Origin of the sequence: Faecalibacterium faecis, assembly GCF_040096475.1 — a bacterium.
Taxonomy (GTDB): domain Bacteria; phylum Bacillota; class Clostridia; order Oscillospirales; family Ruminococcaceae; genus Faecalibacterium; species Faecalibacterium taiwanense.
In genome coordinates, this window is the sequence record NZ_JBBMEP010000003.1 from 1 (window position 1) to 56601 (window position 56601).

The following is a 56601-nucleotide window of genomic DNA, read 5'->3' on the forward strand; positions in this document are numbered from 1 at the left end:
ATACATTCGTGAATGCTGTTTATCTCTATGATGAAAAAGTTTTGATTACATTCAACTACAAAGACGGCACAAAAACCGTCACTTTCGATGAGATCGCCGCCAAAGATGCCCCAGAGGGCAATGGTTCGGATTTGGGTTGCTTCGCTCCACCAACAAAAAGCACCTGGATTCGTTGAAATCTGGGCGCTTTTCTTTTTGCTGAAACTGGTTTATAAAGCACTCCATATCACAGAACGATTCGCTATTAGGGCGGCTTTTGTCACAATTTGTACGTATTTCCAGCAAAACAGAATGATTGTATAAAATTTATACACCCGCTAAAGTTTGTTTGTTGTCTGCTGCTGCGGCGCGGGGTATACTGTTGCCATAAGGACGGCGCAAGGATGCCGAAAAAAGCAATAAAAAGCAGGGAGGCTTTTCTATGTACTATTCCAGTGGCAACTATGAAGCATTTGCAACTCCTAAAAAGCCGGAGGGTGTCGATCATAAATCTGCATATATCATTGGTTCCGGTCTGGCCGCACTGACGGCTGCATGTTATCTGGTGCGTGACGGCCAGATGAAGGGCGAGCATGTGCATGTGTTTGAGAAAGACCCCATCCCCGGCGGTGCCTGCGACGGCTACAAATACGATATCGGTTACGTGATGCGCGGTGGACGCGAGATGGATAACCACTTCGAGGTCATGTGGGATCTGCTGCGCTCCATTCCGTCTCTGGAGACCGAGGGTGCCAGTGTGCTGGATGAGTACTACTGGCTGAACAAGGAAGACCCCAACTATTCACTGTGCCGTGCTACCGTCAACCGCGGCGAGGATGCCCACACCGATGGCAAGTTCGGCCTGTCTGATAAGGGTGCTATGGAGATCATGAAGCTCTTCTTCACCCCCAACGAGCAGCTGCAGGATAAGAAGATCACCGATTTCTTTGATGATGAAGTGCTGAACTCCAACTTCTGGCTGTACTGGCGCACCATGTTTGCCTTTGAAAACTGGCACAGTGCTCTGGAAATGAAGCTCTACCTCAAGCGCTATATCCACCATATCGGCGGCTTGCCGGATTTCACCGCCCTGCGCTTTACCCGCTACAACCAGTATGAATCTATCATCCTGCCCATGGTCACTTACCTGAAGGACCACGGTGTGCAGTTCCACTATGAGACCAAGGTCGTGGACGTGAAATTTGAGATCAATGGCAAGCGCAAGCAGGCAAGCAGCGTGGTTGTGGAGCACGCAGGTGAGATCAGCACCATTGACCTGACCGAAAATGATTTGCTGTTCATCACCAACGGCGGCTGCGTGGAAAGCTGCACGATGGGCGCACAGGACAAGGCAGCAGGCTTTGATCCCACCATCAAGCCGGGCAACGGCTGGGACCTGTGGAAGAAGATCGCTGCACAGGACCCCGCATTCGGCAATCCTGAAAAGTTCTGCTCCGACCCTGAACATTCCAACTGGGAAAGCGCCACCATCACTACGCTGGACGACAAGATCCCGCAGTATATCCAGAAGATCTGCAAGCGTGACCCGTTCAGTGGCCACACCGTCACCGGCGGCATCGTCACCGTTAAGGACTCCAACTGGCTGCTCAGCTGGACGCTGAACCGTCAGCAGCAGTTCCGAAACCAGCCCAAGAACCAGCTGTGCGTCTGGGTCTACGGCCTGTTCAGCGATAAGCCCGGCAACTACGTCAAAAAGGCCATGCGTGACTGCACCGGCAAGGAACTGTGCATGGAGTGGCTGTACCATATCGGTGTGCCCGAGGATCAGATCGAAGAGCTGGCCGAGCACAGTGCCAACACCATCCCGGTCATGATGCCGTATATCGATGCATTCTTTATGCCGCGTGCGATGGGCGACCGTCCTGATATCGTGCCGGAGGGTGCTGTCAATTTTGCCTTCCTGGGTCAGTTCGCCGAGACCGGCCGTGACACCATCTTCACCACAGAATACTCCATGCGCACCGGTATGGAAGCTGTGTACACCCTGCTGGACATCGACCGCGGTGTGCCCGAGGTCTGGGGCAGCACCTATGATGTACGTGCCCTGATCGATGCAACGGTCAAGCTGCGCGACGGCAAGAAGATCACCGACATGGATCTGCCGCTCATCCCGCGCCTTGCCATGAAGGAAGCTTTGAAAAAGATCGAGGGTACCGACCTTGAGAAATTCCTCAAGGAATACAATGCGATTTGAGCTCGTTGCTCTGATCCATTTTTGAATCCCCTTTGAAAACAGCCCGCTTTTGCAGTCAACGACTGGCTGCAGATGCGGGCTGTTTTTTGCCCCGAAAAGGAATAATGTTGCACAAAAAGTGCGGCTTAGTACCGTGAATTATGAACAAATTGTGCGATTCCGGGTTGTTCTTGGGTGTTTTGTGTGTTATGCTTAATATAATAAGCGTCGGGCTGGTTCTGTGCGCCCGATAAAAACAAAAGAGAGTTTTAAGAGGAGGTCGTTTTTCCATGAAACAGCTTATCTCCCGCCGCAGCTTCCTGAAGGCCGCAGGTGTCACCACGGCCGTTGCTGCCGTAAGTCTGGGCGCACCCGCTGCGTCTGCATGTTACCCCGGCAGCTTTAAGGACATTACGATCCTGTACACCAACGATGTTCATACTTACATCGACAAAAAATCGCCGGAACTGACCTATGCTGCCATCGCAGCTTTGAAAAAGAGCTATCAGGATGCAGGCAAAAATGTCCTGCTGGTAGATGCGGGCGACCATATTCAGGGTACCGCATATGGTTCCATGGACGAAGGTGCCTCTATCATCCAGCTGATGAACGCCGCTGGCTACGATGTTGCTACGCCCGGCAACCATGAATTCGACTACGGCATGGCCCGTGCAAAAGAGGTAATGGCTGAGGCAGATTTCCCGTACCTCTCCAGCAACTGGGTCAATCTGCCGCTGGGCAACCGCGTTCTGCCGGATGTCAAATACTTCACCATCGGCGGCCGCGTGATCGCATTTGTGGGCATCACCACGCCCGAGACCTTCACCAAGTCTACTCCGGCTTACTTCATGGATAAGAGCCAGAGCCGCTATATCTATGATATTCTGGGCGGTGACGACGGCCAGAAGCTGTACAAGGCTGTGCAGAAGTCCATTGATAAGGCCAAGGTTCTGGCTGACTACGTGATCGGTCTGGGCCATCTGGGCGTTGATCCTTCCTCTTCGCCCTGGACCAGCAAGGAAGTCATCGAGCACACCTCCGGCTTCGATGCATTCATCGACGGCCATTCTCACACCAAGATGGAGTGTGAGTGGGTGAAGGATCTGTCCGGCAAGGCTGTCGCCCTGACCCAGACCGGCTCTTATTTTGCAAATGTTGGCGAAATGACCATCAAGGCTGACGGCTCCATTGCCACTCGTCTGATTTCCTCTTACGAAGGCTCCGACAGTGCTGTTGCCGATATCCAGAACGCATGGGTCGCTTCTGTGGACGACATGCTGGGTGAGAAGATCGCTGTTGCCGATACGAACTTCTACATCTCCGACCCCGAGACTGGCAAGCGCCGCATCCGCATGGCAGAGACGAATCTCGGCGACTTCGTGGCCGACGGCATTTACTCCTACTTCAATGAGGTGGAACAGCTGCATTGTGACATCGCTATCATGAACGGCGGCGGCATCCGCGCCGATGAGAAAGCCGGCTACTGGACCTTCAAGACCTGCAAGCAGGTCAGCCCGTTTGGCAATGTGGCCTGCCTGATGTCTGTCACCGGCAAGCAGATCCAGGATGCACTGGAGTTTGCAGCCCGCTTTGCCGGAACGGAAAAGGAGAACGGCGGCTTCCTGCATGTGGCAGGCGCTTCCTACGAGATCCACGCCGATATCCCCAACACCGTGCAGACCGACGAGAAGAATGTCTGGATTGGCAGTGCCACCGGCACTCCGCGCGTGCAGAACGTGAAGATCTACAACAAGGCTTCCGGTACTTATGAACCGCTGGACGAGAGCAAGACCTACGCTCTGGCTGGCATGAATTACACTCTGCGCAATCTGGGCGATGGCTTTGCCATGTTTGATGGCGCAGAGCTGATCAAGGACTATGTGTCTGAGGATTACCTTGTGATGTCTACCTATGCCATGACCTTTGGCGGTGTAGATGCAGAGGGTCTGCCGCATTTGACCACCGCAAACAGCCCGCTGGCCGATTACCCGGGCTATCTGCTGGATTACGAGAATCCCTACGGCGCAGGCCGCATCAGCATCCTGTAATAACTGCATAAAAATGGGCGTACCGTCGCAAAGACGGTACGCTGTTTTTGTATAACAATATAGAACGAAAAAAGCCATCCGGTGTAAACCAGATGGCTTTTTGGTTGGGGATGAGAGAATCGAACTCCCACAAGTAGAGTCAGAGTCTACCGCACTACCACTATGCAAATCCCCAATATTCGATTGCGTTTCGCAGTGTGACCCGCTCAACGTGTGCTATTATACGCGGAAAAGTGATACTTGTCAAGCGTGATTTTGAAAAAAATGCAAACTTTTTTAAAATGCGCGCACCAGCGGAGAAGTTTCTGCTTTACCATAAACTGGCATATTCTGCACCGGTCTCTTCATATACTAAAATGTACAAACCTTCAAGATACACAAAGAAGAGGAGGACGGCCTATGCTGGAACGAACCCATGCCCAGAACACCCAAACTTTGCTTTCGAGCCGCATCCCGCGGGATACCGAGCACGAACGTTATCACCCAGAACTGGAAGAAGAGCTGAAGGAATGTCTGTTCTGCCTGCGGCGCAATGAGATGATGTTTGATCTGGAGGTAGATACAGACCTGATCGAGCAGCGCATTTACGAGCGGCAGGCGCTTTTGTGCCGCTACCGGTACTTACTGGCCAGGGCGCGGGAGCTGGGGCTGCACACCGTCCTGACGAAGTATCAGCCTGCTGGACAGGTTTGAACAGGTTGGCAGCATAAAAATCTTGACAGAAAGCCCCTTGCGTGTTATCATAAGCAAAGATAAATGCGTACTGGGCTTTGTCCGGCGCGATGAAATTTTGAGAGTTAGAGAGGTTTTCTATTATGGAACGTATTAAGACCATTGCTACTCGTGACCTGACCAAGAGCGTTAAGACCGGCGGCTGCGGCGAGTGCCAGACTTCCTGCCAGTCCGCTTGCAAGACCTCCTGCGGCGTGGCTAACCAGCAGTGCGAGAACAGCAACAAGTAATTTTTGCAACCCCCTGCCGCCTTTGCCGGGCGGCATTTTTTTGTATAATTGGAATGGAGAGTAAAATGGTACACCAGTATCAATTGAACGGCTATAACATCGTGCTGGACACCTGCAGCGGCTCGGTGCATGTGGTGGACGATGTTGCATACGATATCATTGCCATGTACCCGGAGCATACTGCTGACGAGATCGTTTCGGCTATGATGGCAAAGTATGGAGACCGCGAGGATGTCACGGAGGAAGATCTGCGTCAGTGCATCGATGATGTGACCAGCCTGAAGGAAGCAGGCAAGCTGTGGACCCCGGATACCTATGAGAATATGGCTTTCGACTTTAAAAACCGCAACACCGTGGTCAAGGCCTTGTGCCTGCATGTTGCACACACCTGCAACCTGAACTGCTCCTATTGCTTTGCTTCGCAGGGCCGCTATCAGGGCGACCGTGCGCTGATGAGCTTTGAAGTGGGTAAGCGTGCCATGGACTTCCTGATCGAAAACTCCGGCACCCGCCGCAACCTTGAGGTGGACTTCTTTGGCGGCGAACCGCTGATGAACTTTGATATGGTCAAAAAGCTGGTGGCTTACTGCCGTGAGCAGGAGAAGATCCACAACAAGAACTTCCGCTTTACCATGACCACCAACGGTATGCTGATCGATGACGATGTGATCGATTTCTGCAACAAGGAGTGCCACAATGTGGTGCTGAGTCTGGATGGCCGCAAAGAGGTCAACGACCGCTTCCGCAAGGACTATGCAGGCCATGGCAGCTACGATACCATCGTGCCCAAGTTCCAGGAGTTCGTGAAGAAGCGCGGCGACAAGAACTACTACATGCGCGGCACCTACACCCACTACAACACCGACTTCACCAACGATATCTTCCACATGGCCGACCTCGGCTTTACTGAGCTGAGCATGGAGCCTGTGGTGTCCAAGCCCGGCGACCCCAGTGCCCTGACCGAGGAAGATCTGCCCATCCTGAAGGAACAGTACGAGATCCTTGCCAAGGAAATGATCAAGCGCAACCGCGAGGGCCGTGGCTTTACCTTCTACCACTACATGATCGACCTCACCGGCGGCCCCTGCATCTACAAGCGCATTTCCGGCTGTGGCTCCGGCACGGAGTACATGGCTGTTACTCCTTGGGGCGATCTGTACCCCTGCCACCAGTTTGTGGGCGACCCCAAGTATCTGATGGGCGATATCTGGAAGGGCGTTACCAACACCGCTGTGCGGGATGAGTTCAAGCACTGCAACGCCTATGCCCGCAAGGAGTGTCAGGACTGCTGGGCAAAGCTGTACTGCTCCGGCGGCTGTGCAGCCAACTCCTACCATGCCACCGGCAATATCACCGGCGTGTACGAGTACGGCTGTGAGCTGTTCAAAAAGCGAATGGAATGCGCTATCATGATCAAGGTCGCTGAGAATCAGGAACTTGCCGCCAAGGGCATCGAGGTGCCTATTGAGCTTGGTTCCACCTGTAACGCCTGTGCTGATGGCGAAGCCTGCGAATGAGCACGACCACGCCTATTGTGGATTTTGTGCGCCGTTACGCACAGTCCGGCACCTCGCGGCTGCATATGCCCGGCCACAAGGGCCAGAGCCTTTTGGGCTTTGAGCCGTGGGACATTACCGAAATAAAGGGTGCGGATGAACTGTATGGGGCTGACGGCATCATTGCCCAGAGCGAAGCCAACGCTACCCGGCTGTTCGGCACGGTGCATACCTATTACAGCACAGAGGGATCGTCCCAGTGCATCCGTGCAATGCTGTGCCTTGCACTGCAGGCTGCGCCCGCAGCCGGACAGCGCCCGGTCCTGCTGGCAGCGCGCAACGCTCACAAAGCGCTGTTGTATGCGGCGGCGCTGCTGGATTTTGATATCCAGTGGCTCTGGCCTGCGCCGCAGGATGCCGGTGCACTTTGCAGCTGCCCGGTGTCAGCTGCAAAGCTGACAGGTGCTCTGCAGGGTTTGGCACAGCAGGGCAAAAGGCCCTTTGGTGTCTACATCACCAGTCCGGATTATCTGGGCGGCGTGCAGGATATTGCAGCGCTGGCCGGAGTGTGCAAGGATTTTGGCGTTCCGCTTCTGGTGGATAATGCCCACGGTGCTTACCTGCGTTTTCTGCCGCAGGGCGGTCAGCATCCTATTGCGCTGGGCGCGGCCATGTGCTGCGACTCCGGCCATAAAACGCTGCCCGTTGTCACTGGCGGCGCATACCTGCATCTGGGCAAAAATGCCCCCATTCAGGACGAAGCCGCTGTGCGCAATGCACTGGCATTGTTTGGTTCCACCAGTCCGTCTTACCTGATCTTGCAGTCGCTGGACAAATGCAATCAGGTTCTGTCGGAGGGTTATCCGCTGCGGCTTTTGCAGTGCTGCGGATATTTGACCCGCCTGCGCCGGGAGCTGAACGAAGCCGCTGCGGCAAAACACTGCCCGGGGCCGCTGGCACTGGAAAGCGAACCTCTCAAGGTTACGCTGGATGCTGCTACACTGGGCATGACCGGCACAGAGCTTGCAGAAGCGCTGCGCAGCGCAAAGGTCGAGTGCGAATATGCCGACCCGCGCTATGTTGTGCTGATGTTCACCCCGGCAAATCCGCCGCAGGACTTTGAACGGCTGACTTCTGCCGTTCTCCACATTGTGGAAAACCTTACAGGACCGTTCCCGCTCCCGGAAAAAAGCGATCGTGAGCTTTTGGAGCTGGAACACGAATTGCACACCTGCTGCAGCATCCGGCAGGCCGTGTTTGCCCCGCAGGAGCAGGTGCCCACAGAGCAGGCGGTGGGGCGTATCTGCGCTATGCCGACGGTTTCCTGCCCGCCTGCGATCCCCATTGCGGTCAGCGGCGAGAAGATCACATCGGCTGCCGTCCGGCTGATGCAGAAATACCATGTAATGCAGGCGGCTGTCCTGCGCAAAACGATCTGATTGTTTCAAAAGGCCCAAAGGCATCGTGCGTTTTGCACGGTGCCTTTTTTGCGCGCATATCCTGCAAAGCATGTGCATACTTTTCCAGTAGAGACGGACAGGGAAAGGAGCACACTGCATGGAACTGAAGATCTTTCGGGATACACTGCCGCAGGCAGGCACGAGCTGCACCGTCAAGGCAGAACTTCCGCTGGAAACCGAGATCCTGATTTCAGATTATCTTCCGCCGGTGTTCAAGCTGGTCAAATGCTTTGCAAAACCGGTGGTGCTGCAAAAGCAGCTGCAGCCCGGGCGGCTTACATTGGAAGGCTATCTGCGCTGCACTGTGTTTTATCAGGGCGAGGACGGGGCCGGGCTTTGCCAGACCGAGCAGAAGCTGCCGTTTACAAAGCAGCTGGAGGTGCCGGAATTCTCCTTCACCAGCTGGATGGCCATGGTAGAAGGGCAGACCGAATACCTCAACTGCCGAGCGGTAAACCCGCACCGCATCGAGGTGCGCGGAGCCTATGGTCTTGTAGTTACTATCCATACACAGGATAAACAGGAACTGATCACGGCGCTGGCCGATGGCGGCATTGAACAGAAATTGCAGACGCTGAACGGCGTGCGCAGCACCGCGGTGCTGGAAAAGCTGGTCACTGTGGAAGGGGAGCTTGTTTTTGCAAAGCCGCCCGCAGCCATTCTGGATATTACCGGCAGCGCCGCCGTGCGGGAGGTAAAGCTGCTGGCGGGCAAGGCAGTGGTCAAGGGCGAGGTACGTGCCCAATGCGCCTGGCGCGCGGAAGGCGAAAGCAGCCTGCAAAGTCAGGCGGCATCCCTGCCGTTCAATCAAGTGGTGGATCTGGAAGGCGTGGCAGAGGACTGCAGATGCATGTGCGTGCTGGAGCCGGTTGGCTTTGCCCTTGCGGAGGGCGAACAGGAAGCCAGCGGCCAACTGACAGCCAGCGTGATGATGCATTTGCACGCATGGCGGCCCTGCCAGCTGCAATACGTAGCGGATGCCTTTTCTACGCAGTTTGAAACCGCCGTCACGCCGCAGGAATTGGCAGCAGAAGATCTTGCCTGTATGCTGAACGAGACAGCATCTTCCACGGCCTCCGGGCCGCTGCCAGATGCGGATGCTCAGCTGCGCGCCTGCTTTGTGTCTTATGGACCGGCGCAGGTAACACCTTACCGCGACGGCTGGGCCTTTACGGTGCGTGCCGTTGCCACCGCCTTTGCCGAGAACAGTCTTGCCGAGCTGGAAAGCTACGAAAAAACACTGGAGCTTGTCTTTCCGCTTGCAGTAGAAGCCCCGCCGGGTGCACAGTTCAGCCCGGAATGCTGGCTGAGCACCGAGAACATCCAGTGCAGCTGCACTGGCGGCACATTGGAAGTGACGGTCACCGCCCGTGCCGAAGGAGCCATCCTCTGCCGGAGCACACATCCGGGCATCGGCAGCATTGAGCTGGGCGAACCGCTGACGACTCCGGACCCGGAGATCGCACTGCGCATCTACTATGCACAGGCAGGGGAGGAGTTGTTCGGCATTGCCAGACGGTTCCATGTGTCACCGGCACAGATCCTGACGGCAAATGGGCTGGAAGCCGGTACGCAGGTCCTGCCGCAGGCGATGCATTTTCTGGTGCCAGGTGCATAAATCGACGAAGAACGCTGCCTTTTCAGGCGGCGTTTTCCTTTTGTGCCGAAAAGAAAGTGAAAAAGCCCTTTCTTCTCTGTGTGCGTGAGAGTATAATAAAAAGCGGTGTTTGAAATAGGAAAGGAGTAAAAAACAAAGATGAATTCCAAAAGTAAGCTCCTTGCCCCGGAGCTTGTCAATGCAGAAAGGCCGGTTTGGGCTTTCAGCAAAAAGATTTTCTGTGAGGGCATGCGGGATGGCGTTCCCATTGCGCTGGGCTATTTTGCTGTTTCCTTCTCGCTGGGCATTGCGGCCCGCCGGGCAGGCTTTACCCCGTTTCAGGGCTTTCTGGTCAGCCTGCTGAACAACGCTTCGGCAGGCGAGTACGCTGCATTTGCCATCATCATGGCCAATGCAACCTATCTGGAAGTGGCCATCATCACACTGATTGCCAATGCGCGCTATCTGCTCATGAGCTGCGCACTGGCCCAGCGCTTTGCGCCGGGCACACCCTTCTGGCACAGGCTGCTCATCGGTTATGATGTGACAGACGAGCTTTTTGGCATCACCATTGCACGGCCCGGCAGCCTGAACCCATATTATACCTACGGTGCCATTCTGCTGGCGGCACCGGCTTGGGCCATCGGTACAGCGTTGGGCATCATTGCGGGCAATCTGCTGCCGCTGCGGGCTGTCAGTGCGCTGAGCGTTGCCCTTTACGGCATGTTCCTTGCCATCATCATTCCTCCGGCGCGTAAGAGCAGGGTGGTAGCTGCACTTGTTGCCATCAGCTTTGCACTGAGCTTTGTGTGCAATTACCTGCCGGGTATCTCCGCTCTTTCGGAGGGCACGCGCACCATTTTGCTCACAGTGCTCATTTCCAGCGCTGCAGCAGTTCTTTTTCCGGTAAATCCAGACGAGCAGGAGGCAGAGCATGACGCATAATCATTACATTTACATTGCAGTGATGGCGCTGGTATCCTATGCCATCCGCATCCTTCCGCTCACACTGATCCGCAAGCCCATCAAAAATCGCTTCATTCAGTCGTTTCTGTATTATGTGCCCTATGTGACGCTGGCGGTCATGACCTTCCCGGCCATTGTCAACGCGACCCAGAGCCCGGCTGCCGGTGCCATGGCGCTGGTGGTAGGCATTGCAGCTGCTTGGTTCGGCGCAAGCCTGTTTCAGGTATCTGTGGCCTGCTGTGCCGTCGTGTTCGTGCTGGAACTGTTCCTTTAAAATTTCTGTGCCCGGCAGGCTGTCATGCTGCTGGGCACTTTTTCATTGCCCTGCAGGAGGAAATTATCATGAAAAAAATTCTTATCACCGGTGCAGGCGGCTTTGTCGGCTCCCGCATTTTGCAGCAGTGGCAGGGAAAGTACGAGCTTTGCGCCCTTCCAAAAGGCTTTTTCTGTACAGCCGATGAAGCTCTCACCCGTGCACAGGTGGAAGCTTTGCATCCGGATGTGATCCTGCACACCGCCGCTCTTTCCGATACCAGTTACTGTGCGCAGCATCCGGCAGAAGCTTACCGTGCCAATGTGGAGCTGCCAGTCTGGCTGGCACGGGCTGCGCAGCAGACGAAGGCAAAGCTGGTGGCATTCAGCTCGGATCAGGTCTATGCTGGTGTGCAGCAGCAGGGGCCGCTGCCGGAAACACTGGCCCTGCATCCCGCAAACATTTACGGCCAATACAAGCTGAAAGCAGAGCAGCGTGTGCTGGAGCTCTGCCCGGACTCGGTCCATCTGCGTGCCAGTTGGATGTATGACCTGCCCGGCTATGGGCTGCCCATCCGGGGCAATCTGCCGCTGAATCTTCTGCGTGCCGCGCTGAAGGGAGAGGCTCTGCGCTTCTCCCGGAACGACCACCGCGGCGTGACCTATGTGCGGCAGGTGATCGAAAATCTGGAGCCTGCCATGGCGCTGCCCGGCGGCGTATACAATTTTGGCAGCGGCAATGCCGAAAACATGGTATGCACCGCCCGGCAGTTTGCCGAAACGCTGGGAATCGCTGTGCAGATCGAGGAAGAAAGCTGGGGCCGAAACCTTGTGATGGACACCACAAAACTGGAACGCTTCGGCATCCGGTTCGACACCACTCAGCATGGGATCCAGCGCTGTTTAAAAGATTACGGGCTAAGAACGCTGTAAAATTTCCATATCGCACAAAAATCAAATAAAACAAAACAAAAAAGCAGGAGTTCTGCGCGAAATTCTTCCGACCAAAGCGGAAAAAACGCACAAAGCGCCCTGCTTTTTGTGTTTCTCAGCGGGAAACAGCCGTTCACGAAAAAGTCATACTTAATTTACAAGGATACGCAGTTTTGCTATAATAAATCCGCTTTTTTGGTAAAGCAGTCGAAAAGAATGATTTTTGTCAAGATTTGAGGAGAGTGGAACATTTGAAGGAAGTCAAGCTCGAAGAGTCGGCGTATCAGTTCGACGCAAAAATGTCCCTGAAACAGGCGATCCCGCTGGGTCTGCAGCATGTCTGCGCCATGTTTGTGGGCAACCTGACCCCGCTGCTGATCATCACCAGTGCCTGCGGCATTGCGGGTGGTGAGTTCGCAGATCTGCAGGTCACGCTGCTGCAGAGTGCCATGTTTGTGGCCGGCGTAGTCACGCTGGTACAGCTGTTCACCATCGGCCCCGTGGGCGGTAGCGTGCCCATCATCATGGGCACCAGTTCCGGTTTTATCGGCGTGTTCAACAGTGTTGTCGGCAGCATGGGCGGCGGTGTGCTGGCCTATGGTGCCATTATGGGTGCATCCATCATCGGCGGCATCTTTGAAAGCGTGCTGGGCTTCTTCCTCAAGCCTCTGCGCAAGTTTTTCCCGCCGGTCGTCACCGGTACGGTTGTGCTTTCCATCGGTCTTTCGCTGATTTCGGTGGGCATCAATTCCTTTGGCGGCGGCAACAGCGCAAAAGACTTCGGCTCCATGGAAAATCTGCTGCTGGCCCTGTTCGTTCTGGTGGTCATTCTGATCTTCAAGCATTGGACCACGGGCTTCCTCAGCTCTTCCGCGATCCTGATCGGCATTCTGGCCGGTTACGTTGCGGCTTTTGTCATGGGTCTGGTGCTGCCCACCACCGGTGTCACTGCCGATGGTGTAGAGTTTACCAAGGCATGGGTGCTCAACTGGAATAAAGTGGCACAGGCCTCCTGGTTTGCCATTCCCAAGCTGATGCCGGTCAAGATCGTGTTTGATATGCGCGCCATTATGCCGGTGATGATCATGTTCGTTGTTACCGCTGTTGAGACTGTGGGTGATATCTCCGGTGTCATGGAGGGCGGCATGAATCGTGAACCCACCGATAAAGAGCTGTCCGGCGGTGTGATTTGTGACGGTCTGGGCTCCTCCTTTGCGGCTTTGTTCGGCGTACTGCCCAACACTTCCTTCAGTCAGAACGTGGGTCTGGTGGCCATGACCAAGGTGGTCAACCGCATGGCTCTGGCCTCCGGCGCCATCTTCCTGATCCTGTGCGGTCTGATCCCCAAGCTCGGCGCGCTGATCTCCATTATGCCGCAGGCCGTTCTGGGCGGTGCTGCCGTTATGATGTTCTCTTCCATCGTGGTCAGCGGCATCCAGCTCATCACCAAGGAAAAGATGACCCCGCGTCAGCTTACCATCGTCTCGGTGGCTCTGGGTGTTGGCTACGGCATGGGTGCTAACAGCGGTATTCTGGCACAGGCTCCGCACGCTTTCCAGCTGATCTGCGGCGAGTCCGGCATCGTTCCGGCTGCGTTTGTGGCGATCCTGCTGAATGTGCTGCTGCCGAAGGATGACAAGGCAGTATAAAGCTCAAAGCTTCTGCCGGGCCAGTGCTTCCAATTGCGCCAGTGCTTCGGGCGTGTCGGCGTCGGCCAATTCATTCCGATCCGCAATGTAAACGGTGTGAACATGCGCGGGATATTTCCGAAGCAGAACACTTCCGCCCATGCCCTGCGGCAAGGTGAGCAGTTCCTGAAAAAGTCCTTTTTCAAACAGAACGGGACTTCCAGTAAGGGGAGACGGGTCGTTACGGACCCGGAATCCCAGACGGAAGATCTCCCGTTCTGTTTCTTTTTGCCGCTCCAGCCGAGTCCTTTGATCCCATCCGGAGATGCCTGCCATGGCTTCCACTGTCTCGCGGCACAAAAGCGGTTGGTCTCCCGGCAGGAACATGCAGCCAAAAAGCTCCGGAACCTGTTCCAGCAGCGCAGAAAGACCCAGCCGCACCGTATCGTTTCGGCCAGGCAGATCGTGCAGCAGCACCGGAACATTGCGGGAGCGGCAAAGCTGCGCAACTTCGTCCGAACGTGTCACCACGATGCGGGCCGAAAGCTTTGGAGTATCGGTCGCCGCAAATGCACGGCAAAGCATCGGCTCCCCGCAGAAATCTGCCAGCAGCTTGTTGGAACCAAAACGGTGGCTTACCCCGGACGCCATGATGACACAGCCCACCGGAAGAAGTTCTTTCATATAGTACCACTCTTTCTGAAACGAATTCACAATAGTATTATATCGAAATCTGTGTTAAAATAAAAGAACAGAGAAAAAAAGAGAGAGGAACCTGCATCTATGATGACGATCCGAGAATATAAGCAGGCCGAAAGTCTGGAAGAAGCGTGGCAGCTGAACCAGAAAAAGGCCAACCGTGTGCTGGGCGGCATGATCTGGCTCAAAATGGAGAACATCAATGTCGGTACAGCCATCGACCTGTCCGGTCTGGGACTGGACACCATAGAGGAGACCGAGGGCAGCTTTTCCATTGGTGCCATGGTTACACTGCGCCAGCTGGAAGAGCACGCCGGTCTTGCTGCGTATACCCATGGCGCAGTAAAGGAAGCGCTGCGGCATATCGTGGGCGTGCAGCTGCGCAATCTGGCAACTGTGGGTGGCAGCATCTACAGCCGGTTCGGCTTTTCCGATGTGCTCACGCTGTTTATGGCCATGGACTGTTCGGTGGAGTTGTACAAGGGTGGAATCATATCCCTGCAGGAGTATGCTGAGCGCCCCTATGACCGGGACATCCTTGTGCGGCTGATCGTTAAAAAGGAAGAAGCAGAATTTTTCTATCAGTCCGTGCGCAACAGCCAGACTGATATCCCGGTGCTTACCTGCGCTGCCGCCCGTCTGGAAAACGGCAGCTATCGCATTGCGATCGGTGCGCGGCCGCTCAAGGCTGTGCTGTTTGAGCTGCCGGCAAAGGCGGGTGTTTCTGCGCAGGAACTGGCGCAGAACTTTGCCGATGAAGTAAAGCAAAAAATTGTCACTGGCTCCAATATGCGCGGCAATGCCGAGTACCGCCGCCATCTGGCAGGCGTTCTGACAAAGCGTGCTGTTCTGGAACTGGAAGCACGCACGGCACAGGAGGAAAATTAAATGCAGATCACTCTTACATTGAACGGCATCAAGGTCACAGAGGATGTGGCTGCAGATATGCTGCTGATCGATTTTGTACGTGCCCACGGCTGCAAGAGCGTCAAGCGCGGCTGTGAGACCTCCAACTGCGGTCTGTGCACGGTGTTTCTGGACGAGAAACCGGTGTTGTCCTGTTCGGTACTGGCAGCGCGTGCCAGCGGCCACAGCATTACCACACTGGAAGGCCTGCAGGAAGAAGCCGCGGAATTCGGCGGCTTTATCGCGGATCAGGGTGCAGAGCAGTGTGGCTTCTGCAACCCGGGCTTTATCATGAACGCGCTGGCCCTCTTCCGCGAGAATCCGTACCCCAGTGAGGAAGAAGTGAAGGAATATCTCTCCGGCAACCTCTGCCGCTGCTCTGGCTATGAGGGCCAGCTGCGCGGCATCATGAACTTTCTGGCATGGAAAAAGCAGAAGGAGGCCGCAGAATGAGTACCATCAACAAGCCTTTCCGTAAAAAGGATGCCATGCAGCTGGTCACCGGCCAGCCCGTCTATATGGACGATGTGATCCCGCAGGACTGCCTGATTGTAAAGCTGCTGCGCTCTCCGCACGCAAATGCCATCGTCAAAACGATCAATACGGCTGTAGCAAAAAAGGTGCCCGGCATCGAGGCAATCTTTACATGGGAGGATGTGCCGCAGGATGCGCCGCGCTACACGCAGGCTGGCCAGACCTATCCGGAAGCCAGTCCGCGTGACCGCCTGCTCATTGACCGCCATGTGCGTTTTGTGGGCGATGTGGTGGCCATTGTGGCCGGTAAGGACGAAAAGTGCGTGGATAAGGCTCTCAAGCTCATCAAGGTGGAGTATGAGGTTTTGGAAGCAGTGCTGGACTATCACACTGCCAAGGACAACCCCATTCTGGTGCATCCGGAGGACAACTGGGCCAGTCTGTGCCCGGTGGGAGCCGACAACAAACGCAACCTCTGCGCCCACGATGAGAGTGGTTCCGGCGATATCGATGCTGTATTGGCGGCCAGCGATGTAGTCATTGACCATGTGTACCACACCAAGGCCTGCCAGCAGGCCATGATGGAGACCTTCCGCACCTACTGCTCCATTGATACCTATGGGCGGCTGAATGTGCTCAGCTCCACGCAGATCGTGTTCCATGCACGGCGCAATATTGCGAACGCACTGCATATTCCCAAATCCATGGTGCGCGTGGCAAAGCCCCGCATCGGCGGCGGATTTGGTGCCAAGCAGACGGCGGTCAGTGAGGTATATCCGGCTTTTGTGACTTGGAAGACCAAAAAGCCCTCCAAAATCATTTTCAGTCGTGTGGAAAGCCAGATCGCATCCTCGCCGCGTCACGAAATGGAGATCCATGTGCGGCTGGGTGCCACGAAGGACGGCGTTGTGAAGGGCATTGATCTGTACACCCTTTCCAATACCGGTGCTTACGGTGAGCATGGCCCTACGACCGTGGGCCTTTCCGGTCACAAGTCCATCCCGCTGTACGGCAAGGCAGAAGCCTTCCGCTTTATCAGTGATGTGGTGTATACGAACCACATGTCTGCCGGTGCTTACCGCGGTTACGGCGCAACGCAGGGACTGTTTGCCGTAGAATCTGCTGTCAATGAACTGGCTCATAAGCTGAATATGGACCCCTTTGAGCTGCGGCTGAAAAACGCCGTACAGGAGGGCGATGTGATGCCCGCCTACTATGGGGCTGTCAACACCAGCTGCGCGCTGGACCGCTGCCTTGTCAAGGTGCGGGATATGATCGACTGGGAGCACAAATACCCTGCCCGTGATATGGGCAACAGCAAGGTGCGCGCTGTCGGTATGGGCATGGCGATGCAGGGCTCCGGCATTTCCGGCATGGATGTGGGCAGTGCCACCCTGAAACTGAATGACGACGGCTTCTATACCCTGATGATCGGTGCGGCCGACATGGGCACCGGCTGTGACACTACACTGGCGCAGATCGCTGCCGAGGTTCTGGACTGCCCGCTGGACAATATCACGGTCTTCGGAGCTGATACGGATACCTCGCCCTATGACTCCGGCTCCTATGCGTCTAGTACCACTTACGTTACCGGCAAGGCCACCGAAAAGTGTGCCATGAAGCTGCGCGGCCAGATCTGCAAGCTGGGCGCAGAGCTGCTGGAATGCACCGAGGACGAGGTGGAATTTGATGGAAAAGATGTTTTCAAGAGCAAAGATCCCACACAGAAAAAGTCTCTGAGCGAGATCGCGTATGCTTCTCAGTTCGGCCACATGGTTCCGCTGGAAGCCACCGAAACACATACTTCGCCTTTGTCGCCGCCGCCGTTCATGGTTGGTGCTGCTGAGGTGGAAGTGGATACTGAGACCGGCGAGGTAAAGCTGCTGGAGTTTGATGCCTGTGTGGACTGCGGCACGCCCATCAACCCGAACCTGACCCGTGTGCAGACTGAGGGCGGTCTGCTGCAGGGCATCGGCATGACTCTGACCGAAAACATCACCTACGATAAAAATGGCTACCCGGAAGAGAATTCTCTGTTCCAGTACAAAATTCCGGCCCGCACCGATGTGGGCAAGATCAAGGTTGAATTCGAGAGCAGCTATGAACCCAACGGACCCTTTGGCGCAAAGTCCATTGGTGAGGTGGTCATCAACACACCGCTGCCTGCCATTTCCGATGCCATCTATAACGCTATCGGTACCCGGTTCTATGAGCTGCCCATCACACCGGAAAAAATCGCCATGGCAGTTGCAGAAAAGCAGAAATGATCGACGAAAAAATTTTTCCGTTTCTTGCGGAGAAGGGACATGTTATTTCTCTGGTGGGCGGCGGCGGAAAGACCACACTGATGTACAATCTGGCTGCGCACTGCGCCCGCAAGGGCTGGCGGGTATTGGCCGCTACCACCACCCATATTATGCAGCCGCCCGGCGGGGTCTGGGCACAGACGGATGCAGAGCTTTTCCGCCTGTGGAAGTGCGGCAGTTATGCCGTGGCCGGAACCGCTGCACACGGCGGCAAATTGACGGCCCCGCCGCAGGCACAGCTGGAGCGCTGGATGACCCTTGCAGATATCGTGCTCATTGAAGCGGACGGCGCAAAACGGATGCCCTGCAAGGCACCCGCTGCGCACGAGCCGGTGCTTTTACCGCAGTGCGATACGGTTCTGGCCGTAGCAGGGCTTTCTGCGTTGAGGCATCCGCTCCGGGAGGTCTGTTTCCGGGCAGAGCTTGCCGCAGAGCTGCTTTGTGTTCCGCAGGATGCGCAGTTGACACCGGAACTTCTGGCAAATCTGCTTGCAAGTGAAGCCGGTGGAAGGAAGGCTGTAGGGGATCGCAGCTTTTATGTTGTACTCAATCAGGTCGATACAAAAGAGCAGGCTGCTCTGGCCCGGCAGGTGGCTGATATTCTGAAAAAAATTTATCGGATTTCCTGCGCTACGTCTCATTTCGAGAAAGGAGAACGTGCATGAGCAAAGAAGGCAAGATCGTGTTCTGCACCGGCGGCGGATGTACCGCAAAGCTGGGAGCCGGAGCGCTGAGCCGTATTCTGGAAAAGCTGCCGCGCGGTGCAAGAGACCCGAGCCTGCTGGTGGGCTACGACAGCCGGGATGATGCCGCCGTGTACCGCATAACAGATGATATTGCGCTGGTGCAGACGGTGGACTTTTTTCCGCCGATGGTGGACGACCCCTATACCTTCGGGCAGATCGCAGCGGCCAACGCCCTGAGTGATGTCTATGCCATGGGTGGCGAGGTTAAGACTGCACTGAACCTTGTCTGCTTCCCGGAGAGCATGGATCTGAACATTCTGGGCGAGATTCTGCGCGGCGGAGCCAAGAAGGTGGCCGAAGCGGGCGGAAGCCTTGCGGGCGGGCATTCCATTGCCGATACAGGTGTGAAATACGGACTTTCGGTGACTGGCCTTGTGGACCCGAAAAAAATGTATACGAATGATTCCGGCAGGCCCGGCGACAAGCTGATTTTAACAAAAGCTCTGGGCGTGGGCCTGATCTGCACGGCAAACCGTGTGGGCGAAGCGGCACCGAAAGATATGGCCGGTGCCATTGCGTCCATGACAACGCTGAACAAAAACGCTGCCGAGATCAGCCGAAAGTATACGGTCCACGCGGCAACCGATGTGACCGGTTTCAGTTTTCTGGGCCATCTGCACGAGATGATGGGCGGAAAGCTTTCCTGTATCATTGATGCACGGATGGTGCCGGTTCTACCGGGAGCCGAAAAAGCGGCAGATGATTTTTTGTATACCGCTGCCGGACAGCGCAACCGCAACCATACCGGCCCATATGTCACTTTTGAAAATGTGCCGTTTGCAATGGAAGAGGTGCTGTTTGACCCACAGACTTCCGGCGGACTATTGCTGGCCGTGTTGCCAGAAGAAGCAAATGCGCTGGAAGCAGAGCTGCAGGCCGCTGGCCTGCCCGCAAAGATCGTGGGTGAGATCATACCCAAAACCGAACAGGAAATCACTGTAAAATACTGATGGAGGCCTACAATTATGATGCTGAAAGTTGATGCCCGTGGTGACGCATGCCCGCTGCCCGTTGTAAAAGCCAAAAAGGCGATCTCTGAACTGAAGGGTGCCGGTGAGGTGGAAGTGCTGGTGGATAATGAGATCGCCGTGCAGAACCTTACCAAAATGGCCCAGCAGAAAGGTTATCAGTACAGCGCCGAAAAGCTGGCCGAGCGGGAATACCGCGTGCTGTTCACGGTCGGCGAAGCGTCCGAAACACCCACTGAAGAAGCACCGGCCTGTGCACCGGACACCCGCACGGACACGGTGGTTGCCATCAGCTCTGATAAAATGGGCATTGGCGCAGATGACCTTGGCAAGTCCCTGCTCAAGGCCTTTGTGTTCGCACTTACCCAGCAGGATCAGCTGCCCAAAACAGTGCTGTTCTATAACGGCGGCGCGTCCCTGACCTGTGAGGGTTCGCCCATGCTGGATGACCTGAAGGCACTGGAAGCACAGGGCGTGGAGATCATGACCTGCGGCACCTGCCTGAATTTCTATGGCCTGACCGAAAAGCTTGCTGTTGGCAGTGTGACCAACATGTACACCATCGTGGAAAAGCTGACGCAGGCAGGCAACGTGGTGAAACCGTGATCTATCTGGATAACGCTGCCACGACCCTGCGCAAGCCGCCGCAGGTAGAGCAGGCTGTGCTGGACGCAATGCGCACGGCAGGCAATCCGGGACGGGGTGCCCATGAGCCAACGCTGCACGCAAGCCGTCTTGTTTATGCTGCGCGGTGCGCAATGGCAAAGCTCCTCCACGCACCAGACCCGTCCTGTATTGCTTTTGCGGCAAATGCAACGGAGGCCTTGAACATTGCATTGGGTGGTCTTTTTGCACCGGGCGATCATATCATCACAACGGTATGTGAGCATAACTCTGTTCTGCGGCCGCTCTACCGGCTGCGGGAACAGGGCTTGCAGTTCAGTTTTGCGGGCGTGGATGAGCGCGGACGGCTGCAATATGATGACTGGGATAAGCTGGTTCAGCCCAATACAAAAGCGCTGGTCGTAACAGGTGCTTCCAATGTGACCGGCAACGGAACGGATCTTGCAAAAGCAGCGGGTTTTGCGCACCGGCACGGCCTGCTGCTGATCGTGGATGCGGCCCAGACGGCGGGTTCACAGCCCATTGACGTACAGGCACTGGGCATTGATGTGCTATGCTTCACCGGGCATAAGGCGCTGCTTGGCCCGCAGGGAACAGGCGGCTTGTATGTGCGCCCGGGGCTTTCCATCCGGCCATTGGTAGTGGGAGGCAGCGGCGTACACAGCTTTGATGAACAGCATCCTGCACAGATGCCCACCGCTCTGGAAGCCGGGACGCTCAATGTTCCGGGTCTGGCGGGCCTGTGTGCCGGTGTGGAATGGATTCTGGCTCAGGGTGTGGAAACGCTGTGTGCAAAAGAAACTGCACTGGCGGCGCTCTTTTATAAAAACATTCGAGATCTGCCGAACGTGAAGATCTACGGCGACCCGGAAATGGCGCTGCACGCTCCCATTATCTCGCTCAACATTGGAGACGAAGATTCAGCCCGCATTGCAGATATTCTGTGGGAGGACTACAGCATCTGTGTGCGTGCCGGCGCGCACTGTGCACCGCTGATGCATAAAGCGCTGGGCACGGTGGAACAGGGCGTGGTACGGTTCAGCTTTTCGCATTTCAATACGGAAGCCGAAGTGCTGCAGACCGCAGCCGCTGTTCAGGAGCTTGCACAGGAGATCTGATATGCGCATCAAAAAAACTTATATTGTTCTTTCATTCCGCACAACGCTGGATGCCATGGAATGGGAAAAGCAGTGCCTTGCGGAGAAGGTTCCGGGCAGGCTCATCCCACTGCCGCGCGAGATCTCCGCAGGCTGCGGCCTTGCCTGGCGGATGCTGCCGGAAGAATTTGAGCAGTGGCAGAACCGGCTGGACCCGGCACGTTACGATCAGGCCGCAGCAGTAGAACAGTAATAAAGATAAAACAGGAGAATGACGCATGGGTAAAATGCCGCTTTATACAATGCTGCAAAAAGCCCGTTCTGCGGGCGGCTGGACGATGGTGGCCCAGTTAGAGGGCGATGCCGCGGGGAGCCAGCTGCTTTTGCTGGAGGGCAGGCCTGTGTGGCAGAGGGGAGACAGCACCGTACTGCTGCAGCACCTGACAGAACTGCAGGGCTGCACAGCAGCTGGTATCCACTCTGTTGCAGGCACAGACATCTTTGCGGAGCGCTTTGGCGCGGTGCCGCAGCTGGTAGTCTGCGGCGGTGGACATGTGGCTGCAGCCGTTGTGCAGCTTGCAAAGCTGCTGGGCCTGACGGTCCTTGCAATGGATGACCGCGAGGAATACGCACAGCAGCTGCGGCTGGCCGGAGCTGATAAAGTGCTCTGCCTGCCGTTTGATAAAGCGCTTGCGCAGGTACCTGACGGCGCAGAGACTTATTTTGTGGTCGTCACCCGGGCACATGCATTTGATGTGGACTGCCTGAAGGTGATATTAAAAAAGCCTGCAGCCTATGTTGGCATGATGGGCAGCCGCGGGCGTGCCGCACTGGTGCGCCGTCAACTTCTGGAAGCCGGTATCGATGCCGAAAGAGTGGAGGCGTTGTACGCCCCCATCGGGCTTTCCATCGGCTCACAGACGGCAGAGGAGATCGCACTTTCCATTCTGGCACAGATCGTATCGATCAAGAATGCGCGTCCGCAGACGGAGGGCTTTTCATCTGCCCTTCTGGAAGCCATGGCTCAGACAGATGCCGCCGGGCAGCAGGCGGTGCTTGCCGTGATTGCGGCGCGGCACGGCTCTACGCCGCGGGAAATCGGCGCAAAAATGCTGGTTCGCACAGACGGCTCTATTGTGGGCAGCGTGGGCGGCGGTATTATGGAGCACCGCACCATTCTGGCTGCACAGGAAATGCTGACGGGAGCTGCTCCGGCGTATCAACGGCTGCATTTTTCGGCAGACGGCAAAAATGATGATGCAGCAATTGCTGCCTGCGGTGGGTCTATGGAGATCGTATTGACTCGACTCCAGCCCGGAGAGGAGATCAAATGAAGAAGGATGCACTGATCCTTGTGCGCGGCGGCGGCGACCTTGCTACCGGCACCATTCACCGGCTGTGGAGCGCAGGCCTGCGTGTGCTGGTGCTGGAAGCGGAGCATCCGGCGGCGATCCGGCGGCAGGTTTCTCTGTGCGAAGCCGTTTATGAAGGTGAGACCGCCGTTGAAGGTCTGCGTGCGGTACGGATCGAAACTCTGGCGCAGGAAGAAGAAGTCTGGAAACAGAATGCCGTTCCTGTTCTGGTGGACCCGCAAGGCAAAAGCATTGCGCCGGCAAAGCCGGATGTCCTTGTGGATGCGATCCTTGCCAAAAAGAATCTTGGCACAACGCGGGATATGGCACCCCTGACCATTGCACTCGGCCCCGGTTTCACGGCCGGGCAGGATGTGGATGTGGTGGTGGAGACCAAACGCGGCCACCGGCTGGGACGCATCATTCGGGATGGCAGTGCCATCCCTGATACCGGCATTCCCGGAATCGTTGGAGGCTACGGCAAAGAGCGCGTGATCCATGCCGGCACGGCCGGTATATTTATGGATCTCCGCAAAATTGGAGATATCGTGGAAGCGGGTGAGACCATTGCGCAGATCCGCACGGCAGATGGTGCCATGATCTCTGTGACCACGCAGATCACGGGCATTCTGCGCGGACTTCTGCGCAGCAGTTATCCGGTAACGCCCGGTTTTAAGGTGGCCGATATAGACCCCCGCAAAGAGGAACTTTCCAACTGTTTTCTCATTTCGGATAAGGCCCGCTGCATCGCGGGCAGTGTGCTGGAACTTGTCTGCGCTCAACTGTGGAAATAAAACTGTATAAAGCAAAAACCTCCGCTTCCCGGCGGCAGTACCGACAGGGAAGCGGAGGTTTCTATTTCAGTTGCGGTAGCAGCGGTCCTGACCTACCAGCCAGTCCTCACACAGGCGCTGTGCTTCCTCCAAACTGCGGCTCTCGCAGTCGAAGAATGCACCGTGCATCGAGCGATAGGAGTAGTGAACTCTCGGAATACCGTTGCCATCCTTTAAGCGTTCGCAGCGTTCTTCACCGGGCATCAGAAAAAGTTGTTCCATGGTTCCTTCTCCTTTGATTTCAGCATTCCGGAGCGGCCGGCCGGGTGCAAGCCGCACAACGCTTGCTATTGTAGCACGCAGGGGAAAAGTTTGCTATTGCCTTTTTGGCCAAAGATATGTTTTGTTTTTCTCTGTGGTTGTGGCACAAAAGGTCTTGACAAGATCATTCGTACAGGATGCATTCCTGTTTCTGCATTTTCTTTTTTGCCGCTGACGCTTTGCATGGGCAGCTGCCTTGGCGTATGAAAAAACCGATGGAACGGATGAAAATATTTTGTTTACTTTTCACAGTTTTCTTCTCGAGATTTTGGTGGTACAATAGAAGCATTAAAATATATCCTTTCAGGAGGAGCACATGGCAGAAAAGAATATTGAACTGGATAGTGTAGAGGTCGCCGCAGCTGTTTTTGGCAACTGCGACCGGAACATCCGTCTGCTGGAGAACGAATTTTCTGTTACGGCGGTCTGCCGGGGCACGCAGCTGCGGCTTTCAGGCGAACCGGCCAATGTTGCTGCGGCCAGCCGCGCTGTGGAGGGAATGCTGCTTCTGATCGAGAATCATACACCGCTGGAAGACCAGACCGTGCGCTACTGCATCAGTCTGGCGCACGACGGAGCAGAAAAACGGGTCAAGGAACTGACCGAAGATTTTGTTACCGTAACGGTCAAGGGGCGGCCGATCCGGCCCAAAACACTGGGCCAGAAGGAATATCTCAATGCCATCCGCACCAATGCCATCACCTTTGGTGTTGGCCCGGCGGGTACCGGCAAAACCTATCTGGCCGTTGCCATGGCGGTAAAGGCTTTTAAAGCCAAGGATGTTTCCCGCATCGTGCTCACCCGCCCGGCAGTGGAAGCAGGTGAAAAGCTGGGCTTTCTGCCCGGTGATCTGCAGCAGAAGGTAGACCCTTATCTGCGCCCGCTGTATGACGGCCTGTTTGATATGCTGGGTGCCGAAACTTACGAGCGCCTTGTGGAAAAGCAGATCATTGAGGTTGCACCGCTTGCCTATATGCGCGGACGCACACTGGATGATTCCTTTATCATTCTGGACGAGGCACAGAACACCACACCGGAGCAGATGAAAATGTTCCTCACACGTATGGGTGTCGGCTCCAAGGTGGTGGTTACCGGTGATGTGACCCAGATCGATCTGCCGGAACGCACCCGCAGCGGTCTTGTGGATGCACTGCACGTGCTTAAAAATGTAAATGGGATTGCACAGTGCTATTTTACTGAGAAAGATGTTGTGCGCCACCGTCTTGTGCAGGAAATTATCAAGGCTTACGAAAAGGCTGCACACCCTGAAAAATAAAATCACCAGAATTCATATAAAGACATCAAAAACAGAAAGGAGTGGACTGATTTATGTCCAATAAAGTTTTGATCACCAATTCACAGAAGGCCGTCAAGGTTCCTTCCGGTCTGCGCATTCTCATCCGCCGTGCCTGTAATGCCGTGCTGGAGTATGAGCATTTTGAAGCTCCTGCAGAGATCAGCGTGACCTTTGTGGATAACGCCGCCATTGCTGAGCTGAACAACCAGTACCGCAACAAGCCCATGCCCACCGACGTGCTGAGCTTCCCTCTGGGTGTAGACGGCAAATATGATGTTGACGAGAACAACGGCTGCAAAATGCTGGGTGACATCGTCATCAGTATGGAGCGTGCACAGGAGCAGGCAAACCTCTACGGCCATCCGCTGCAGCGTGAGGTAGCGTTCCTGACGGTGCACTCCATGCTGCACCTGCTGGGCTACGACCACGAAAATGGCGGTCTGGAAGCCATGCGGATGCGTGAGAAAGAGGAAGCTGTTCTGCTGCAGCTGGGCCTGCCGCGCACCGTAAGCTATACCGAGTAATTGATTCACCGTGCGGTTGCCGCACAATACAGACAGGAGCTAGATTTTGAGTAACGCTACACCCATTCAGGGGCATTATGATACTTCTTCCGTTTTTGTGGCTGTCATTGGCCGTCCCAATGTTGGCAAATCCAGTCTGACCAACCTTCTGGTTGGCGAAAAGGTAGCCATCGTCACTTCCAAGCCGCAGACCACCCGTACCCGCATTACCGGCGTGATCACCCGCGGGCCGCTGCAGTATGTGCTGCTGGATACACCCGGTGTGCACAAGGCGCGCAACAAACTGGGTAAACGGATGGATAAGACTGCCAGCGATTCCATTGCAGATGTGGATGTTTCCATGATGCTGTTTGAGCCTTACGGCGCACTGAATGAATCGGAAATGGTGCTGGTGGATATGCTGCGCAGCAGCGGCGGCCCGGCAATTGCAGTCATCAACAAGACCGACCTTGTCAAGGAGCCTGCTGATCTGGAAGCCCGCAAAGAAGAGCTGAAGGCATTGGGTGTATTCGGCGATATCTACACCATCAGCGTCCGTGATAACGACGGCTGCGAAGTGCTGTTCGATGCTTTGAGCCGCTATGCTGTGGAAGGCCCGCATTATTTTGATGATGATGCCTACACGGATATGCCGGAAAAGGAGCTTGTGGCGGAGGTCATCCGTGAAAAGGCCCTGCTGTTCATGCGCGACGAGATCCCCCATGGCATTGCTGTTGTGGTGGAGCGCTTCAAAGAGCGCCCGGGTATCGACCTGATCGATATTGATGTAAATATCTACTGCGAGCGCGAAAGCCACAAGGGCATGGTCATTGGAAAAGGCGGTGCAATGCTGAAAAAAATTGCCAGTGCTGCCCGTGCAGACTGCGAAGAGTTTTTGGGTTGCCGCGTCAATCTGCAGTGCTGGGTAAAGGTAAAATCCGATTGGCGTGATAACGAGTTCCTGCTGAACAACTTTGGCTTCAAGCAGAACACCAATAACCGCTGACACTTGCCAAAGCAGGACAGAATTCCCTTGGATGAACGGTTAAAATAAACCTGACACTATCCGTAACAGGGAAGAGGTGCTGCAAATGGATGCACAAGCAAGCTGGCAGGCGTTTGCCTGCACGGGAAACATTCTTCGTTATCTCGATTATAAACAACAGCGGCCGGAAGAAACCCCGGCAGAGGACCAAGAAAATGGAAGCCTTTGTAACCACGGGTCTGGTGCTGAAGGAGACCCGCTATAAGGAGTCGGACCGCATTCTGACGATCCTGACACCGGAACTGGGCGTGATCTCGGCAGCAGCGCAGAGCAGCCTGCGGCTGAAGAGCAAGCTGTTCAGCGCGTGCGGGCTGTTCTGCTATTCCGAGTTCACACTGGTGCCGGGCCGCAACATGTACACTGTGCGGGAAGCGGAAGTAAAAAATGTCTTTCACGGCATCTCGTCCAGTATTGAGGGCATGAGCCTTGCCATGTATATGGCTGAAATGGCAATGACCCTTTCGCCCACCGGGCAGGAGGCACAGCGGGAGCTTCGGCTGCTACTCAACTGTTTCTATATGATCAGCGAGAGCAAAACGGATCTGCGGGTGATCAAGGCCGTGTTTGAACTGCGCACAATGAGCGAGTGCGGCTTTATGCCGCAGATCGTGTGCTGCCGCGATTGCAGCGCCTATGATGGTGCTGCGTTCTATCTGGATGTGCAGGAAGGCCATCTGCTCTGTGCAGACTGCGCCGCAAAAGCAGGAAAGACCTGCAACCTTGATCAGGGCGCACTGTATGCGCTGCGGCACATCTGCCTTGTGGACGACAAAAAAATATTTGCATTCAAAATTTCTGTGGGCAGTCTGGAAAAGCTTTCCGCAGTGGCAGAGCGCTATGCACTGACCCACATGGACAAGCCTTTGAAAAGCTATGACTTTTTAAAGACCCTGCTGCCCTGAGCATAAAGGGAACCTATGGAAACAAGTTACTTAAAAACTCTGGAACTGGATAAGATCATCGCCCGTGCCGCAGAGGGCTGCGTGTGCAAGGAAGCGCGCGAAATGCTGCTTGCCACTCAGCCGCAGTGCGACCCGGACGAGGTGCGCTATGCGCTGGAACAGACCGATGCCATCAACACCCTGCTGATCAAAAACGGCTCCCCGCGCTTTGGCGGCGTGGAGAATGTCAGTCAGCTGGCGGCCCGCGCCGTAAAAGGCGGCGTACTTTCAATGGGCGAGCTGTTGATGGTGGCTGGTGCACTGCGCAATTTTCAGAATCTTTCAAGCTGGTATGGCGCTTCGGAGCACGACGCTCTGCCTACAGACGATCTGTTCTATGCGCTGGCACCGCAGCCGGGCCTGGAACAGCAGATCTCCAGCGCCATTCTGGCACCGGATGCCATGGCAGACACGGCCTCTCATACCCTGAACGACCTGCGCAAAAAGATCCGCGCAACGGAGAATAGCATCCGTGACCGTCTGGAGAGCATGGTCCGCAATATGGATACCTCCAAGTATCTACAGGAAAGCGTGGTTTCCATGCGCAATGGCCGGTATGTTGTGCCGGTCAAGAGCGAATACCGCGGTGAGGTGAGCGGCATTATTCATGATGTTTCGTCTACCGGAGCCACCGTCTTTGTGGAGCCGCAGGCCGTTGTGGAAGCCAATGCCCGCATTTTGCAGTACCGTGCGCAGGAAGCGCAGGAGATTGAGCGCATTCTGGTGGCCTTTACCGCACAGGTGGCCGCCATTGAGCCGCAGTTCCAGTACAGCTACAAGGCTATGCTGGAGATCGATGTTCTGCTGGCAAAGGCACGGCTGGCTTTGGATCTCAAGGCATTCAAGCCTGCTGTCCGCACCGACGATTCCTTCTCGCTGATCCGTGCGCGCCACCCGCTGATCGATCCTAAAAAGTGCGTGCCTGTGGATATTGCTCTGGGCAGGGATTACGATTCTCTGATCATCACCGGACCGAACACCGGTGGCAAAACCGTCACCTTGAAAACAGCGGGCCTGCTGTGCGCCATGGCGCAGTGCGGCTTTCTGATCCCGGCTGACGAGCGCAGCGAGATCTGCGTATTTGACGAATTTCTGGTGGATATCGGCGATGAACAGAGCATTGAGCAGAGCCTTTCCACCTTCTCCGGTCATATGAAAAAGATCACCGGCATTCTGGAGCTTGCCATGCCGCACACACTGGTGCTGCTGGACGAGCTTGGTGCCGGTACCGACCCCGCCGAAGGTGCTGCGCTGGCTGTGGCCATCATTGAAGAGCTGCGCCGCCGCGGCGTGCTGCTGATGGCCACCACTCACTACGCTGAGCTGAAGGTGTTTGCTCTGGAAACCAAGGGCGTTGTCAATGCCAGCTGTGAGTTTGATCTGGAAACGCTGCGCCCGACCTATAAGCTGAGCGTCGGCGTGCCGGGCAAATCCAATGCGTTCCTCATCAGCGAAAAGTTGGGCATCCCGGAGCGCGTGATCGAAGCGGCACAGCAGCATCTTTCCGCAGAGGATAAGCGTCTGGATGCCGTTCTGGGACAGCTGGATGATCTGAAGCTGCAGCTGAAGGAAAGCCAGAACGAGGTGGAAGAGCTGAAAAATGAAGCTTCCCACCAGCTGGAAGCCGCGCAGAAAAAGCGTGATGAGCTGATCCGTCAGGGCGAAAATGAACTGGAAGCTGCCCGTGCTAAGGCTCGTGCGCTGGCACAACAGGTGGAAAGTCAGGCTTACGCCTTGACCGATGAACTGCGTCAGCTGCAGAAGGACGAGCGCATGAGCACCCAGCAGAAAGCTCAGCGCGCCCGCGAGATCGCCAAAAAAGAATCGGAAAAGCTGTTTATCGGCTCTGAGGCGGTGCATAACCCCGTCAAGGAATTTGTGCCGCTGAAAGAGGTCAAGGTAGGGCAGGAGGTCTGCATTGCAGAGCTGAACCAGCTGGCCACCGTATTGGCCCTGCCGGATAAAAACGGCGATGTTCTGGTGCGTGCAGGCATCATCAAGACCAAAGTTCCGCTCAAGGGCTTGAAACAGCCGGAAAAGCTGGTCAAGGAAAAGAAACCGCAGACTAAAGCACAGCAGCGCTATTCCCGCCTGACCGGCGATGCCAACCGCCCGAACGGCAGGGTAGAGAGGGTACAGCGTTCCGCCAAGATGGAATGCAATCTGCTGGGCCTGACGGTGGACGAAGCGCTGCCGGAGGTGGATTCCTTTATCGACCGTGCCATCCTGAACGGACAGACAGTGGTTTATCTGATCCACGGCAATGGAACCGGTGCGCTGCGCACAGCTATCCACAAGCATCTGCGCGGCAACCGCATGGTCAAAAGCTTCCGTCTGGGCCGTTATGGCGAGGGTGAAAGCGGCGTGACCGTGGTAGAGCTGAAATAAAGAAAAAGCTATCCGAAGGATTTTTCGGGTAGCTTTTTCTTACATTGAAGGAATTTGCAGAGCAGGATCGTATTCTATAAAGAATGCTAATATAAGGATGTAAGCCAAAATGGCAAAACGATATTCCAATGCCGCGCACTCAAAAAGACGAAAACAGACTTCTCATGTGCTCAAAAATACGGTCATTCTGCTTTTTTGCGCAGTGGGCATCTGGTTTGGCAGCTCACTCTGGCATGCAGCGCTGACTCTGCAGACAGCTCAGCCAGCGGAAAGCATCGCCGGTGAAGAATTCCGTCCGCAGGTCGGTGATCCGCCTTACCGCGTGGTGATCGATGCCGGGCACGGTGGAGCAGACCCGGGTGCAAGGGGAGTGATCGAAGAAAAAGATATGACCGCAGCAACCGCCTCGGAACTGATCCGGTTGCTGCAGCAGGACTCTAATTTTATTCCGCTGCAGACCCGTGACAGCTTTGATGAAACCACTACGCCCGCCCAGCGTGCCGCCAGAGCGGACGAACAGGCACCGCAGCTGCTGCTTTCCATCCACGGCAACTCAGCTGCAAATGGCTCCACTGCATCCGGCTTTGAGTGCTATCCGGCAGTGCCGGGCCGGACTTGGCATCAGGAAAGCTTTTACTTTGCGCAGCTGCTTGCCAAAGGAATGCAGGCTGCAGGAGCATCTCTGCGTGGGCGCGGGGGAGTCCGATACATTTATTATCTGGAAAACGATCAGAAGCAACTGGTGGAAAGCACCCACACCGAGGTGCGTGCAGAGCGAAGCTTTACGTTGCTGGAAGATGTAAATTGTCCGGCAGTGCTGGCAGAGCAATGCTTTGTAACGAATGAAGCAGATGTTGCACAGTTCGGCAGCGAAGAAGGTTGTAAAAAAACAGCCCGCGTTTATTACGAAGCAATCTGTGCATACTTTGGCACACAGCCGCAGGCCGAGCAGCTTGCCGGGTTCACTTTAAATTAAAAAGTATCAGCATAGCATCACCAAAGGAGAAGAAGCGATAACATTCTGAACCCAACACCATACAGCCATCAGTATTTTAAGACCGCTGAACTCATAACCAGAAGAGAAGGGCGGTCTTATTTTTTTGATTGCATAATTTTCGTATAATGCACGTTATGCGAAATGCAGGGAAGTGAAAAATCTCTATTTTCCTGAATCTGGCCTTTTTCCGCGACCTGCGGATCTGCAGCCATCTGTAATACCGTATGATTCAACTTTTGCGTTTTTTATATTTTTGTGTCTCATTAGTATTTTGGTGCTACAATCTTTTTATGGACTTACAAATTACAAAGCTGCACAGTCTGCCGCTGCCATGCGCGCTTGCATTTTATTTTTCCAGATTCTCTTTTTATGTTGCTATAAGTTCTGTGGTCATTCTGATCTTTTTATTTTTCTGCGCACGACCATTTGCTCGTGCGATTTCAAATCGCTGGCCAGATCACAGCGTATCATTCCATTATTTATATAAATATATCTATAAAAATACCGCCGATGACATATCCGCACTTTGGACGCGTCACAGACGGTATCGTTCCATTTTATGGGTATTCTTATGTGGTTCAGGAATTTCCGTTTCCAGCGTTCGCATCAGGCTTCATTGCAAGCACGGAAGCATCCAGCCCGATGCCATCCTGAGCCGCACCCTCAAAGGCTTTCATGGGCACAGACGAAAGTTCCTCATCCAGAGCTGAATCCTCTGCTGTCTCCCCTGTTTCCTTTTCTGTTGTATCCAAGATGTGAGAAGATGCTTTGGGCTTTTTAACCTTGCCCAGCGGGTTTTCTTCAATAGCCGCGCGCACCTGAAATTCCTGTAGGTGCGTATAAATTTGTGTGGTAGACACGTTGCTGTGGCCCAAAAGCTGCTTGAGTGTAAGGATATCTACATTGCCGGTCTGATACATCAGAGTTGCGGCAGTGTGGCGCAGCTTATGTGTGGAAAAGCCTTTTAATCCGGCTGCTTTCATTGCACCGGTTACTAGCTGTTCTACCCTGCGGTTCGAGATACGCTCTTTGCGCCGTCGGGTAATAAAGACCGCCTTTTCCTGCGGCAGAAGCCCCTCCATCGTATTGCGTTTGCCCAGATACAGCCGCAATGCTTCCATGCAGGCATCATTCAGATAAACCATGCGCTCCTTGTGGCCCTTGCCAAACAGGCGTATCTGGCGGTTTTCCAAATCAATGTCGTCCAGATTCATGCCGACAAGCTCTGCCAGACGCATTCCACAGTTCAAAAACAGCGTCACCATGCAATAATCCCGCTCCGGAAAATCGCTTTGGGTCTGCGTGCTTTCCAATAACTCCATGGACTGCTCCGCCGTCAGATATTTGGGCAGTACCTTATCCTGTTTGGGTGGGTGGATGGCCGCAGTTGGATCTGTATCCAGCCGGTTGACCTGATTGACCAGGTAATCATAAAAGCCGTGCAGGCTTGCCAGCCGCCGGGCCGTTGAAGACTTTTTGTTGCCGCACTCGCGGTTTAAAAAGTACAGATATTCGTAGATATCCTCCTTTGTTACGGAGGCCCAGAATGCGGTGTCCAGCCCTTTGGGGTCGATATCCTTCATCTCGCTGTCTTCGGGCACAAGCCCACGGCGGCGCTTCATAAAACGGCTGAATCCGCGCAGATCACAGTAGTAGCTGAACGCCGTGTTTGCGCTTTTGCCCGCGATCACTTCCAGATAGCGGACGTATTCTACAATGTCCGGCGCAGCATCATCGAAGGGCTTGTGCTTGCCGGGATTTTTCTCGTCCAGATAGATCGACATTGTTTTTCCTCTTATAAGCGGTCAGATTTCAGGGCATTGATCGCATCGGTGATATAAGCCGCGCCGATCAGCTGCATTCCAGGATAATCTGCCGGGCTCAAATGATTCAGGCTGTGCTTCGGGATCACCGCACGTTCAAAGCCGATACGCTCTGCCTCATGCAGGCGCTGTTCCAGATTGGGTACGCTGCGCACTTCACCGCCAAGGCCGACCTCGCCAATGGCGATCAGCTTATCGCTGACGGGCCTGTCCAGCAGCGAGGAGACCATACTCAAGCAGACAGAAAGATCACAGGCAGTATCACGCAGCGCAATGCCGCCCACGATGTTGATATATACATCCAGGTTTCCAAAGAAATACCCTGCACGCTTTTCCAGCACAGCGATCAGCAGATTCATGCGGTTGTAGTCGTAGCCGCTGCAGGCACGGCGCGGTGCTGGAAAATTGGTTTTGGTTGCAAGGGCCTGAATTTCGCTCAAAATAGGACGGCTGCCCTCCATGGTACAGGCCACACAGTTGCCGGAAACGCCAAGAGGACGGCCTTCCAGCAGCATCTGTGAAGGGTTTTCGATCTCAGCAAGGCCCTGCCCCGTCATATCAAACATGCCCAGCTCATTGGTGGAGCCATAACGGTTCTTGGCCGCACGCAGGATGCGGTACGGCAGCATTTTATCGCCCTCAAAGTAAAGCACCGTATCCACGATATGCTCCATGACTTTGGGGCCTGCAATGGCACCGTCCTTGTTCACATGGCCCACAATGAACATGGGGATCTCCTGCTTTTTGGCCACGGCCAGCAGGCGGGCCGCACTTTCCTTGACCTGACTTACCGTACCGGCGGAGGACGAGATATCCATGCAGCGCATCGTCTGGATGGAGTCGATGACCACGAGATCCGGCTTTTCTTTTTCGATCAGGCCGCAGATCTCGTCCACATCATTCTCCGCTGCCAGAAAGATGTTATCCTGCGGCACTTTCAGCCGGGCAGCGCGCAGCTTGACCTGCCGCACCGATTCCTCGCCAGTGATATACAAAACGCTGTGCTGGTTGGAAATGGCACCGCACAGCTGCAGAAGCATAGTAGATTTGCCCACACCCGGCTCACCGCTCAAAAGCACAACGCCGCCCAGCACAATGCCGCCGCCAAGTACACGGTCCAGCTCCGAAATGCCGGTCAGAATACGGCTTTTTTCTTCGGTCATGCTGATCTCAGAAAGGCGTTTTGCGGTCAGGGTGGTCACCCCTTCCGGGCGGGCGGCTGCCGCCTGTTTGGCTGCGGCAGTACCTGCTTTGGGGGCTTCCGCTACAACGTCCTCGTTCATCGTGTTCCAGCTGCCGCAGCTTGGGCAGCGGCCCATCCAGCGGGGGCTTGTCTCGCCGCAGTTGGAACACACATATACAGTTTTCAGTTTTGGTTCCTTCATCAAAAAAGCTCCTGTTACATTGTCTTGGCTTTATTATTCTCTATTGTAGCATATAACAAGCAAACCCGCAAGAAAAGCCCTTGCTCAAAGCCTGCTTCCAATGCTTGCAAGCGCTGCAGAAATGCCGCACAGCGGCACAAATAACGTCAGCGTCAGCAGATACTGCCGGATGAATCCATGTGGCCGGACGATCTCCCGGTCAGGCCCTGCTGCAAAAAAGGAACAGACGCGGATCTGGCTGCTCACCCGCAGAGAATCTGTGCCGAGCGTGCACAGCCCTGCAGAAGCAGCTGCCGCAGGCAGAAATGCAAGCAGCAGAAGCCACGTTTCCTTTTTCAGTGCCGTGTCGGAAAGCAGCTGCACAAACAGCGTCCCGTTTCCCAGCCCATAGAACATCGTAAACAAAAAGATCAAAACCGGCCCCAGTGCGGAAAAGCCCATCAGGAACAGAAGGGTCGCGGCCGCAGCCAGCGTAAGATATTCCATTCCGAAAAGGCTGGCCGCAGTATGTGCATCTGCAGCGGCAAACAGGCCGCGCCAGCTTTGCAGGTAATATTGCAGCCAGTCCGGCTGCTGCTTTTCGCAGAAAGCCAGAAGCACGCCAGCTGAGCCAGAGCCGATCAGAAAGGCACAGACGAGCAGCCAGCAGGTTTTCTGCCGGGTTTCCGTGTTATGTCTCTGCAGCGGTGAAGGCACTTCCGGTGCGGATCGTTCTGGCGGCAGTGTTTTCTGCGGCTGCGGCAGAAGCGCAGCTTCACCTGTGGGAAGCGGCTGCGCGGCTTCTGGCAAATGCGCTGGCGTTCCTGTTTGCTGATAGACCCACATGATCGAACCTCCTTGTTTTATTTGTTCAGCTGCGGCGCTTTTTCTCCCGGGTCACCATGCCCAGCAATCCGCCAATACTGCCGCACAGGATCAGCACAGCAAACCGCAGCAGCGGCGGCTCTTCCGTAAGCGTACCGGAAGGAACGCTGAGCACCACGAGCAATGCCGCATAAAACAGGCCCTGTACAAGCCCGCACAGCAGGCCGCGTTCCTTTTTGCAAAATGCAGCGATCCAACCGCTGCAAAGGCTCCCTGCACCAACGGCTGCTGTTGCCAGCGGCGGTGCGGCGGCACCAGAATAGCCCTGTGCTGTCATCAGCGCTGCCATTGCGGCCAGCCAGCCCGCTGTGACCATAACGCCGACTGCCCCCGCCAGCAGAAGAACCCGGAGTTCCGCCGGGAAAAGATTTTTCTCAGACATAAAAACGCGCCTCCCTGCCAGTAATCTATGCAGGAAGACGCGTTTGATATGCTCTTAATTGTTTGAAGAAAAAGCTTACTTCTTGTCAGCCTTGTCCATGTTCAGCTTTTCAACAGCGGAAATTGCAGTCTTGGTGAAGCGGATCTTCACACGGTCAGCACCGGTCTCCAGAACAAAGGTATCGTCCTTGATTGCAACAACACGGCCAATGACGCCGCCAATGGTGGTGACCTGATCGCCGATCTCCAGGCTGCTGCGCATTGCGGCATCCTTCTTTTCCTGCTTCTTCTGGGGACGATAGATCATGAAGTACAGCAGAACCAGCATCAGAGCCAGTGTGAAGAACAGGCTGATGTAGCCTTCGGAAGTGGTAGTCAGAAATTGCATGGGGCAAAATCTCCTCTCAAAATTCAGATAAGCTTATTATACCTTTTTAAACGACCTGTTGCAAGGCTTATTCTCAAATTCGGGTATCCAGAAGCTTTACATATTTATCGTGGAAAGCCGTGAAGGTGCCTGCATCCAGCTCATCCCGGATGCGCTCCATCAGATGGTTATAGAACCACAGGTTGTGCATGACGGCAAGGCGCATTCCCAAAATCTCCTCCGCTTTGAACAGGTGGCGGATATAGGCGCGGGAATAGCTGCGGCAGACCGGACAGCCACAGGCAGGATCAATAGGGCGTTCATCGCGCTCATACTTTGCATTCTTGATGTTGATGATACCGCCCCAGGTGTTCAAGTGGCCGTGGCGTGCATTACGGCTGGGCATCACGCAGTCAAACAGATCCACACCGCGGGAAACTGCCTCAATGATATTGCCGGGGGTGCCAACGCCCATCAGGTAGCGGATCTTATCCTTGGGCATGTGGGGCTCCACCTGACTGATCATTTCATACATCACCTCGGTGGGCTCGCCCACAGCCAGACCGCCGATGGCGTAACCGTCCAGATCGAGGTCTGCGATCTGCTTCATGTGCTCCACACGCAGATCAGCAAAGGTACAGCCCTGATTGATGCCAAACAGCAGCTGATCGGGATTCACGGAAATGCCCTCGTGCTTCAGGCGGGCCATTTCATCCTTGCAGCGCTTCAGCCAACGGGTCGTTCGTTCGCAGCTGGCCTTGGAATAATCGTGCTGTGCGGGGTTCTCCACACATTCATCAAAAGCCATGGCGATGGTAGAACCAAGGTTTGCCTGGATCTGCATACTCTCTTCCGGTCCCATAAAGATGCGGTGGCCGTCCAGATGGGAGGCAAAGGTCACGCCCTCTTCGGTGATCTTGCGCAGCTTTGCCAGACTGAATACCTGAAATCCACCACTGTCGGTCAGAATGGGGCCGTTCCAGCGGGTAAATTTGTGCAGACCGCCCATATCGGCTACCAGCTTGTCGCCGGGGCGAAGGTGAAGATGATAAGTATTGCACAACATCACCTGCGCACCGATCTCCTTAAGGTCATGGGCCGAAAGGCCACCCTTGATAGCACCGGCAGTAGCCACGTTCTGAAAAGCGGGCGTCTGCACCGTGCCGTGCACGGTCTTGAACTCGCCCCGCCGGGCGTCGTGTTCCTGCTTGAGCAGTTTGTAGGTCGTCAAAGAAGGCATAGTTTTTATTCCTTTCTGTGCACGGAAAACAGCCGTGCAATCTTCATGAAAAAGCCCGGGATCAGGCTCATCAACAACAGAATAGCGGGAAAAATAATCAAAGAATCAGCATCGCATCGCCAAAAGAGAAGAATCTATAACGTTCCTCCACAGCCACCTTATAGGCTGCCATGGTCTTTTCGTAGCCATACAGGGCCGACACCAGCATGATAAGGGTGCTTTCCGGCAGGTGGAAGTTGGTGATCAGGCCGTCGATGCAGTTGAACTTCACGCCTGGATACAGGAAGATAGAAGTGTTGCCGCTGCAGGCGCGGATCTCGCCGTACTTTGCGGCAACGGCTTCCAGCGTGCGGCAGCTGGTAGTGCCCACTGCGATCACACGGTGACCGGCAGCCTTGGTATCGCGGATCATCTGCGCCGTTTTTTCGTCGATGCAGTACCATTCGCTGTGCATTTTGTGATCCGAGATCTCGTCCTCCTGTACAGGGCGGAAGGTGCCCAGACCCACATGCAGGGTCACTTCGGCAATGTTCACGCCCTTGGCGCGGATGGTATCCATCAGCTCCGGCGTGAAATGAAGGCCGGCCGTAGGGGCTGCAGCACTGCCAAGCTCCTTGGCATAGACGGTCTGGTACTGGCTCTGATCCTCCAGCTGCTTGGTGATATAGGGCGGCAAAGGCATTTTGCCAAATTCGTCCAGCTTTTCATAAAGGGTCTCGGTATCGTAATAGAATGTAACGTACTTGTTGCCGTCCTCCATGGTCTCGTCCACCACGGCGGTCAGGCTGCCGTCACCAAAGCTCACCTTCGTGCCGGGCTGCATCCGCTTGCCGGGCTTTGCAAGGCATTCCCACTGGTCACCTTTGACCTGACGCAGCAAAAGCAGCTCACACACAGCACCGGTGGGCTGCTTGACGCCCACGATGCGGGCAGGCAGGACCTTGGAATTGTTTACCACCAGCAGGTCGCCCGGCTCTAAAAATTCCGGTAGATCGTGGAAGATCTTGTGCTGGATGCTGTCGTCTTTCTGGCTCAGCACCATCAGCCGTGCAGAGTCTCTGGGGTCAGCCGGCTCCTGTGCAATGAGCTCTTTGGGTAAATCATACCAAAAATCTTTTTTTAACATAGCGTTCAATTTGCCTTTCCGATGATTGACACGGACACCGTATCAATGATATCATAAAATCTGTATAAACAGTATCTATTATATTGCATCGCTGTCCGGTTTGCAAGCCGTGAATCTATGTAATAGAAATATTTATTGAGTTCGCTTTCACGAAAGGAAAGGTGCTGGAAATGGAAAAACAGTATAAAGTGGGTATCGTAGGTGCGACTGGTATGGTCGGTCAGCGTTTTGTGACGCTGCTGGAAAATCACCCCTGGTTCAAGTTGACCGTTCTGGCTGCATCCGGCCGCAGCGCCGGCAAGACCTATGAGGAAGCTGTCGGTCCCCGTTGGGCCATGACCTCCCCCATGCCGGAAAGTGTCAAGAAGATGGTAGTTTTGGATGCATCCAAGGTGGAAGAGGTTGCTTCTCAGGTGGATTTTATCTTCTGTGCAGTCAACATGCCCAAGGATGAGATCAAGGCTCTGGAAGAGGCCTATGCAAAGGCTGAGTGCCCGGTGGTGTCCAACAACAGTGCAAACCGCTTTACCCCGGATGTGCCCATGGTGGTGCCCGAGATCAACGCCGACCACATCGAGATTATCCCCGCACAGCGCAAGCGTCTGGGCACCAAGCGCGGCTTTATTGCCGTCAAGTCCAACTGCAGCCTGCAGAGCTATGTTCCCGCCCTGCACCCGTTGATGAAGGATTTTGGTGTCAGCAAGGCTCTGGTATGCACCTATCAGGCCATTTCCGGTGCAGGTAAGACCTTTGACCGTATGCCCGAGATCGTGGACAACGTGATCCCCTACATCGGCGGCGAGGAAGAAAAGAGCGAGCGCGAGCCGCTCAAGCTGTGGGGCCACATTGAGGGCGACCATATCGTGAACGCCGAAAAGCCGGTGATCACTGCACAGTGCTTCCGCGTGCCTGTCTCCGACGGCCACACCGCTGCCGTGTTTGTAAGCTTTGAGAAGAAGCCCACCAAGGAGCAGATTTTGGAGGCATGGGCAAACTTCCGCGGCCCCGCACAGGAGCTTGACCTGCCCAGCGCACCCAAGCAGTTCCTGCATTACTTCACCGAGCCGGATCGTCCGCAGCCCAAGCTGGACCGCAACACCGAGAACGGCATGGCTGTGTGCATCGGCCGCCTGCGCGAGGACACCCTGTTTGATTACAAGTTTGCCTGCATGAGCCACAACACCCTGCGCGGTGCTGCAGGCGGCGGCGTTCTGCTGGCAGAGCTGCTGGCCGCAAAGGGCTATTTCGACTAAGTATATTTTGCGCAAAAGCGCATACAAAGGAGTTTTTAGTCTATGAAGAATCCTGTCTTTACCGGCGCGGGTGTTGCCATTATCACCCCGATGTACGAGGACGGAAGCATCAACTTTGACGAGCTGGGCCGCATTATTGAGGATCAGATCGCGCACCATACCGATGCCATCATCATCTGCGGCACCACCGGCGAGTGCTCTACTATGACCGATGAGGAGCAGCTTGCCGCCATCAAGTATACGGTGGATGTTGTCAACCACCGCGTGCCCGTCATTGCAGGCGCTGGCTCCAACGATACCGACCACGGCTGCGCACTGGCCGCAAAGTCTGCCGAATGCGGCGCAGACGCTCTGCTGATGGTGACTCCCTATTACAACAAGACCTCTCAGGCTGGTCTGGTGGCTCACTTCACCGCCATGGCTGAGGCTGGCGGCATCCCGGTAATCATGTACAACGTGCCTTCCCGCACCGGCCTGAACATTGCCCCGGAGACTGCTCTGGAACTGAGCAAGCATCCTCTGATCAACGGCATCAAGGAAGCTTCCGGCAACATCTCTCAGGTAGCCAAGATCGCACAGCTGTGCGGCGACGAGCTGAACATTTATTCCGGCAACGACGATCAGGTGGTTCCCCTGCTGGCTCTGGGCGGCAAGGGTGTCATCAGCGTCGTGTCCAATGTCAAGCCGGAGCTGGTGCACAACTGCTGCAAGGCATTCTTTGACGGCGATACCGCCAAGGCCCGTGAGCTGCAGCTGGAAATGCTGCCGTTGGCAGATGCTTTGTTCTGTGAAGTGAACCCCATTCCGGTGAAGTACGCCATGAATGTGCTGGGCTGGGAAGCTGGCGAGTGCCGTCTGCCTCTGGTAGAGCCGAGCGAGGCACACAAGGAGTATATTGAAAAGGCTCTGCGTGCAGAGGGTCTTATTACAGAATAAGTTTTTGGCTGCAAAATGCCCGGCGGAGCGCTCTGTCCGGGCATTTTGCGATATGCCGATATGCAAAACGGGCAGGAAAGGATAAAAATTATGACGGATATTGTGATTCAGGGCATCGGCGGCCGCATGGGCCATGTGCTGTGTGATATGATCGCACAGCGCGAGGACTGCCGCGTGATTGCAGGCATCGACATAAAGGATGGCGAACAGAACGGCATCCCTGTGTATGACAGCCTAGAAAAGCTGGACGGCAAGGGCGATGTGATCATCGATTTCAGCTCTCCGGCCGCTGTGGAAAAGGCTCTGCCCTACTGTGAAGCTCACAAGCTGCCCATCGTGGTGTGCACCACCGGCCTTTCGGAAGAGCTGCAGCTCAAGGTGGTGCAGCTATCCCGCACGGTGCCGGTGTTCAAGAGCGCTAATATGTCCATGGGCATCAATGTGCTGTCGGAGCTGTGCAAGCGCGCATCGGCGATTCTGGGTGTGAACTACGATGTTGAGATCGTGGAGCAGCACCACCACAACAAGCTGGATGCTCCCAGCGGCACTGCACTGATGCTGGCCGATGCCATCAACGAGCAAAACAATGGCGAATATCATTATGTTTACGACCGTTCTTCTGTCCGCCAGAAGCGCGACCCGAAGGAAATTGGTATCAGTTCTGTGCGCGGCGGCAGCATCGTGGGTGATCACGAAGTGCTGTTCTGCGGCCCGGACGAGGTGATCACCCTCAAGCACACCGCTTACTCTCGCAATATTTTTGCAAACGGCGCTGTGAATGCAGCAGTTTACCTTGCAAAAAAGGAGCCGGGCCTGTACAATATGGGTGATATGATCGCTGCACTTTAAAAAGCCTGATTGCTCTGCTTTTGGCAGAAACAGGGTGGAAGGATGTGGACGCGGATGAGCAAACAATCCTCGCAACAGCACCGGCGCAGGCCGACTGCAAAACGCCGCGCCAGAAGGCAGGCTTTCTGGACAGCCGGAGCGATGCTGATCGTATTTCTGTTCTGCCTGCCATTGCTGCCAAAGTTCTTTCTGCAGGAAAGCATACCGACGGCAGAACCGGTGAGCACGGAAAGCTCTTCTGCAGGTTCTGCCACTGTATCACAGCCGGAAGAAGCAGAGCCTGCGCCAGAGCCGGAACCGCAGCCGCTGGTTCAGACTGTCTGCTTTTCTGCAACAGGAGATAATCTGATCCACGCTCCCATTTATAAGCAGGCGCAGCGCCGCGCTTCCGGAGAGGAAGCTTACAGTTTCGATTACTGTTACGAACATATTGCGCCTTTTTATGCACAGCATGATGTGAACTGGATCAATCAGGAAACGCTCTGCACGGATGAATTGGAGCCATCCTCCTACCCATGCTTTTCTACGCCGGGCGATTGCGCCCGTGCGCTTTACCGGGCGGGTGTGCGGGTGTTCAGCCTGTCCAATAACCACACCTACGATAAAGGCGCTTCCGGCATTGCCGCTACCCTGCGCTTCTGGGGCAGTATGCCGGAGGATGTTGTAACGATCGGTTTGTGGAAGGGAGAAAGCGACTACGGTCATGTCCCGCTGCAGACTGTCAATGGTGTAACGATCGCATATCTTTCCTACACAGAGCATACCAATGGCATCCCGCAGAACAGCTCCATGCAGGCCAATGTGATCTATACCAGCCAGACCGATGTGATCGAGCAGCAGGTAAAAGCGGCACGTCAGCTTGCAGATTTTGTGGTGGTGGGTGTGCACTGGGGCGTAGAAAACAGCCATGCCATCGCAGATCCGCAGCGAACTCTGGCGCAAAACCTTGCAGACTGGGGTGCAGACTTGATCATTGGCACCCACCCGCATGTGCTGCAAAATGCACAGTGGCTGACTGCAGCAGACGGCAGGCAGGTGTTCACGGCCTATTCTCTGGGCAATTTTATCAGCACGCAGGAAAAGCCCAATCAGCTGGTCGGCGCAATTTTATCGGTTCAGCTTGAAAAAACGACCGAACCGGACGGCACTGTCCGTTGCAGCGTGCTCTCTCCCAGACTTCTGCCGACGGTGACCCACTATGATGCAGGCAAATCCAATGTGCGTACCTACCTGTTCCGCGATTATACCGAAGCCCTTACAAAGGCCCACGGAGTACGGAAGGCGTATCCAGATTTCAGCCTGGAAATGATTCAGTCCATTGCCCGGGAAAATATCGACCCGGAGTTTTTGCAGCTTACCTGAATATTTTTGTATTGTTGAAGCCCGCCTTTCGGGCAGAACGGAGGATCCTTATGTACGGAGTATCGAAGATCAATATTGAGCCGAGCCTCATGATGATCAGTGTGCAGGATGTAGAGTTCAAGGGCAACAGTCTGGCACGTTACCTGCAGATTTTTGCAGATAACGGTGTGGTCGTAGATATGATCAGCCAGAGTGCACCCCATGGCACCACCATTGATTTCAGCTTTACCGCTTCCAGCAGTGATCTTCCGCTGGTGATGAAGGCTATTTCCGTTGCAAATCTGGACAAGGATGCCAAGGCTTCTCCGCTGATCAGCGTGGGTTATTCCAAGCTGAACCTGTTTGGTGAAGAAATGGTCACCAGCTGCGGCGTAGCTGCCCGTGCACTGAATTCTCTGGCAATGGCCGGCATTGAAGTACTGCTTATCACCACCAGCGATCTGGATATTTCCCTGCTGGTCCACGCAGAGAATGAGGATGCAGCTTACGAAGCATTGAAGAAGGCTTACGAGCTGTAAATTCTGCAAGCAAGCGAGCAATCCTCCATCAAGTGAAAAAATGCCGGTGCACTCCAAAACAGAGTACACCGGCATTTTCATGTTCAATATTTTTACAGAGTGACTTTGTGGTAGATCTTCTTGCCCTTCTTGATCACAATACCCTTTGCCAGCTGCTCAGCAGTGAAGCCAACGGTGGGAGCGGCTACCTTCTCGCCATCCACCAGAACACCGCCCTGCACGACCAGACGGCGTGCCTCGCCGTTGGATGCTGCCAGACCAGCCTTGACCATCAGGGTCAGGATGCCGATGGAGCCATCGGTCAGGTCGGCCTCGGTCAGCTGAGTAGAAGGCATGTGCTCGGTATCCATTGCGCTGCCGCTGAACAGTGCGCGGGCAGCATTCTGGGCCTTCTCGGCCTCTTCTTTGCCATGGACCATGCTGGTCAGCTCGTAAGCCAGAATTTCCTTAGCTTCGTTCAGGCGCTGATCCTTCCATGTGCTCATCTCGTCGATCTGCTCCAGCGGCAGGAAGGTGAGCATACGGATGCACTTCATCACATCGGCATCGCCCACATTGCGCCAGTACTGGTAAAACTCGAATGGACTGGTCTTGTTGGGGTCCAGCCAGACGGCATTGCCGGCGGTCTTGCCCATCTTCTTGCCCTGAGAGTCGGTCAGCAGGGTGATGGTCATAGCATAAGCGTCCTTGCCCAGCTTACGGCGGATCAGCTCGGTGCCGCCCAGCATGTTGCTCCACTGGTCGTCGCCGCCGAACTGCATGTTGCAGCCGTAGTGCTGGAACATGTAGTAGAAGTCGTAGCTCTGCATGATCATGTAGTTGAACTCGAGGAAGGACAGGCCCTTCTCCATGCGCTGCTCGTAGCACTTGGCGCGCAGCATGTTGTTCACGGAGAAGCAGGCACCCACATCACGCAGCAGTTCCACGTAGTTCAGGTTCAGCAGCCAGTCTGCATTGTTCAGCATCAGTGCCTTGCCCTCAGAGAAGTCGATGAACTTTTCCATCTGCTTTTTGAAGCATGCGGCATTGTGGGCGATATCCTCTTTGGTCAGCATCTTGCGCATGTCGGTACGGCCAGAGGGGTCGCCGATCATGGTAGTGCCGCCGCCGATCAGGGCAATAGGCTTGTTGCCTGCCATCTGCAGGCGCTTCATCAGGGTCAGGGCCATAAAGTGGCCTGCGGTCAGGCTGTCGGCAGTGCAGTCAAAGCCAATGTAAAAGGTTGCCTTGCCATTGTTGATCAGGTCGATGATCTCTTCATCGGTGATCTGGGCCACCAGGCCGCGGGCCTTGAGTTCTTCGTACAGAGTCATGATTTTTTCCTCCTGTTTGTGGGCAGAGGGAAAAATAAAACACCCCCTGCCAAAAATGAATTTGGCAGAGGGCGAGAAAATTCGCGGTACCACCTCTGTTTGCCGCTTCCTCACAGAAACGACCTCACGAGTGCACACCCCAGAGTAGAGAGACACTCCTGCGTTTGTAACGCTCGCACGCGGCACAGCCTATTAACCTGAACGGCATTCAGCCTGCAGCTCCGGGAGGTATTTCCCCTGCTGCTCTGCGGCCCCTTACACCAACCGGGGTTTCTCTGGGCAGAACACTTCAAGGTACTTGTTCCCTTCATCGCCATTAACAAAGACTACTTTATCACAATGCTTCGGGCTTGTCAACCCCTTATCTGCAGCGGCTTATTTTGGCTTATTTTGCGCCAAGACCCAGCATTTCGCGGGCATTGGCACGCGAAAGCTCGGTAACGTGGTCGCCGGAGATCAGCCGGGCCAGTGCTTCCACCCTGCCCTCCTCATCCAGCGGATGGATCTCGGTATAGGTGCGGTCATTGGCTACATTTTTCTGAATCAGCAGATGGCAGTCGGCCAGTGCAGCGATCTGGGCTGTATGGGTGATGCACAAGATCTGGTGGCCCTGTGCGCTCTGGCGCAGTACCTCACCAATACGCCCGGCGGCTTTGCCAGAAACACCGCTGTCGATCTCATCATAGATCACGGTAGGCACGGCATCCTTATCGGCCATTGCATTTTTGATGGCCAGCGTGATGCGGCTCAGCTCGCCGCCGGAAGCAATTTTTGCAAGGGGTTTGGGCGCCTCACCGGGGTTTGTGGAAATATAGAACTCGATGCTGTCCTGCCCATGGCTTGCCAGCGGGCCGCGGGTATGGCGCAGTGTCATGCGCACGCCCGGCATGTTCAGAAAATCCAGCGTGCCGGAAATACGCTTGTTCAGCTCTTCAAAAGCGCGCAGGCGCGTCTGGGTCAGTGCTTCTGCCTTTTCACGGGCCAGCGCATAAAGGCGGAGCTTTTCTGCCTGCAGGTGGTCATGCCGCTCCTGTGAGGACTGGATGCGCTCCAGTTCTTCCCTTGCATTCTGTCCAAAAGCGATCACGTCTTCTACCGTATCACCATATTTGCGCTTGAGCTTGTAGATCAGATCCAGACGCTGCTCAATCTCGTCCAGCTCCGCATCGTTGGTATCATAGGAATCCAGCCGACCGATCAGATCTGCGGCAACATCCTTTGCATTGTAATACAGATCCAGCAGCTGACTGGATGCACCGGCAAGTGCATCATCCAGCTGCGCGGCAGCATCCACTGCATTGGATGCCTCACCCAGCAGATCGACTGCGCCGGAGGCCTCGTCATCGCCCGAAAGCAATGCATAGCTCTGTGCGATCTTATCCCGGATGGCAGATGCATTGGCAAGGATCTTGCGGCGGCTTTCCAGCGTCTGTTCCTCTCCGGCGGTCAGTCCGGCATCCTCGATCTCCTGCACCTGATAGCTCAACAGATCGATCCTGCGCTGCTTTTCGGCTTCGTCGGTGATCATGGCATCCAGCTCCCGCTTGATACGCACAAGCCCCCGGTACAGGACATAATAGTCCTGAAACTCCGCGCTGTTCTGCGCATAATCATCCAGAATGCCCAGATGTCTTGCCGGGTTCAGAAGGCCCACAGAGTCGTGCTGACCGTTGATATTGATAAGTCCTCCGCACAGCTCCCGCAGAACCGCAGCCGTTGCAGGCATTCCGTTGATGCGGCAGGTGCTTTTGCCCTCGGCTGTGATCTCGCGGCTGAGCATCAGTGCATCCGAGCGCTCGTAGCCCGCCTTCTCAAGGCTGTCCAGCACCGTACCGGGCACCTCCTCAAAGGCTGCACGGATCACCGCCTTGGAGGCCCCTGTGCGCACAAGATCCTTTGAAGTGCGGTTTCCCAGGATCGCATTGATGGAATCGATCAGGATCGACTTGCCGGCACCAGTCTCACCGGTAAGAACATTCAGGCCCGGCTTGAAATGTACTTCAGCCTTCTGGATCACAGCAACATTTTCAATTTGCAGGCTGCTCAGCATATCTTTTCTCCCGCGTTATTTTTATCCAATGTGTCTCGTCAGTTCCGAGCAGATCGTTTTTGCATCACGCTCCGACCGTGCAACGATCAGGAACGTGTCGTCGCCCGAAAGCGTGCCGACCACATTTTTCCACTGCAATGCGTCAAAAACCTCGCATGCGGCGTTGGCCATGCCAGAATAGCACTTTACCAGCACAACATGTCCGGCGTAATCTACCCCCAGCACGGATTCATGAAAGATCGTTTCAAACCTTCCCTGCGTTTTGGGGTTGAAGCTTTCGTTCCGGCTGGAGACATAGCGATACCCCTCTGCCGTGGCAGCTTTTACCAAACACAGCTCCCGGATATCGCGGGAAACGGTGGCTTGTGTTACCTCGAATCCCTCTTTGGAAAGGTGATCCAGCAGAACTTCCTGCCGGCTGATCGGGTGTTCCTGCACAAGCCGGAGAATCACCTGCTGACGTTCTCCCTTGCTTTTTACATCTTCCTTACGGCTGCGCGCCATCGTAAACTCGCCTCCCCTTTATCGTCTGCTGCGAAGCTTCTGGTCAATGGCCTGGAACTGATCTGCTTTTCCGAAGGTGATCAGCTTTACCACCTGATCGGAGAGCCTTACTTCAGCCGTTGCGCCGGCCTTGAGCGGACAGCCAGCTCTGCCATCGCAGCTGATAAACACTTCATCATCGGCCACCTGTCCCACACAGATATTCAGCTTGCGCTCCTGCGCAAACACCATGGCCGGGCTGGCCAGACTGTGCGGGCAGATAGGCGTTACAACAACGCCCTTCGTCTGGGAATCCAGGATCGGCCCGCCCGCCGCCAGCGAATACGCTGTGGAGCCGGTGGGCGTTGCAACGATCACACCGTCCCCACGGTAGTGCTCTACTAAAATATCATCGCAGTAAATGCTGAAATCGATCGCCTGCTGCAGGCGGCCCTTTGTGACCACCACGTCATTCAGGGCGTGGCCCTCCCAGCCATCGTGGCCAAGAACGCGGACATACAGAAGCATCCGGTTGTCTACGCTGAACTCTCCCCGTGCAACAGCGGAGAGCTTGGCTTCCATCTCGCTGACTTCGCAGGTAGCCAGAAAACCACAGCGTCCCAGATTGATGCCCAAGATCGGCTTTGCGTACCGAAGCGAAAGATTTGCCTCATGCAGAATGGTGCCGTCGCCGCCAATGGTCAGGATCACATCTGCCTGCTCAAGGCATTCCTCCAGCGGCAGATAAACCACTCCGGCCGTGCTGCAGCTTGTGCGTGGCTGTTCACACATCAGAACAGCTGCACCATGGTTCATTAGAATCTGCGCCGCGCGCAGTGCAATCTCGTTGGCAGAGGTCTTGCCGGGATTCGGCGAAATATAGATCGTCATGCGGGAAGCTCCTTTTTCTGGTCTGATGGCAGAGCCGCTCAGCGGTCCAGCGTGCTGTGGCTTGCCGCCACCACCTGCTCTGCAACGCTGTCGTCCAGCACGGAAGGTTCACCGCTCTTCTGCACGAACATCAGGTATTCAATGTTGCCCTCAGGTCCCTTTACCGGGCTGAAATCCAATCCGCGTACAGCAAAACCGTTTGCAGCAGCATAGCCCATAGCATTGTGCAGCACTTCACGGTGGGTAGCAGGGTCGCGCACCACACCGTTCTTGCCAACCTTTTCGCGTCCAGCTTCAAACTGCGGCTTGACCAGACAAACGCCCATGGCATCCGGCGTTGTGATTGCCTGTGCCACCGGGAAAATATGGTGCAGCGAGATAAACGAGACATCCACACTGAAAAACTCGATCTGCTCGGCAAGATCCTCCGGTTTGACATTGCGGATGTTCGTGCGCTCCATGTTCACTACGCGCTCGTCTGTGCGCAGACTCCATGCAAGCTGTCCATAGCCGACATCCACCGCATAAACCTTGACGGCACCGTTCTGCAGCATGCAATCCGTAAAGCCGCCGGTAGATGCTCCAATGTCCATGCAGACCTTGCCATTGGGTGTAAGCGGGAAACACTTCATAGCTTTTTCCAGCTTCAGGCCGCCGCGGCTGACATAGCCAATGTCGTGCCCGCGCACTTCCACCTTGGCATCTTCCTTGATCATCTCTCCGGCCTTGTCCACCTTTTGCTCATTGACAAAAACGATGCCGGACATGATCAGCGCCTTTGCGCGCTCACGGCTCTGTGTCAGACCATGCTGAACAAGATATTGGTCCAATCGAATCTTCACAGTAAATTTTCTCCTTTCGTCACGGCCATCTGCACGGCCTGTACAAGATGCGCTGCATCCAGACCGGTTGCCTGTTTGATCTGTGCCACACTGGCATGCGGAAGACATGCGTTCCGCACCGCACAATGGATAAAGCGCCCATTCCATTCGTTTTGCTGCAAAGCATATTCCAGATGTTCACCAATGCTTCCGTTTGCAATGCATTCTTCCGCAAACAGGATTATTTTATATTTCGACAGATCAGCGATCATTTTGTCTGTAAAGGGATACAGCTTTACAGCCTTTATCACATCACACGCAATGCTTTTTTGCTGTAATTCACGTTCTGCCTGCAAAAGGTCGGCCAGTTCGTCGGCGTAACTCACCAGAACGATTGTTGCATCATCCGCCTTGCGCAGGAAATCATAATCTTCGCCGGTGCAGCCAAATTCCGCCAGAGTTGCATCCTGCCCACCGCGGGGATAACGAATTGCCCGTGGGCCATGGAAGCGGTCACTCAACAGCTGCTGCAGCCAGTAATTCAGTTCCTGATAATTGGAAGGCGCATACAGCGGCATTCCAAGCTGGCTCAGGAAAGCGGGATCGTAAATGCCCTGATGCGTTTCGCCATCCGCTGGGACAAAACCGGCGCGGTCGATGGCAAAAACTACATTCTCTCGCAGCAGATTTACGTCGTGGATGATCTGATCATAGGAACGCTGCAGGAAGGTGGAATAAATGCATACCACCGGCAGCATGCCCTGACTTGCAAGCCCGGCAGCAAAGGTCACAGCGTGCTGCTCTGCCATACCGACATCAAAAAAACGCTCCGGGTGGCTGTGTGCAAAAAACTGCAGGCCGGTGCCATACTTCATTGCTGCAGTGATGGCGCAGATATTCGGGTTCCGGTCGCCTTCCGTCACAAGAGCATTGCCAAATACCGTCGAGAACGATTCCTTTGGTGCCACCTCCGGGTCGGGCATTCCATCCGGATCAAATGCCGACACGCCGTGATAGTTGCCGGGGTTTACTTCGGCCGGCTGATAGCCCTTGCCCTTTTTTGTGATCACGTGCAGAAAATGTGGCCCTTGCCGGTTGCGGATGGTGCGCAGTGTGCGTTCCAGCTCTTCTACGTTGTGGCCATCCACCGGCCCGATGTACTGGAAGCCCATATCCTCGAACATGGTAGAGTGGTACATTGCCCGACGCAAAAGCGTCTTGCACTCGGTGATGTTTTTTTTCAGTGGAGCGCCCACCAGCGGTACTCCATCCAAAAAGCTGCGCACATTATCCTTGGCATCAAAATAGGCCGTGGTCGTGCGCAAATGAGTCAGATAGCGGGCAAGTGCACCGACATTTTTAGAAATGGACATCTTGTTGTCGTTCAGGATCACAAGAAGGTTGTCCAGCTGTTCAATGTTGTTCATGCCCTCGTAGACCATGCCGCCGGTAAAGGCACCATCGCCGATCACCGCGACCACAAGCCCTGCTTCATGATGCAGCTTTTTGGCCCACGCCATGCCGATCGCAAGCGAAAGCGCCGTGTTTCCGTGCCCGGCAATGAATGCATCGTGTTCACTCTCGTTTGGGTTCGGGAAACCGGAGATTCCGTCGAGCTGACGCAGCTTATCAAACTGTCCGCGCCGACCCGTAAGGATCTTGTGTGTGTAGCACTGGTGACCGACATCAAACACGATTTTGTCCTGTGGTGTATCCAGAACACGGTGCAGCGCAACGGTAAGCTCTACCACGCCAAGGTTTGAGGCAAGATGGCCGCCCGTCTTGGAAATATTCTCCAGCAGAAACTGGCGGATCTCCGCGCACAGCTGTTTCACCTGCTGTTCATTCAGTTGCTTTAAATCTCTGGGCTGATTGATGCTGTCCAGCAGCAATGCTCCCATAAATCACACGTCCTTCAAATGAAGATTTTCTGTTGCTGCAGTGCGTTCCTGCGTGAAAAAAGAATGTCTCAAGCCAGCGGATACAGGAAGCCGACGGCTGCGCCGACCAGTACGCCTGCCACGACCTGCAGCGGCGTATGGCCGACCATCTCCTTCAGATGCATGTTCTGCAGGAAAGGAGCATTCTTCTCGCTCACTTCGATCCACTGATCGATCATCTGGTTCAGGACCTTGGCCTGCTCGCCAGTCTCATGCCGCACGCCCATGGCATCGTGCATGGTAATGATTGCCACCACGCTTGCCACTGCAAAAATGGCAGAGTCAACACCCACACAGCGTCCGGTTGCAATGACCATGGCACAGACCGTTGCGCTGTGGGCACTGGGCATACCGCCATCACCCCACATGCGTTCCAACTGGAACTTGCCCAGCAGGATAAAATTGATGATGGTTTTAAGCACCTGCGCCACAAGCCAGCCGAGCAGTGAAACCGTAAGGATCTGATTGAAAGACAGGATGTTTTGAATAAGCTGCATAATCTTTTTCCTTTATTCTGTATGGATTATTTTTAGTTTTTACGCACAAGAAGCTGCTGCGCAAGCTGTTCCAGAAACGCAGCTTTTTCGCCAAAATTCCGGTGCAGTTCCGTGCAGGTCTCCTGATTCAGGTCATGTGCAAGCTTCATGGCACCTTCCGCACCATAAAGGGTCACAAAGGTAGTCTTTCCATTTTCGCTGTCGCTGCCAATGGGCTTGCCCAGCTGTTCCGGTGTGCTGGTAACATCCAGTACATCGTCCACGATCTGAAAAACAAGACCCAGACCATAAGCATACTGTTCCAGCGCTCTGCACTGTGCTTCATCCGCTTTGGCCGCAGCCGCACCCATCTGAATGGCTGCATTGATCAGCGCACCCGTTTTATTGCGGTGGATCAGCCGAAGCTGGTCTTCTGTTGCGGCCAACGCTTCGTATTTCAGATCCAGTTCCTGCCCATAGACCATGCCGCGGCTGCCAGCGCCTGCACCCAGTGCCCGCGCTGCCTGTACACAGACAGACGCATCTGCCGGGGCATTGGCGACTGTCTCAAATGCTTCTGTCAGCAGCACATCACCGGCCAGCATGGCAGTTGCTTCGCTAAACGCCTTGTGGCAGGAAGGACGGCCGCGGCGCAGATCATCATTGTCCATGCAGGGCAGGTCATCGTGAATGAGCGAATAGCAGTGCAGCATTTCTACAGCAGCTGCAAACTGCTGTGCCGCCTGCATACTGCCGCCCAGCATATCGCAGACGCTGAGAACAAGAACTGCACGGATCCGTTTGCCGCCGCCCATCAGGCTGTAGCGTGCCGCACGGCACACCTCGGATTCTTCCGGCAGAAAACGGCCGCAGGCCTTTTCCAGCGCGGCCATTGCCTGTGCCAGATAATTCTGATACTGCTCCTGATAGTCCATTAGCTTTCCTCCTGCACTGTGCCCGCAAGCTTTGCGTCGATCTCGTCGATCTGCAGCGATGTTTTTTCCAGTGCAGCATGGCAGTACTCCATCAGAGAAGCGGCCTCTGCATACAGTTTGACCGAATCTGCAAGGGTCGTATCCTCGCTCTGCATCTGTGCAAGGAGCGTATTCAGCCGTTCCATGCCTTCCTCAAAACTTTTGGGTGTTCTCATTGATCTCCTCCACCGCTTCCACCCTGCACTTTGCACGGCGGGAAGCGCTGCGAACATAGATTGTTTTTTCCGGCTGCAGATCATCTGCATTTAAAATAGTGCCGTTGGCTGCTGTGACCATCGTGTAGCCGCGCGCCAGCACCTGGTATGGATCCAGCGAACCAGTAAGTGCTGCCGCATGACCCAGCTGTAATTCTGCAGAATGCAGACGTTTCTGCATCTGCTGACGGATGGCATCCTGCACCTGCTGCAGCTGACCCTGACTTTTTTGCCAGTTTCGGCGTGCAAGGCCCTGCTCCAACACAAAGTTGTATTGTTCCAGACCATTATAGCATAAATCAAAACGTTTTTGCATATTTTTGCGAATATTTTGCTGCAAATCCAGCAATATCCGCTCCTGCTCTGCCCGATCCGGTACGGCCAGCTCTGCTGCAGCCGAAGGTGTGGGGGCACGGCAGTCTGCCACAAAATCCAGAATGGTATAGTCGATCTCGTGGCCGATTGCGCTGATCAGTGGTTTTTTGCAGCGGTATGCAGCCCGGGCGATCATCTCTGCGTTAAAGACCCACAGGTCTTCCCGGCTGCCGCCTCCGCGTGCAACGATGATCTCGTCCACCTCTTTGCGCTGATCCAGCTTTTTGATGGCATCGGCCACCTGCTGCGCGGCTTCAAACCCCTGCACTGTCACCGGACACAGCAGCAGCCGTACCGATGGCCAGCGCCGTGTGAGCACATTGCGGATGTCCTGCAGGGCAGCTCCCGTCTTGCTGGTAACAACACCGATGCATTTAGGAAATTCCGGCAGCGGCTTTTTGTGCTCCGGTGCAAACAGGCCCTCCTGCTCCAGTTTCGCCTTGAGCTGTTCCAACGCCAGCTGTGCGGCACCAATGCCATCCGGGAACATATCGTTCACGTACAGCTGAAATGCGCCGTCGCGCTCATAAAGGGTAGCGCGGCAGCGCACGACTACACGCATTCCCTCTTCCGGGCGGAAAGCAAGGCGGCGTGCATCAGTGCGGAACATTACCGCTTTGACGCTGCAGACATCATCCCGCAGAGAAAAATAGCAGTGCCCGCTGCGCGCATTCTGTACAAAATTTGCAATCTCGCCGCGCAGGGCAAGGTCAAACAAAGCATCGTTGGCATCCAGCAGCGTTTTTACATAACGGTTGAGTGCTGAAACGGTAATCACTTCAGCCATAATCCGGCCTCCCGCGCTGCCAGGATCGAAACACCGATGGCATTATCGCTGGAATACTGTCCCGGCACAAAGTAGACCTGCGGCAGACGTTTCTGCACCCATGCACGGATGATATCGCTGCTCATCACTCCGCCAGCACATACCACCGGCAGGCCGGGGTATTCCTTCTGTGCAGCTTTGGTCATTTTTACCACTGTATCCGCCACACAGAGCAGGCAGTACTTGCACACATATTCCGGCGTTTTGCCTGCGGCAAGCAGGGCATTGCACTGGTTTTCCAGCCCGGAAAGGCTGCATTGCATCCCCTTCACGCTGGATTTTGGCTTGATCTCCTCAGTGCACTGTGCAGCCAGACGGGAAACCTCGGCACCCGCCGGGAAGCCAAAGCCAAGCCTGACCCCCACACGGTCCACAGCCTGTCCGGCATAAAGGTCTGTGCTGGTGCCAAGCGTTGTGATCCGGCGCACCTGATCGCAGAGCAGCAGGTCCGTGGTGCCGCCGGAAATATGGAACAGCAGAACTTTTTCAGCAAACAGCTGTTCCCCCTTAGCTGCAAACAGCGCTGCGGCAGCGTGACCCTGCTGATGGGTCGTCAGCACAAGTGGGATCCCTTTTGCATGTGCAAAGGCCGTTGCAGCATTGACACCTGCAAGAAAGCAAGGCATATAGCTGCCTTCTACCGGGCGGGGCTTTTGCGATACGCCCACAGCATCGATCTGCGTCAGATCAAATTCCTGCGCCAGTTCCTGCATCATCTCCGGCAGCGCGACCGTATGATGAAACAGTGCATCGCTTTGCCGCAGGCCCAGCTGGCCCGCTTTTACCGGCAAAAAGCGCTTCTTTGCGCAAACAACCTCTCCAGCTGTATCAAACACTGCCAGAGAGGTTGCATAGTTGCTTGTATCAATGCCAAGCGTATAACGGCTCACTGTTCGGCCTGCTCCGTATCCAGACCGTGATCCCGGGCCACTGCGCCAAGCAGACCGTTCACGAACTGGTAATCTTCGTCCGCACCATACTTTTTCGTCAGTTCCACCGCCTCGTTGATGGCAACACCGGGCTTATTCTCGCCGCCAAACAGCATCTCGGCAACTGCCAGACGCAGGATGGTCAGGCTGACACGAGGCAGGCGCTCCATGGTCCAGTTGCGCAGATGTGCACGGATCTCATCATCCACCTCGGCAGAATGATCGTAGTATGCGTTCAGCAGATGCTTGCTGAAACCATCCACAGGGTGCTCTTCATCGTTTTCTTCATGGCTGGTAATGGCCTCTGCCAGCGGGATATCACCAAAGGTCTGCGAAAATGCCAGCAAAAATGCATTCTCGCGTGCTTCTCTACGGGGCAAAATATTTTCCATAATGTTCCTCTCGCAGCACGAAGCCTCTCCGGCCAGAGCACAGAGAGGATCGGCTTCCAATTCTGAATTTTATTTTACTTCTCTGCTGCAGTGGTTTCTGCAAGGCCGGCAATCACCAGATTGACGCGGCTCACAGTGACATTGGTCATGTTCTGCACAGCATTCTTCACGTTTTCCTGCACCTTTTCGGCTACAGCAGGAATGCGTGCGCCAAAGCTCATCATCAGGTTCAGAGTGATGTTTGCGGTACCATCCCGCATTTCCACCACAACCGGAGACTGGATGCTGGATGCTTCCAGCAGATCCTTGAGCTTTTTATTTTGTCTGCCGCAGGAAACCTCGGCAACGCCGTCAATTTCCAATGCTGCGCAGCGTGCGATCTTGCCAATGACTTCGGTGGAGATCTGAAGGCTGCCGCCCCGAAGATCTGTATTCTGAAAATCCATTGTGTTGTCCTCCATTCAAAAGCGGGCACAGCCTGCTTTTTCTTGTTTGAAATGGTCCTGCCTGAAACGATCAATGCCATACGCAGGACAACATCATTCTTTATTGATAGAGTTATTATACCATCAAAGCGGGTGCGATTTCAATACTTGTTTCGGAAAACTCTGCCGCACCTTCTTATTTGACCTCCACCACCGTGATGTTCTGGGCAGTCACAGTGCTTTTGTTCAGCACCACATCCCGGATCTGTGCCACCTGTGCCGCTGTGAGCGGTTCACCGGAGGTCATCACGGTAAGGTCTGCCCGGCCGGACTGCAAAAAGCACAGGCAGTCTGCAAAACCTTTGGCTTTGATCAGCGTTTCGATCTCATTCTCCGCATTCAGATCTTCCAGATTTGCGGTCATCTGGGCGGTATATTCCTTCTTTTCCTCTGCGGAAAGCGACGAGGATTTCATCGTTTTCTTGATGGAATCCATCGCCTCATCGTGGGCCTTCTGTCGCTTAAGCCGAGCCTGCTCAAAAAACTTTGCACCGCTGTCACTGGCAACGCTTACAAGCTGCGCTTCACCATAGTTTTTGTTGGCGCTGGACACCGCTTCGGCCTCTGTGGGCAGCTCATCCAGAACCGTCTGCGCCTGTACCGGGACATCCTCAGCCTCTGCCGCGACCATTGCAGCATTGTCCGGCAGTTCCGTGGGCACATCGCTGCGGGCGTACTGCCAGTTCAAGTATACGGCGATCACCAGTGCGGCAGCCAATGTAACAGCTGTGGCCCTGCGGGTATTTCTGGAAAGTGCTCTCATAAATCGTTCCTCCTTATAAAAGCTGCAGGGTCTCAGCCCTTGCGCTGTTCCACACAAATGCGGTTGGATGGCAGATCCAGCAGTGCGCTTACCAGTTCGGTGATCCGGGCAGCAACGCGGATGTCTCCGCCGCCCTCGCACAGCACGGCCACACCGCACACCTGCGGCAGACATACCGTTTCGGTCAGGGCTGAACCATCTTCCAGCAGAACATGGGTCTGCTGGGACTGCATTTCTCCGGATTGTGTATCCAGCGCATAAATGGCTTCTTCCCCAGTCTCCAGCGTGACCATCACGGTCGTTTTGCCCGCACCGCTCATCTGTGAGATCAGATGTTCCAGCCGGTTCTCCAGCTGTGCCTGATATTCCGTGCTGCTCTGGACAGGCTTTGTGTTTTTTGTGCTGCCCGCTGCCGTGTTCTGCGGAAAAAGTTCCGACAGCAGGATCAGCAGCATTGCCAGAACGCCTACTGCCGCAGCAAGCCTTGCTCTGCCCTGTTTCCCTTTGCATTTCCGGGCAAAATCTTTCACGGAATCTCCGAACGAAATGCCCCCTGCTTCTTTCATTCGGTGTCCTCCTGCACTTCCAGTATCGGTGCCATGCCAAGCTCCT

The 56601-nt window shown here is 55.0% G+C and carries 57 protein-coding genes, 1 tRNA gene, 1 pseudogene and 1 other annotated feature (1 of these 60 only partly in view); of the genes and pseudogenes, 33 read left to right on the forward strand and 26 right to left on the reverse strand.

Features of this window, described 5'->3' with window-relative positions; translation table 11 throughout:
* From WMO17_RS02010 to WMO17_RS02020, 3 genes and pseudogenes are all read left to right on the forward strand, one after another.
* Positions 1–176 (forward strand): annotated as a pseudogene (locus tag WMO17_RS02010) (recombinase family protein); the annotation flags it as partial.
* A gap of 245 nt (positions 177–421) precedes the next feature.
* Positions 422–2194 carry an oleate hydratase gene (locus tag WMO17_RS02015; RefSeq protein ID WP_349137374.1) on the forward strand — a complete coding sequence of 591 codons (1773 nt, stop codon included), beginning with the start codon at positions 422–424 and terminating at the stop codon, positions 2192–2194.
* 269 nt (positions 2195–2463) lie between these two features.
* On the forward strand, positions 2464–4221 hold the full coding sequence (locus tag WMO17_RS02020) for a bifunctional metallophosphatase/5'-nucleotidase (RefSeq protein WP_005942151.1): 1758 nt from the start codon (positions 2464–2466) through the stop codon (positions 4219–4221).
* Positions 4222–4322: 101 nt separating this feature from the next.
* Here WMO17_RS02020 and WMO17_RS02025 read toward each other — a convergent pair.
* Positions 4323–4396, reverse strand: a tRNA-Gln gene (locus WMO17_RS02025).
* Between the two features lie 224 nt (positions 4397–4620).
* Here WMO17_RS02025 and WMO17_RS02030 point away from each other — a divergent pair.
* From WMO17_RS02030 to WMO17_RS02070, 9 genes are all read left to right on the forward strand, one after another.
* Complete coding sequence (locus WMO17_RS02030) at positions 4621–4914, forward strand: hypothetical protein (protein ID WP_005942150.1); 294 nt, start codon at positions 4621–4623, stop codon at positions 4912–4914.
* A gap of 122 nt (positions 4915–5036) precedes the next feature.
* Positions 5037–5183 carry a six-cysteine ranthipeptide SCIFF gene (gene scfA, locus WMO17_RS02035; RefSeq protein ID WP_005926683.1) on the forward strand — a complete coding sequence of 49 codons (147 nt, stop codon included), beginning with the start codon at positions 5037–5039 and terminating at the stop codon, positions 5181–5183.
* Positions 5184–5248: 65 nt separating this feature from the next.
* Entirely contained in the window at positions 5249–6700 is a 1452-nt protein-coding gene (gene scfB / locus WMO17_RS02040) for a thioether cross-link-forming SCIFF peptide maturase (protein WP_349137375.1), read from the forward strand.
* On the forward strand, positions 6697–8118 hold the full coding sequence (locus WMO17_RS02045; RefSeq protein WP_349137376.1) for an Orn/Lys/Arg family decarboxylase: 1422 nt from the start codon (positions 6697–6699) through the stop codon (positions 8116–8118). The genes scfB and WMO17_RS02045 overlap by 4 nt, the downstream gene beginning before the upstream one ends.
* 118 nt (positions 8119–8236) lie before the next feature.
* The gene (locus tag WMO17_RS02050) at positions 8237–9757 is read left to right on the forward strand and encodes a DUF3794 and LysM peptidoglycan-binding domain-containing protein (protein WP_349137377.1); all 1521 of its coding nucleotides are present in this window, start codon (positions 8237–8239) and stop codon (positions 9755–9757) included.
* Positions 9758–9895: 138 nt separating this feature from the next.
* Positions 9896–10681: an AzlC family ABC transporter permease gene (locus WMO17_RS02055; RefSeq protein ID WP_349137378.1), complete on the forward strand. Its 786-nt coding sequence runs from the start codon at positions 9896–9898 to the stop codon at positions 10679–10681.
* A complete protein-coding gene (locus WMO17_RS02060; RefSeq protein WP_005942135.1) occupies positions 10671–10976 on the forward strand; it encodes an AzlD domain-containing protein in 306 nt (101 codons plus the stop codon). Before WMO17_RS02055 ends, WMO17_RS02060 begins: the two co-directional genes overlap by 11 nt.
* Before the next feature lie 68 nt (positions 10977–11044).
* A complete protein-coding gene (locus WMO17_RS02065; protein ID WP_349137379.1) occupies positions 11045–11887 on the forward strand; it encodes an SDR family oxidoreductase in 843 nt (280 codons plus the stop codon).
* Positions 11888–12186: 299 nt separating this feature from the next.
* Positions 12187–13536 (forward strand): uracil-xanthine permease family protein, encoded by a 1350-nt coding sequence (locus WMO17_RS02070; protein WP_173014053.1) that lies wholly within the window; start codon positions 12187–12189, stop codon positions 13534–13536.
* Between the two features lie 3 nt (positions 13537–13539).
* Here WMO17_RS02070 and WMO17_RS02075 read toward each other — a convergent pair whose 3' ends face one another.
* Positions 13540–14199 (reverse strand): nucleotidyltransferase family protein, encoded by a 660-nt coding sequence (locus WMO17_RS02075; RefSeq protein ID WP_349137380.1) that lies wholly within the window; start codon positions 14197–14199, stop codon positions 13540–13542.
* A 99-nt stretch (positions 14200–14298) separates the two neighbouring features.
* Here WMO17_RS02075 and WMO17_RS02080 point away from each other — a divergent pair, with 99 nt between their 5' ends.
* Genes WMO17_RS02080 through yqeB form a run of 10 tightly spaced genes read left to right on the forward strand, consistent with a single transcriptional unit; the run spans position 14299 to position 23481 of the window.
* Positions 14299–15102 carry an FAD binding domain-containing protein gene (locus WMO17_RS02080; protein ID WP_097781789.1) on the forward strand — a complete coding sequence of 268 codons (804 nt, stop codon included), beginning with the start codon at positions 14299–14301 and terminating at the stop codon, positions 15100–15102.
* Positions 15103–15573: a (2Fe-2S)-binding protein gene (locus tag WMO17_RS02085; protein ID WP_005942122.1), complete on the forward strand. Its 471-nt coding sequence runs from the start codon at positions 15103–15105 to the stop codon at positions 15571–15573. It begins immediately after the preceding gene.
* A complete protein-coding gene (locus WMO17_RS02090) occupies positions 15570–17861 on the forward strand; it encodes a xanthine dehydrogenase family protein molybdopterin-binding subunit (RefSeq protein ID WP_349137381.1) in 2292 nt (763 codons plus the stop codon). The genes WMO17_RS02085 and WMO17_RS02090 overlap by 4 nt, the downstream gene beginning before the upstream one ends.
* Entirely contained in the window at positions 17858–18565 is a 708-nt protein-coding gene (gene yqeC, locus WMO17_RS02095) for a selenium cofactor biosynthesis protein YqeC (protein WP_120079254.1), read from the forward strand. Before WMO17_RS02090 ends, yqeC begins: the two co-directional genes overlap by 4 nt.
* On the forward strand, positions 18562–19596 hold the full coding sequence (gene selD, locus WMO17_RS02100) for a selenide, water dikinase SelD (RefSeq protein WP_097781785.1): 1035 nt from the start codon (positions 18562–18564) through the stop codon (positions 19594–19596). The genes yqeC and selD overlap by 4 nt, the downstream gene beginning before the upstream one ends.
* 18 nt (positions 19597–19614) lie before the next feature.
* Positions 19615–20220 (forward strand): sulfurtransferase-like selenium metabolism protein YedF, encoded by a 606-nt coding sequence (gene yedF / locus WMO17_RS02105; RefSeq protein WP_097775569.1) that lies wholly within the window; start codon positions 19615–19617, stop codon positions 20218–20220.
* Positions 20217–21356, forward strand: coding sequence for an aminotransferase class V-fold PLP-dependent enzyme (locus tag WMO17_RS02110; RefSeq protein WP_349137382.1), 1140 nt, complete (start codon positions 20217–20219; stop codon positions 21354–21356). The genes yedF and WMO17_RS02110 overlap by 4 nt, the downstream gene beginning before the upstream one ends.
* Before the next feature lies 1 nt (position 21357).
* Positions 21358–21588 (forward strand): putative Se/S carrier protein, encoded by a 231-nt coding sequence (locus tag WMO17_RS02115; RefSeq protein WP_097775510.1) that lies wholly within the window; start codon positions 21358–21360, stop codon positions 21586–21588.
* A gap of 25 nt (positions 21589–21613) precedes the next feature.
* Positions 21614–22669, forward strand: coding sequence for an XdhC family protein (locus WMO17_RS02120; protein WP_349137383.1), 1056 nt, complete (start codon positions 21614–21616; stop codon positions 22667–22669).
* Positions 22666–23481 carry a selenium-dependent molybdenum cofactor biosynthesis protein YqeB gene (gene yqeB / locus WMO17_RS02125; RefSeq protein ID WP_349137384.1) on the forward strand — a complete coding sequence of 272 codons (816 nt, stop codon included), beginning with the start codon at positions 22666–22668 and terminating at the stop codon, positions 23479–23481. The genes WMO17_RS02120 and yqeB overlap by 4 nt, the downstream gene beginning before the upstream one ends.
* 66 nt (positions 23482–23547) lie before the next feature.
* On the opposite strand, the gene WMO17_RS02130 is transcribed toward yqeB, so the two are convergent.
* The gene (locus WMO17_RS02130; RefSeq protein ID WP_349137385.1) at positions 23548–23742 is read right to left on the reverse strand and encodes a DUF3873 family protein; all 195 of its coding nucleotides are present in this window, start codon (positions 23740–23742) and stop codon (positions 23548–23550) included.
* Between the two features lie 355 nt (positions 23743–24097).
* On the opposite strand from WMO17_RS02130, the gene WMO17_RS02135 reads away from it, so the two are divergent.
* From WMO17_RS02135 to WMO17_RS02160, 6 genes are all read left to right on the forward strand, one after another.
* Positions 24098–25057, forward strand: coding sequence for a PhoH family protein (locus WMO17_RS02135; RefSeq protein ID WP_005942102.1), 960 nt, complete (start codon positions 24098–24100; stop codon positions 25055–25057).
* A gap of 53 nt (positions 25058–25110) precedes the next feature.
* Positions 25111–25602 carry an rRNA maturation RNase YbeY gene (gene ybeY / locus WMO17_RS02140; protein ID WP_097775507.1) on the forward strand — a complete coding sequence of 164 codons (492 nt, stop codon included), beginning with the start codon at positions 25111–25113 and terminating at the stop codon, positions 25600–25602.
* Positions 25603–25648: 46 nt separating this feature from the next.
* Complete coding sequence (era, locus tag WMO17_RS02145; RefSeq protein WP_349137386.1) at positions 25649–26587, forward strand: GTPase Era; 939 nt, start codon at positions 25649–25651, stop codon at positions 26585–26587.
* A 194-nt stretch (positions 26588–26781) separates the two neighbouring features.
* A complete protein-coding gene (gene recO, locus WMO17_RS02150; protein WP_044953693.1) occupies positions 26782–27528 on the forward strand; it encodes a DNA repair protein RecO in 747 nt (248 codons plus the stop codon).
* Positions 27529–27543: 15 nt separating this feature from the next.
* Complete coding sequence (locus tag WMO17_RS02155) at positions 27544–29955, forward strand: endonuclease MutS2 (protein WP_005942094.1); 2412 nt, start codon at positions 27544–27546, stop codon at positions 29953–29955.
* A 109-nt stretch (positions 29956–30064) separates the two neighbouring features.
* On the forward strand, positions 30065–30931 hold the full coding sequence (locus WMO17_RS02160; protein ID WP_243111868.1) for an N-acetylmuramoyl-L-alanine amidase family protein: 867 nt from the start codon (positions 30065–30067) through the stop codon (positions 30929–30931).
* Positions 30932–31530: 599 nt separating this feature from the next.
* Here WMO17_RS02160 and WMO17_RS02165 read toward each other — a convergent pair.
* From WMO17_RS02165 to queA, 7 genes are all read right to left on the reverse strand, one after another.
* Entirely contained in the window at positions 31531–32736 is a 1206-nt protein-coding gene (locus WMO17_RS02165) for a tyrosine-type recombinase/integrase (RefSeq protein ID WP_349137387.1), read from the reverse strand.
* A gap of 11 nt (positions 32737–32747) precedes the next feature.
* Positions 32748–34160 carry a DNA repair protein RadA gene (radA, locus tag WMO17_RS02170; RefSeq protein WP_082210849.1) on the reverse strand — a complete coding sequence of 471 codons (1413 nt, stop codon included), beginning with the start codon at positions 34158–34160 and terminating at the stop codon, positions 32748–32750.
* Positions 34161–34244: 84 nt separating this feature from the next.
* Positions 34245–34985 carry a hypothetical protein gene (locus WMO17_RS02175; protein ID WP_349137388.1) on the reverse strand — a complete coding sequence of 247 codons (741 nt, stop codon included), beginning with the start codon at positions 34983–34985 and terminating at the stop codon, positions 34245–34247.
* Positions 34986–35010: 25 nt separating this feature from the next.
* Entirely contained in the window at positions 35011–35406 is a 396-nt protein-coding gene (locus WMO17_RS02180; protein WP_294647442.1) for a TIGR04086 family membrane protein, read from the reverse strand.
* Positions 35407–35481: 75 nt separating this feature from the next.
* Positions 35482–35793: a preprotein translocase subunit YajC gene (yajC, locus tag WMO17_RS02185; protein WP_005942086.1), complete on the reverse strand. Its 312-nt coding sequence runs from the start codon at positions 35791–35793 to the stop codon at positions 35482–35484.
* Between the two features lie 73 nt (positions 35794–35866).
* The gene (gene tgt / locus WMO17_RS02190) at positions 35867–37012 is read right to left on the reverse strand and encodes a tRNA guanosine(34) transglycosylase Tgt (protein ID WP_349137389.1); all 1146 of its coding nucleotides are present in this window, start codon (positions 37010–37012) and stop codon (positions 35867–35869) included.
* Between the two features lie 97 nt (positions 37013–37109).
* Positions 37110–38138 carry a tRNA preQ1(34) S-adenosylmethionine ribosyltransferase-isomerase QueA gene (queA, locus tag WMO17_RS02195; protein ID WP_294647439.1) on the reverse strand — a complete coding sequence of 343 codons (1029 nt, stop codon included), beginning with the start codon at positions 38136–38138 and terminating at the stop codon, positions 37110–37112.
* A gap of 170 nt (positions 38139–38308) precedes the next feature.
* Here queA and asd point away from each other — a divergent pair, with 170 nt between their 5' ends.
* The 5 genes from asd (at position 38309) to WMO17_RS02220 (ending at position 43056) form a co-directional block, all read left to right on the forward strand.
* On the forward strand, positions 38309–39391 hold the full coding sequence (asd, locus tag WMO17_RS02200; protein ID WP_005942078.1) for an aspartate-semialdehyde dehydrogenase: 1083 nt from the start codon (positions 38309–38311) through the stop codon (positions 39389–39391).
* A gap of 42 nt (positions 39392–39433) precedes the next feature.
* Positions 39434–40327, forward strand: coding sequence for a 4-hydroxy-tetrahydrodipicolinate synthase (gene dapA, locus WMO17_RS02205; RefSeq protein ID WP_298637900.1), 894 nt, complete (start codon positions 39434–39436; stop codon positions 40325–40327).
* Positions 40328–40417: 90 nt separating this feature from the next.
* Positions 40418–41176, forward strand: a complete 759-nt coding sequence (dapB, locus tag WMO17_RS02210; protein ID WP_097775500.1) for a 4-hydroxy-tetrahydrodipicolinate reductase — start codon at positions 40418–40420, stop codon at positions 41174–41176.
* Positions 41177–41230: 54 nt separating this feature from the next.
* A complete protein-coding gene (locus WMO17_RS02215; protein WP_349137390.1) occupies positions 41231–42538 on the forward strand; it encodes a CapA family protein in 1308 nt (435 codons plus the stop codon).
* A gap of 50 nt (positions 42539–42588) precedes the next feature.
* On the forward strand, positions 42589–43056 hold the full coding sequence (locus WMO17_RS02220) for an ACT domain-containing protein (RefSeq protein WP_097775498.1): 468 nt from the start codon (positions 42589–42591) through the stop codon (positions 43054–43056).
* A gap of 92 nt (positions 43057–43148) precedes the next feature.
* Here WMO17_RS02220 and tyrS read toward each other — a convergent pair whose 3' ends face one another.
* The 16 genes from tyrS to WMO17_RS02300 form a co-directional block, all read right to left on the reverse strand.
* The gene (gene tyrS, locus WMO17_RS02225; RefSeq protein ID WP_044953690.1) at positions 43149–44369 is read right to left on the reverse strand and encodes a tyrosine--tRNA ligase; all 1221 of its coding nucleotides are present in this window, start codon (positions 44367–44369) and stop codon (positions 43149–43151) included.
* 64 nt (positions 44370–44433) lie between these two features.
* Positions 44434–44689, reverse strand: a binding site (T-box leader).
* Between the two features lie 65 nt (positions 44690–44754).
* Entirely contained in the window at positions 44755–46419 is a 1665-nt protein-coding gene (recN, locus tag WMO17_RS02230; protein ID WP_349137391.1) for a DNA repair protein RecN, read from the reverse strand.
* 21 nt (positions 46420–46440) lie between these two features.
* Positions 46441–46923, reverse strand: coding sequence for an arginine repressor (locus WMO17_RS02235; protein ID WP_005942062.1), 483 nt, complete (start codon positions 46921–46923; stop codon positions 46441–46443).
* Between the two features lie 18 nt (positions 46924–46941).
* Positions 46942–47793 carry an NAD(+)/NADH kinase gene (locus WMO17_RS02240; protein WP_005942060.1) on the reverse strand — a complete coding sequence of 284 codons (852 nt, stop codon included), beginning with the start codon at positions 47791–47793 and terminating at the stop codon, positions 46942–46944.
* A 38-nt stretch (positions 47794–47831) separates the two neighbouring features.
* Positions 47832–48635 carry a TlyA family RNA methyltransferase gene (locus tag WMO17_RS02245; protein WP_005942058.1) on the reverse strand — a complete coding sequence of 268 codons (804 nt, stop codon included), beginning with the start codon at positions 48633–48635 and terminating at the stop codon, positions 47832–47834.
* The gene (gene dxs / locus WMO17_RS02250) at positions 48632–50515 is read right to left on the reverse strand and encodes a 1-deoxy-D-xylulose-5-phosphate synthase (RefSeq protein ID WP_349137392.1); all 1884 of its coding nucleotides are present in this window, start codon (positions 50513–50515) and stop codon (positions 48632–48634) included. The genes WMO17_RS02245 and dxs overlap by 4 nt, the downstream gene beginning before the upstream one ends.
* A gap of 68 nt (positions 50516–50583) precedes the next feature.
* On the reverse strand, positions 50584–51051 hold the full coding sequence (locus tag WMO17_RS02255) for a divergent PAP2 family protein (protein WP_005942054.1): 468 nt from the start codon (positions 51049–51051) through the stop codon (positions 50584–50586).
* Positions 51052–51083: 32 nt separating this feature from the next.
* Positions 51084–51965: a polyprenyl synthetase family protein gene (locus WMO17_RS02260; RefSeq protein ID WP_120079276.1), complete on the reverse strand. Its 882-nt coding sequence runs from the start codon at positions 51963–51965 to the stop codon at positions 51084–51086.
* The gene (gene xseB, locus WMO17_RS02265; RefSeq protein WP_223387585.1) at positions 51965–52180 is read right to left on the reverse strand and encodes an exodeoxyribonuclease VII small subunit; all 216 of its coding nucleotides are present in this window, start codon (positions 52178–52180) and stop codon (positions 51965–51967) included. The genes WMO17_RS02260 and xseB overlap by 1 nt, the downstream gene beginning before the upstream one ends.
* Positions 52158–53381: an exodeoxyribonuclease VII large subunit gene (gene xseA / locus WMO17_RS02270; RefSeq protein ID WP_349137393.1), complete on the reverse strand. Its 1224-nt coding sequence runs from the start codon at positions 53379–53381 to the stop codon at positions 52158–52160. Before xseA ends, xseB begins: the two co-directional genes overlap by 23 nt.
* On the reverse strand, positions 53369–54310 hold the full coding sequence (locus WMO17_RS02275) for a tRNA (adenosine(37)-N6)-threonylcarbamoyltransferase complex transferase subunit TsaD (RefSeq protein WP_097781770.1): 942 nt from the start codon (positions 54308–54310) through the stop codon (positions 53369–53371). The genes xseA and WMO17_RS02275 overlap by 13 nt, the downstream gene beginning before the upstream one ends.
* Positions 54307–54741: a transcription antitermination factor NusB gene (gene nusB, locus WMO17_RS02280; protein ID WP_349137394.1), complete on the reverse strand. Its 435-nt coding sequence runs from the start codon at positions 54739–54741 to the stop codon at positions 54307–54309. Before nusB ends, WMO17_RS02275 begins: the two co-directional genes overlap by 4 nt.
* 74 nt (positions 54742–54815) lie before the next feature.
* Positions 54816–55202 carry an Asp23/Gls24 family envelope stress response protein gene (locus tag WMO17_RS02285; protein WP_005942042.1) on the reverse strand — a complete coding sequence of 129 codons (387 nt, stop codon included), beginning with the start codon at positions 55200–55202 and terminating at the stop codon, positions 54816–54818.
* Between the two features lie 160 nt (positions 55203–55362).
* Entirely contained in the window at positions 55363–55989 is a 627-nt protein-coding gene (locus tag WMO17_RS02290) for a SpoIIIAH-like family protein (RefSeq protein ID WP_005942037.1), read from the reverse strand.
* Between the two features lie 32 nt (positions 55990–56021).
* Positions 56022–56555: a SpoIIIAG-related protein gene (locus WMO17_RS02295; protein ID WP_005942035.1), complete on the reverse strand. Its 534-nt coding sequence runs from the start codon at positions 56553–56555 to the stop codon at positions 56022–56024.
* Positions 56552–56601 carry the final stretch of a hypothetical protein gene (locus WMO17_RS02300; RefSeq protein WP_349137395.1) on the reverse strand. The gene runs 421 nt beyond the window's last position, so only the last 50 of its 471 coding nucleotides appear in the window; its start codon lies off the right edge, out of view; its stop codon occupies positions 56552–56554. Before WMO17_RS02300 ends, WMO17_RS02295 begins: the two co-directional genes overlap by 4 nt.

Bases quoted from the DNA above. Each gene is read 5' to 3' on its own strand.
- WMO17_RS02235 (WP_005942062.1), bottom strand. From the start codon at position 46,923: ATGGCGCGCAGCCGTAAGGAAGATGTAAAAAGCAAGGGAGAACGTCAG.
- WMO17_RS02180 (WP_294647442.1), bottom strand. From the start codon at position 35,406: ATGTCTGAGAAAAATCTTTTCCCGGCGGAACTCCGGGTTCTTCTGCTG.
- WMO17_RS02240 (WP_005942060.1), bottom strand. From the start codon at position 47,793: ATGACGATCTATATTTCGCCGAATCCCGGCAAGACCTCTGCCAACGAG.
- yajC (WP_005942086.1), bottom strand. From the start codon at position 35,793: ATGCAATTTCTGACTACCACTTCCGAAGGCTACATCAGCCTGTTCTTC.
- WMO17_RS02020 (WP_005942151.1), top strand. From the start codon at position 2,464: ATGAAACAGCTTATCTCCCGCCGCAGCTTCCTGAAGGCCGCAGGTGTC.
- yedF (WP_097775569.1), top strand. From the start codon at position 19,615: ATGCTGAAAGTTGATGCCCGTGGTGACGCATGCCCGCTGCCCGTTGTA.
- WMO17_RS02260 (WP_120079276.1), bottom strand. From the start codon at position 51,965: ATGGACTATCAGGAGCAGTATCAGAATTATCTGGCACAGGCAATGGCC.
- WMO17_RS02215 (WP_349137390.1), top strand. From the start codon at position 41,231: ATGAGCAAACAATCCTCGCAACAGCACCGGCGCAGGCCGACTGCAAAA.
- WMO17_RS02065 (WP_349137379.1), top strand. From the start codon at position 11,045: ATGAAAAAAATTCTTATCACCGGTGCAGGCGGCTTTGTCGGCTCCCGC.
- tyrS (WP_044953690.1), bottom strand. From the start codon at position 44,369: ATGACTCTGTACGAAGAACTCAAGGCCCGCGGCCTGGTGGCCCAGATC.
- xseA (WP_349137393.1), bottom strand. From the start codon at position 53,381: ATGGCTGAAGTGATTACCGTTTCAGCACTCAACCGTTATGTAAAAACG.
- ybeY (WP_097775507.1), top strand. From the start codon at position 25,111: ATGTCCAATAAAGTTTTGATCACCAATTCACAGAAGGCCGTCAAGGTT.
- WMO17_RS02165 (WP_349137387.1), bottom strand. From the start codon at position 32,736: ATGTCGATCTATCTGGACGAGAAAAATCCCGGCAAGCACAAGCCCTTC.
- WMO17_RS02080 (WP_097781789.1), top strand. From the start codon at position 14,299: ATGATGACGATCCGAGAATATAAGCAGGCCGAAAGTCTGGAAGAAGCG.
- WMO17_RS02285 (WP_005942042.1), bottom strand. From the start codon at position 55,202: ATGGAGGACAACACAATGGATTTTCAGAATACAGATCTTCGGGGCGGC.
- WMO17_RS02060 (WP_005942135.1), top strand. From the start codon at position 10,671: ATGACGCATAATCATTACATTTACATTGCAGTGATGGCGCTGGTATCC.
- dxs (WP_349137392.1), bottom strand. From the start codon at position 50,515: ATGGGAGCATTGCTGCTGGACAGCATCAATCAGCCCAGAGATTTAAAG.
- scfA (WP_005926683.1), top strand. From the start codon at position 5,037: ATGGAACGTATTAAGACCATTGCTACTCGTGACCTGACCAAGAGCGTT.
- WMO17_RS02130 (WP_349137385.1), bottom strand. From the start codon at position 23,742: ATGGAACAACTTTTTCTGATGCCCGGTGAAGAACGCTGCGAACGCTTA.
- WMO17_RS02295 (WP_005942035.1), bottom strand. From the start codon at position 56,555: ATGAAAGAAGCAGGGGGCATTTCGTTCGGAGATTCCGTGAAAGATTTT.
- WMO17_RS02175 (WP_349137388.1), bottom strand. From the start codon at position 34,985: ATGTGGGTCTATCAGCAAACAGGAACGCCAGCGCATTTGCCAGAAGCC.
- nusB (WP_349137394.1), bottom strand. From the start codon at position 54,741: ATGGAAAATATTTTGCCCCGTAGAGAAGCACGCGAGAATGCATTTTTG.
- recN (WP_349137391.1), bottom strand. From the start codon at position 46,419: ATGCTGAGCAGCCTGCAAATTGAAAATGTTGCTGTGATCCAGAAGGCT.
- radA (WP_082210849.1), bottom strand. From the start codon at position 34,160: ATGAAGGAACCAAAACTGAAAACTGTATATGTGTGTTCCAACTGCGGC.
- WMO17_RS02085 (WP_005942122.1), top strand. From the start codon at position 15,103: ATGCAGATCACTCTTACATTGAACGGCATCAAGGTCACAGAGGATGTG.
- selD (WP_097781785.1), top strand. From the start codon at position 18,562: ATGAGCAAAGAAGGCAAGATCGTGTTCTGCACCGGCGGCGGATGTACC.
- scfB (WP_349137375.1), top strand. From the start codon at position 5,249: ATGGTACACCAGTATCAATTGAACGGCTATAACATCGTGCTGGACACC.
- asd (WP_005942078.1), top strand. From the start codon at position 38,309: ATGGAAAAACAGTATAAAGTGGGTATCGTAGGTGCGACTGGTATGGTC.
- WMO17_RS02120 (WP_349137383.1), top strand. From the start codon at position 21,614: ATGGGTAAAATGCCGCTTTATACAATGCTGCAAAAAGCCCGTTCTGCG.
- WMO17_RS02090 (WP_349137381.1), top strand. From the start codon at position 15,570: ATGAGTACCATCAACAAGCCTTTCCGTAAAAAGGATGCCATGCAGCTG.
- WMO17_RS02075 (WP_349137380.1), bottom strand. From the start codon at position 14,199: ATGAAAGAACTTCTTCCGGTGGGCTGTGTCATCATGGCGTCCGGGGTA.
- queA (WP_294647439.1), bottom strand. From the start codon at position 38,138: ATGTTAAAAAAAGATTTTTGGTATGATTTACCCAAAGAGCTCATTGCA.
- WMO17_RS02135 (WP_005942102.1), top strand. From the start codon at position 24,098: ATGGCAGAAAAGAATATTGAACTGGATAGTGTAGAGGTCGCCGCAGCT.
- dapB (WP_097775500.1), top strand. From the start codon at position 40,418: ATGACGGATATTGTGATTCAGGGCATCGGCGGCCGCATGGGCCATGTG.
- yqeB (WP_349137384.1), top strand. From the start codon at position 22,666: ATGAAGAAGGATGCACTGATCCTTGTGCGCGGCGGCGGCGACCTTGCT.
- WMO17_RS02290 (WP_005942037.1), bottom strand. From the start codon at position 55,989: ATGAGAGCACTTTCCAGAAATACCCGCAGGGCCACAGCTGTTACATTG.
- WMO17_RS02070 (WP_173014053.1), top strand. From the start codon at position 12,187: ATGTCCCTGAAACAGGCGATCCCGCTGGGTCTGCAGCATGTCTGCGCC.
- WMO17_RS02255 (WP_005942054.1), bottom strand. From the start codon at position 51,051: ATGCAGCTTATTCAAAACATCCTGTCTTTCAATCAGATCCTTACGGTT.
- yqeC (WP_120079254.1), top strand. From the start codon at position 17,858: ATGATCGACGAAAAAATTTTTCCGTTTCTTGCGGAGAAGGGACATGTT.
- WMO17_RS02030 (WP_005942150.1), top strand. From the start codon at position 4,621: ATGCTGGAACGAACCCATGCCCAGAACACCCAAACTTTGCTTTCGAGC.
- dapA (WP_298637900.1), top strand. From the start codon at position 39,434: ATGAAGAATCCTGTCTTTACCGGCGCGGGTGTTGCCATTATCACCCCG.
- WMO17_RS02115 (WP_097775510.1), top strand. From the start codon at position 21,358: ATGCGCATCAAAAAAACTTATATTGTTCTTTCATTCCGCACAACGCTG.
- WMO17_RS02155 (WP_005942094.1), top strand. From the start codon at position 27,544: ATGGAAACAAGTTACTTAAAAACTCTGGAACTGGATAAGATCATCGCC.
- WMO17_RS02050 (WP_349137377.1), top strand. From the start codon at position 8,237: ATGGAACTGAAGATCTTTCGGGATACACTGCCGCAGGCAGGCACGAGC.
- recO (WP_044953693.1), top strand. From the start codon at position 26,782: ATGGAAGCCTTTGTAACCACGGGTCTGGTGCTGAAGGAGACCCGCTAT.
- xseB (WP_223387585.1), bottom strand. From the start codon at position 52,180: ATGAGAACACCCAAAAGTTTTGAGGAAGGCATGGAACGGCTGAATACG.
- WMO17_RS02055 (WP_349137378.1), top strand. From the start codon at position 9,896: ATGAATTCCAAAAGTAAGCTCCTTGCCCCGGAGCTTGTCAATGCAGAA.
- tgt (WP_349137389.1), bottom strand. From the start codon at position 37,012: ATGCCTTCTTTGACGACCTACAAACTGCTCAAGCAGGAACACGACGCC.
- WMO17_RS02160 (WP_243111868.1), top strand. From the start codon at position 30,065: ATGGCAAAACGATATTCCAATGCCGCGCACTCAAAAAGACGAAAACAG.
- WMO17_RS02220 (WP_097775498.1), top strand. From the start codon at position 42,589: ATGTACGGAGTATCGAAGATCAATATTGAGCCGAGCCTCATGATGATC.
- WMO17_RS02015 (WP_349137374.1), top strand. From the start codon at position 422: ATGTACTATTCCAGTGGCAACTATGAAGCATTTGCAACTCCTAAAAAG.
- WMO17_RS02045 (WP_349137376.1), top strand. From the start codon at position 6,697: ATGAGCACGACCACGCCTATTGTGGATTTTGTGCGCCGTTACGCACAG.